This is a genomic window from Novosphingobium sp. 9 (assembly GCF_025340265.1).
Lineage (GTDB): Bacteria > Pseudomonadota > Alphaproteobacteria > Sphingomonadales > Sphingomonadaceae > Novosphingobium.
This window is the reverse complement of sequence record NZ_CP022708.1, coordinates 952,343-1,007,500: the sequence shown is the minus strand read 5'-3', so window position 1 is coordinate 1,007,500 and position 55,158 is coordinate 952,343. Positions and strand designations below refer to the sequence as shown.

Genomic DNA, 55,158 nt, shown 5'->3' with positions numbered 1-55,158 from the left:
TTCTGCCAGGCATAGAAGCCGCTGGGCTGGATGCGCAGGCACCGACACATCGACCGAACCCGGAACTGGTCACGATGCTCGGCAACAAATGCGTATCTCACGCAGCCCGCGGACCATCGGCGGAACGATCCGCATCTCGTATTAAGTGATGACGCTCAGGGCGGGGGGGGGGCGATCGGCGCCCCGCCCTGAGACTACATCAGGTCCTTGAGGTTGGTCTCGATATCGGCGAGCGCATCGGCATCCACCTTGGTGCCCGCCTCGATCAGCTTGCGGCCCTGCACGTAATCCTTGACGCGGTTGACGGCATCGATGGCGAGCACGCGGCCGTCTTTCAGGTATACGACCGAGAATGCGCGCGTCGCCGGATCGCCGCGCAGCACGGCGGTATCGTGCCCCGCGCCGATCCCGGCGGTTTGCAGTTTCAGGTCGTACTGGTTCGACCAGAACCATGGGAAGGCCTTGTAGGCTTTCGGCTCCTCTGCATCATCGGCCTGCGCGGCGCAGATCGCCTTGGCCACGCTGGTCGCCATGTCGTTGGCGTTCTGCACCGATTCCACGCGCATCACGCGCCCGCCCGCAAAGTCGCAGGCGAAGGCGGCGCAGTCGCCGATGGCATAGACGTCGGGCAGCGAGGTGCGGCAGAATTCGTCCACATCGACGCCGTTCGCCCCGCTCGCGCCCGCCAGGATCAGCGGGCCGACGGCAGGCACGATGCCGATGCCCACGATCACCGCGTCGGCGGGCAGCACCTCGCCATCGGCCAGGCGAACGCCGGTTACGCGCTTGCCGTCGCCTTCGAGGGCCTCGACCGCCGCGCCGATGCGCAGGTCGACGCCGTGGGCGCGGTGCTCGTCCTGATAGAACGCCGAGAGCGCCTCTCCGGCGACGCGCGCCAGCACCCGGTCGAGCGCTTCGAGCAGCGTCACCTCAAGCCCCAGCTTGGCCATCACCGCCGCCGCCTCCAGCCCGATATAGCCGCCACCGATGACGACGATCTTCTTCGCGCCTGCATCGACCTCGGCCATCAGCGTGTCGCAGTCCTCGCGGGTGCGCACGGCGTGAATGCCTGCGAGTTCCGCGCCCGCGCACGAAAGGCGACGCGGATCGCCGCCGGTCGCCCAGACGAGCGTGCCGTAGGTCATCGCCGAACCATCGGAGAGCGTCACCGAATGCCCCGCCGCATCGACCTTCACCACTTCGGTGCCGAGGCGGAAGGTCACGTCCTTCTCCGCCCAGAACGTGGGCGGACGGATATAGAGCCGGTCGAAGGTCTTCTCGCGCGCGAAGTATTCCTTGGAGAGCGGCGGGCGCTCGTAAGGATACTCCGGTTCGCGACCGATCACGGTCACGCTGCCCGAAAAGCCGTTCTGCCGAAGCGCAATGGCGCACTGCGCCCCGCCATGCCCCGCGCCCACGATGATTACGTCACTATGCGTCATGGATCAGCTCTCGAGGAAAGGGACAAGCGCTGTAGTGAGCGCCTCTGGCGCTTCCAGCGGCGGCAGATGTGCAGCATCGACCGCGACATGCGCAGCACCGGGAATATGCGCCAGCAGATGCTCGCCGTGCCCTTCGAGCGGCGTCGAGGTGTCCTGCCTCCCTGTTACCACCAGTGTCGGGCAAGTGATCGCGCCGATGCGGTCAGCCAGATCCATATCGCGGATCGCCGCGCCGCAGCCTGCATAGCCTTCCGGGTCCATCGTCAGCAACTGGCGCAGCACGCCGTCGCACAGGCCGGGATTGTCCTTGCGGACACCCTCGCTGAAGAACCGCCCGAGCGACGGTTCGGCAATCGCGGCCATACCGCCGCCTTCTCCCTTGCTGCGAACCGTCTCCACACGCGCGCCCCACATCGCCGCGTCCATCGTTGCCGAGGTGCAGACGAGCGCCAGCTTTTCTAGCCGTTGCGGCACGGCCAGCGCAAGCTCCATGCCGACCATGCCGCCCAGCGAGACACCCGCCAGCGAGAACCGCGCGATCCCGGCGGCGTCGGCCACGGCCAGCACATCGCCCGCAAGGTCCGCCAGAGAGAGATCGCCGGGCGTGATGCTCGACGGCCCATGCCCGCGTGCATCGATGCGCAGCACCGAGAACCGCTCGCGAAGGGCGGGCATCATCGGCTCCCACAGGTCCATGTCGGTGCCGATGGAGTTGAGCAGCACCAAGGCTGGCGCGCGCTCAGGTCCTTCCTGCTTCCAGTAGATCTGTGCGCCGGGTACGCTCGTGAAAGGCATCGCTCAATCCTCCGGCGCGATCGTGACGCGCAGACCGTCGAGCGCCGGGGTCATGACGATCTGGCAGGACAGGCGCGAGTTCGCCGCCCGGTGATCCGAGGAATCGAGCAGATCGTCCTCATCCTCGCCGGGCGTGCCTAGCGCGTCCGCCCAGCTCTCGTCTACGAAGACATGACAGGTGGCGCACGAACAGCAACCGCCGCACAGCGCGAGCAGTTCGTCGAAACCGCTGTCGCGAATGGCTTCCATGACCGAGACGCCTTCGCGCACCTCGATGGTTTTCTCGTCGGCCGAACGGTCGACGACGATCAACTGGGGCACTTGGGGTAATCCTCTCTCGTCTTGTTATCCCAGATCGCCGCCCGCAACGGGCAAGACCGATCCGGTGATATAGCTGGCCTCGTCCGAGGCAAGGAACAGGATCGGGGCGATCTGTTCGTCCAGCGTACCGTAGCGCTTGAGGAACGCCGAGGACGTGACCTGCTCCACCGCCTCGGCCATCCACGCCTGTTCCTGTGCGTTGTCGCCTTCGGCATTCCGCGCGACCCGGCGCGGCGGTGCGCTTGTGCCGCCCGGCGCCGTTGCGACGACACGGATGCCGCTTTGCGCGTATTCCATCGCGAGGCTCTGGGTCAGGCCGTTGATCCCGCCCTTGGCCGCCGAATAGGGCACCCGGCGGATACCGCGCGTGGCGTTGGACGAGAGGTTGACGATGGTGCCGCCACCCTTGCCGTCTTTGGCCTGCTCCAGCATCGCGGGCAGCACCGCATGGCAGCAGTAGAGCGTGGGCATCAGCGAGCGGCGGATTTCCGCATCGATCTGCGCGGGCTCGAACTCGGCATAGGGCCGCATGCGGATCGCGCCGCCGACGTTGTTGATCAGGATGTCGATGCGCCCGAATACGGCCAGCGCGGTCGCCATCGCCTGCGTCGCGCCTTCGTAGGTTTCGAGGTCGCAGCAGATGGAGACGGCCTTTCCGCCCGCTGCCACGATTGCCTGCTCGACTTCGGTCACGAATTCGGCCCGGTCGACCAGCACCACGCTCGCCCCTTCGGCGGCGGCGCGCACGGCGACGCCCGCCCCGATACCCTGTGCCGCGCCGGTCACGACCATGACCTTGCCGGCGAACCTGTCTGGGAAGATCACCTTGCCGCTCCTCAGACGTGGTACACGTCGATAACCTGATGAATGTAATCGTCCTTAAGGATGATCGTCTTCTTCAGGATCGTGGGCGCATCGCCGGAGGTGTCGAGCGTCAGGAACGTGGTGCCGAAGAACTGCTGGGTCTTCTGGTAGCGATGGCTGAGCGTGTGCCAGTTATAGCGCAAGTCCAGCGCGCCTTCGCGGACCTCCAGCACTTCGACATTGGCGATGAAGTGCGAGGTGCGCGCCTCGGGCGTGCTGGCCGAGGACCGCTCGGTGTTGAGACGATAGACGCGATCTTCCAGCCCCTTGCGGTTGGCGTAGTAGATCAGCGAGATCTCGCTCTGCGGATCGGTGGACAGCGCATCGTCATCGGTCCAGGCGGGCATCCAGTATTCGGCATCGGGCGAATAGCATTCCAGCCATTCGTCGAACTTGCGATCGTCCAGCAGCCGCGCCTCGCGATAGAGGAAGGCGCAGATATCGCGGTACGACAGGGCGCTGTCATCGGCGGGGCCATCGGCGAGGCCGGTGGTGATGGAGCGGGTCATGTCGAGCGTGCTCATTCCGCCGCCTCCAGCATCTGTTCGGCCTCGCCGTCCTTCGTCATCCCGCGAGCATGATCTCGGCCCAGAACTCGTGCTGGCGCACGAACAGGCCTTCGTCTTCGCTGCGCTCGCTGGAGAGCAGCGGGTTCATGCCCATCGCGCTCGCGTTCGCATCCGGCCCGGCGATCCAGCGGGTGGCACCGCGGCTGAGATCGTTCCACAGGCTGCCCGCGCCTTCGTAGGCGGATTGGCAGGAGCGGAACTCCTCCAGATCGTCGGGTGTGCCCATGCCGGTCACGTTGAAGAAATCCTCGTACTGGCGGATGCGATGGGCGCGATCCTCGGCGCTCTCGCCCTTGGGGGCGTAGCAGTAGATCGTGATCTCGGTGGTGTGGACGTCAACCGGGCGCACCACGCGGATCTGGGTGGAGAACTGGTCCATCAGGAACACATTGGGATAAAGCGCCAGATTGCGCGTCTGTTCGAGGATGAACTTCGCCTTGTCCTCGCCAAGCCGTGCATCAAGCTCGGGCTTGTGGTTCCAGATCGGGCGCACTTCGGGATTGAGCACTTGCGTCCACAGCAGGATGTGCCCGTGTTCGAAGCCATAGACCCCGCTGGCGGGCGCCTTCGACCAGCCATTGGCATCCACCGCCTTGGTCCCGCCTTCGGCACGGCGCCCCATCGTCGACTGGTAGTTCTCGTGAACGGAGCTGACGTGATAGCCGTCGCAGCCGTTTTCCATCTGCATCTTCCAGTTGCCGTCAAAGGTATAGGTGGAATTGCCGGTCAGCACTTCCAGCCCCTCGGGCGCCTGATCGACCATCTGGTCGATGATCACCTTCGCCTCGCCCAGATGCTCCGGCAAGGGCAGGACATCGTGGTTCAGCGAGGCGAAGACGAAGCCGCGATAGCTTTCCACCCGCGCGCGGGTGAGATCGTGCGAGCCCTCATGGTTGAAGCTGTCGGGATAGGCGCCGGTGCTGGCGTCCTTGGCGCGCATCAGCGCACCGTCGGTCTTGAAGCTCCAGCCGTGGAACGGACAGACGAACAGCGGCTGGTTGCCCCGCTTGCGACGGCACAGCTTGGCCCCGCGATGCGCGCAGGCGTTGACCAGGCAGTTGATGCCGCCGTCCTTGGCGCGAGTGAGGATCACCGGCGTGCGGCCGATCCAGCTCGTGAAATAGTCGTTCTTCTTCGCGAACTGGCTTTCGTGGCCGACATAGACCCAGTTGCTCTCGAAGATGTACTTCATCTCCAGTTCGAACAGCTCGGGGTCGGTGAACACGTCGCGGCGGCAGCGGAACAGCCCGGTTCCGGGATCGTCGACCACGGCGGTGGCGACCCGGTGCTTGAGGGTATCGAGGGTCATGGTCTCTCTCCCGATGTGAAGCGCGCGGCTCAGGCGCTTTCGGTCTGCTTGGAAGGGGCGGCATCGACCTGCGCGCGGGCGCGGGTGGAGAATTCCCCGTCCTGCTTCAGGGCCGCGCGCTGCAACTGGAAGTCGAAGGCGATATAGGCGCTGCCGCCCTGATGGCTGGGCACCGGCAGCAGGCCTTCACGCGTGCCGAACGCGAAGTCGTCCGCCGCGAAGGGATCGTCGCCGAAGTTGATCTGCGTGGTCAGTGTGCGATAGCCCGGTGCCTCGACGAAGAAGTGGACGTGCGCGGGACGATTGCCATGGCGGCCGAGCGCCTGCATCAGCCGATCGGTGGTGCCGCCCGGCGGCACCGAGTATCCGCTCGGCATCATCGAGTGGAAGGCATAGCGCCCGTCCTTGCCCAGCTTGATCCGGCGACGGTTGTTGAACGGGGTCTGCTCGCTCGTGGGATCGAAGTGCGAATACCAGCCCTTCGAATTGGCGTGCCAGACATGGACGATGGCATCTTCCACCGCCTCGCCCTGCGGCCCGGTGATGAGACCCGTCATGTGCAGCACTTCGGCGCCCTCGTCGGGATCGACGCTGAGGTTCGCGTTGCCCTCGACCAGCGGCGCGCCTTCGACATAGAGCGGCCCCTCGATGGTGCGCGGGGTGCCGCCCGACAGGCCCTGCTCCTTGTCCTTGGCGTCCATGAACAGGTCGAGGAAGTGCTCGATCCCGGTTCCGGCAGCCAGCAGCCCGTATTCCGGGGCACCTTCGGCCAGGAACGTCACGGCCTGCCAGAATTCGCTTTCCGATACGTCATGGTGCACCACGACTTCCATGACCGCCTCGGTAAGCTCGCGCACGATGGCCTTGAGGCGCGGGTCGCCGCCGCTCTGGCCAACGCCTGCCGCCTTGTCGAGCAGGGTCTGGATCTCGGGGGTCTTTACGAAACTGACGTCCATTGTTTTCTCTCCCAGTTCTGTCCGCTTCAAGGGGTTTCAGCGGTGCTTGGTCATCATCATCCGGCGATCATCGATCACCGGTCGTCGTCATGGATGGAGGAAGGATGCCGACACAGCGGCGTCACTTTCATGGTCATGAAAGGGTAGAGCGGTAGGCTCATGAGCGTATCGTGCAGCGCGGTGTTGCTCTCGACATCGAAGATCGAGACGTTCGAATAAAAGCCCACCTTGCGCCAGATATGGCGCCAGGTTCCGGCGGCCTGAAGCTGCTGGAAATAGGCCTTTTCCTCCGACTTGATCCTTGCCGCTTCCCCGGCATCGAAATCGAGCGGGATGTTGACGTCCATTTCGACCATGAACAGCATGGGTTTCAGGCTCCTGCGTTGACGGCATGGAGCCGCGGGGTGGTGCGATCGCGCCGGAAGAAATCCAGCTTGTCGTCGTCGAGCGAAATGCCGAGGCCGGGGCCGGTCGGGATCGCCAACGAGAAGTCGCTGTAGACGGGCGGCGCGGTCAGGATTTCCTCGGTCTGCAACAGCGGCCCGAACAGTTCGGTGCCCCAGGCAAGCTCGGCCACGGTCGCAAAGACATGGGCCGAGGCGATGGTGCCGACGCTGCCTTCCAGCATGGTGCCGCCATAGAGGCCGATGCCCGCCGCCATGCCGATCGCCGCGACGTCTGCCGTAGCGAACAGTCCGCCCGACTGCGCGATCTTGAGTGCAAAAACGCTGGCCGCGCCTGCCTTGGCCACCCGCAGCGCACTGCGTGGCCCCTGCAAGGCCTCATCCGCCATCAGCGGCACCGCCTGTCCACTGGTAAGTCGTGCCATCGCGGTGAGGTCGTCTCCTGCAACCGGCTGTTCCACCAGTTCGCAGCCAACATCATGCAGCATCGCCATGCCGAGGCGCGCCTGCGAGGCGGACCAGTTCTGGTTCACGTCCACACGGATGCTGGCCCGATCGCCCAGCGCCTTGCAGATCGCACCGACGTGGGCCACGTCATCGCGCACCGCACGCTTGCCGATCTTCAGCTTGAAGATGCGGTGACGGCGACGATCGAGCATCTCCTCCCCCTCGGCGATATCGCGCGCGGTATCGCCGCTCGCCAGTGTCCAGGCGACTGGAAGGGTATCGCGGCGACGCCCGCCGCCGATCAGTTCGGAAACCGGCACGCCCAGCCGCTTGCCCGCCATGTCCAGCAGCGCCGTTTCCACCGTGCACTTGGCAAAGTGATTGCCCTTAACAGACTGCGCAACGCGCGCCATCGTCGCGCCGATCTGCGCCAGATCGCAGACGCGCAGGACGGGTACGATATAGGTGTCGATGGCGGACTTGATGCTTTCGGGGCTCTCTTCGCCGTAGCTGAGGCCGCCGATTGTGGTGCCCTCGCCGATGCCCTCGACGCCGTCGCTGTCGGTCAGCCGCACGATCACCATCGCTTGCGAGTGCATCGTTGCCATCGCCAGAACATGCGGACGGATCGTCGGCACATCGACAATGAAGGTATCGGCCTTGCTTAGCGCCGCCATTGTCAGAGCTCTCCCATATGCTTAGGTTTCGTGAGGAAGAGGTAATCCCGTGACGAGGGTCGTTCAAAGATCAATGCGGTCACAGATTGATACCTGAAAGGTATAACGATGATCGACCTGCGCCTTCTGCGCTATTTTGTGGCAGTGGCCGACGACGGCAATTTCAACCGGGCAGCCGAACGCCTGCATATCGCCCAGCCTCCGCTCAGCCGCGCGATCCAGCAGTTGGAGGGCCATGTCGGCGCGCAACTGCTGGATCGCTCGAACCGCCCCTTGCAGCTTACGGATGTCGGCAGGCTGCTCTATGCGCAGGCGGTGCAGGTGCTGGCGCGCATGGAGGATGTGGAGGCCATGGTGAAGGCCGCCACCGGCAGCCAGCGACGCAGGCTGGTGATCGGCTTCGTCGCCTCGACGATCTACGCCCGCCTGCCGGAACTGATCCGCGAGTTTCGCAAGGCGGCGGAAAACGTGGAACTGGTGATGGTTGAAAGCACGACGCTGGAACAGATCGCCGCCTTGAAGGACGGTCGCATCGATGTCGGCTTCGGGCGTATCCGCTTCGAGGACCCGGCCGTGCGCCGCATCATCCTGCGCAACGAGAAGCTGGTTGCCGCCTTCCCGATCGGCCATCCGCTTGCGGCAAGTTCCGATCCGATCTCGCTGCGCGATCTGGGTCAGGAACCGCAGATCATCTACCCGCGCACGCCGCGCCCCAGCTATGCCGATCAGGTGATCTCGCTGTTCCGCGACCACGCCATCGAGCCGCGCATCGTGCATGAAGCGCGCGAACTTCAGACGGCGATCGGGCTTGTCGCGGCCGAGGAAGGCATGGCGATCGTGCCGGAATCGGTGCGCCGCGCGCGCAGCCACGATGTCGCCTTTCGCGACCTGCTCGAACCGGCGACCTCTCCCATCATCCTGAGCCATCGCCCCGGAGACCGCTCTCCCGAGCTCAGGCTCATCGCTTCGGTCATCGCCCGCCAGTATGCCGAATGGGGCTATGACGTGCCGACCGCCCTTACCGAAGAGCCTTAGGCGCCTTACGTTTGCCGATAGGGGGGCGCTTCGACGCCTCCCGCAGTGTCCAGCAGGCCGCTCGGCGCGGGATGCCCCCATTCGGGATAGAGGTCCCTGATCGTCTGGATCAGCAAGCGAACCGGAAACGACACATCTTCCGACCGGCGCATCAGCACCACCGGGCTGAAAACGGCAGGCGCCAATGGCAGGCAGACAGCATCGGAATGGACCAGTCGGCGGGCAGAAGCTGGAATGAGACTGGCGCCCGCCCCCGATGCCGCCATCACCAGAGCGGTCTGCATGTCGCCGACTTCCATTGTGCGGGAAGGCGTGATTCCCGACTCGCGAAACAGCGAGAGCATGAAGGCGCCGAAGCCTTGCGGCGCATCCTGCGGATAGAGGATCAAAGGGAAGCGCTGCATCATCTCCAGACTGATGGTGCCGCTCGTCCAGCGCCCTGCGCCCTGCGAAGGCAGCACGGCGAGCACGGGTTCGTTGCGCAGCACGTCGCTGCGAACGCCGACCCCATCGATCCGGCGGCGACCGAGGCCGACGTCGATCCGGCCTTCCTGCAAGGCCTTGACCTGCGCAGCCCCGCCCATCTCGGTCAGCACGATCTCGATGTCCGGCGCGCGGGTGCGATACCGTCGGATGAACTGCGGCAGACGCTCATGAAACAGCGAGGCGATCAGCCCGATCGTCAGGCGCGGGCGCCCTGCCTCGATATGCTCCTTCATGGTCGCCGACAGCTGCTCCAGCCGATGGAGGACCTGCAGGGACTGCTCGTAGAACAGCGCACCTGCGGCGGTGAGTTGCAAGGGCCGGATACTGCGATCGATCAGTTGCGCGCCCAGCTCGTCCTCGATCTCCTGAATGCGCTTGCTGAGCGGCGGCTGCGCCATGTTCAGGCGCTGCGCGGCACGGGTAAAGCTGCGCTCGGAAGCGACCGCAACGAAATAGCGTAACCTGCGGACGTCCATCGACGAGCGCCTCCCGCGCCAAATTCACTTCATATCCTGACGGTATATAACGACACCAAGTTGGTCTTTCCATTCCCCTGCGCACAGTTCCATCTGATGCGCATCGTGTCGTTCAGGCCACGTCCAACGGCACACGAAAGAAAATGGAGAACAGACATGGGTGCGGAAACCGCTGCCGAGGCAGCTCCCCTGATCGCAGACAAGTATCTTGGCGGTATGATCCTGCGCAAGGAATGGCAGCCTTTCAGCGACACGATCGATGCGGTGGAACCTGCCACCGGCACGGTTTTGGGCAAAGTGGCGCTGGCGAACGCCGAAACTGTTTCCGCCGCGGCTGCCGATGCCCGCGCGGCGCAGGTCGAGTGGGCGGCTCTGGAGCCCGACTACCGGGCCGCCGTGTTCCTGCGCGCCCTGACCATCGGCCAGACCCATGCCGACGAGATCATCGAATGGATCGTGCGCGAAAGCGGCTCGGCCAAAGCCAAGGCCGCGTTCGAACTCAAGGTCTCGCTGCGCGCCATCCAGCTGGCTGCCGCCATGCCGCACCAGCCACAGGGCCAGGTGCTGCCCAGCACGCCCGATCGCCTGAGCCTCGCCAAGCGCAAGCCGCTGGGCGTTGTCGGCGTGATCTCGCCGTTCAATTTCCCTCTCTATCTGGCGATGCGCGCCGTCGCGCCTGCACTCGCCGTCGGTAACGCCGTATTGCTCAAGCCCGATCCGCGCACCGCGATCTGCGGCGGCATCGTGATTGCGCGCCTGTTCGAGCTGGCTGGGCTTCCCGCCGGTGTCCTGCAACTGCTCCCGGCGGCGCCGAGGCAGGCGAGACCCTGTGCAACGATGGCAACGTGGCGATGATCCAGTTCACCGGCTCTACCGGCGCGGGCCGCATGGTCGGTCAGAGCGCCAGCCGTAATCTCAAGAAGGTGAGCCTGGAACTGGGCGGCAAGAACGCGATCATCGTGCTGGACGATGCCGATATCGATCTGGCCGTGCGCAATGTCGCCTGGGGCGCCTATCTCCATCAGGGCCAGATCTGCATGGCGGCCGGGCGCGTACTGGTACACGAAGCCATCGCACCTGCCTTCATCGCCGCGCTGGCCAAGAAGGCGGCCTCGCTCCCGGTCGGCAATCCCACCGATGCCGGCAACATGATCGGCCCGCTGATCAACCAGCGCCAGTTCGATCATGTCGTGAAAGTCGTGGCCGACAGCGTGGCCGCAGGCGCGACGCTGCACACCGGGGCAAGGGCGAAGGGTTGTTCTTCGAGCCGACCGTCCTGAGCGGCGTAACCGCAGGAATGCCCGCTTTCGATGAGGAAATCTTCGGGCCGGTTGCTGTCGTCACCACCTTCGCGACCGATGAAGAGGCGATCGTGCTGGCCAACGACACGACCTATGGCCTTTCCGCAGCCGTGCTTTCCGGCAACGTCTCGCGCGCGATGGCGCTGGGCGACCGTCTGCACACAGGCCTTCTGCACATCAACGACCAGACCGTGAATGACGACGTGGTCAATCCCTTCGGCGGCGTTGGCGCGTCGGGCAACGGTTCGGCGATCGGCGGCCCTGCGAACTGGGACCTGTTCACGGAATGGCAGTGGATGACCGTGCGCGCGCAGCCGCTCCCCTATCCGGTCTGATCCTGAAGGCAGGGGTGCACCGCGCCTCTGCCGTCCACTCCCTTTTCCTATCGCATACATAACAAAAGGGCACAGCCGCCGCGCTGCAGCCTGAAATCCGGAGAAGCCGAATGCCTGATCATTCCTACGACGTTCTCATCATCGGCAGCGGCGCTGCCGGCTGTGTGGTCGCCGACTATCTGGCCCGCCACACCCGCGCGAGCATCGCCGTGGTCGAAGCCGGGGCGAACGATCGCGACCCGATGATCCATATTCCCGCAGGCTATTCCGCCATCCTCGCCGCAGACCGTCATGTCTGGGCTTACGACACCGTGCCGGTGCATGGCGCCAAGCGTCGCTACCGCATGGGCAAGGTCGTGGGCGGCGGCACCTCGATCAATGCCATGTGCTACGTGCGCGGCCAGAAGCAGGACTTCGACGCCTGGCAGGCCGCCGTCGGCGATACCGGCGACTGGTCGTGGGAGACGATGCAGCGCACCTTCATCGAGCAGGAGCACAACGATACGTTCCACGATGCCCATCACGGCATCGACGGCCCGCTCTCGGTCGAACTGCCGCGCGGGATCAATGAACTCAACCAGCGCTGCATGAAGGCCTTTCAGGAATACGGCCTTGGCTACAATGCCGACTACAACGGCGCACGGCAGGATGGCGTGTCTCCGGTCCAGTCGAACACGCACAACGGCAAGCGTTGCAGCGCGGCGGTCGCCTATCTGCACCCGCATGTGAAGAGCGGCCGGGTCACGCTGCTCACCTCGCGCACGGTGACATCGGTGCTGATGGACGGCAAGCGCGCGGTCGGCGCACGCATTCGCCACAAGCAGGGCGAGGAGGACATTACCGCAGGTCTCGTCATCCTCTCGGCAGGCGCGGTGCAGAGCCCCAAGATCCTGATGCATTCGGGCATCGGGCCGCGCGACCAGCTGGAAAAGTTTGGTATCCCGGTGCGGGTCGAACTGTCCGGCGTGGGCGAGAACCTGCACGATCACCCGATCATCCCGATCACCGCCTACGTGAAGGGCAAGATGGGCTACCAGAGCGCCGCGCACGGGATCGGCAAGCTGGTCGCAGGCGCGCGTTATCTGACCACCCGCGACGGGCCTGCCGCCGGTAACGGGATCGAGACGGTATCCTACTGGGACCCGCTCAAGCTCGACAGCGAAGAGCCGACCGTTCAGTGCTACCACGAACCGATCATCGCCACCGATGGCCTCAACGCCACCGGCTCGCGCTCGGGCGTGACGTTCGCCACAGTCGTTCTTCAACCGCGCAGCCGTGGTTCGGTGCGCCTTGCCGATGCCGATCCGACCTCGATGCCGCTGATCGACCCGAACTTCATCGGCGACGAATACGACCTCAAGGTCGGTATCGCGGCGGTGAAGGCCGTGCGCGAAGTCATGGCCCAGCGCTCGCTTTCCGAAGTGATCGAGGAGGAAGTTCTCCCCGGCCCCGCCAAGCAGACCGATGAGCAGATCGGCCAGTTCGTCAAGGATATCGCCACGACGATGTGGCACCCGGTCGGCACCTGCCGCATGGGCATCGATGAAGGGGCGGTGGTCGATGCGAAGCTGAAGGTGCACGGCGTGGAAGGGCTGCATGTGATCGACGCTTCGATCATGCCGCAGATCACCAGCGGCAACACCAATGCTCCGACCCAAGCGCTGGCGCGCCATGCGGCCAAGATGCTGGTCGCCAGCTACTTCGCCTGAACAGACAGGTCTTGCGCCGATCCTTCACGCGCAAGACCGTGGCGGCCTGCGATCCTCTCTCCCAACACACCTCGCAGGCCGCCACACATAAAAAAGCCCTCTCGACGTTCATGTGCGTCGAGAGGGCTTTTTGTTTGTCAGAAGATGACGAGTGCCGTCAGACCCGTTCGACCGCGAGGGCAAGGCCCATGCCGACGCCGATGCACAACGTGGCAAGGCCGCGTTTGCCACCGGTCTTCTCCAGCTGATGGACCAGCGTCAGCGCAAGACGCGCGCCCGACATACCCAGCGGATGACCAAGCGCGATGGCGCCGCCATTGGCGTTCACATGCGGCGCATCGTCAGGCAGGCCAAGCCCGCGCATGACGGCAAGGCCTTGACTGGCGAAGGCTTCGTTCAGTTCGATGGCGTCGAAATCACCGATGGTCAGCCCGAGCTTTCCCATCAGCTTGAGCGTTGCCGGCAGCGGACCGATACCCATGACGCGCGGCTCGACCCCGACCGAGGCCATGCCAAGGATGCGCGCACGCGGGGTCAGTCCATGGGCCTTGGCCGCCGCTTCGCTGGCGACGATCATCGCGGCGGCGCCGTCGTTGATACCCGAGGCATTGCCTGCCGTGACGGTGCCTTCGGGGCCGAACAATGGCTTGAGCTTCTGCAATGCCTCGATCGTGGTGCCCGCACGGGGGTGTTCGTCACGCTCGAACACCAGAGTCTCGCCGCGCTTTTTGCCGGGGACCGTGACGGGCACGATCTCCTCGGCGAAGAAGCCGTTGCCTTGCGCAGCCTCGGCACGCTGCTGGCTGCGCAGGGCGAAGGCGTCCTGATCGGCGCGGCTGATGCCGTAGTCCTCGGCAACGTTCTCGCCGGTGCGCGGCATCGTCTCGGTGCCGTACAGCGCATCGAGCGCCGGGTTGACGAAGCGCCAGCCCATCGTCGTGTCCTCCAGCGTCTGGGCACGGCCAAAGGCGCTGTCGGCCTTGCCCATCACGAAAGGCGCACGGGTCATACTTTCGACGCCGCCCGCCAGCGCCAGCGTCATTTCGCCGCCCCGGATCGCGCGGGCAGCGGCGCCCACGGCTTCGAGGCCAGAGGCGCACAGGCGATTGAGCGTGACGCCGGGCACGGTGTGCGGCAGGCCCGCCAGCAGCAGGCTCATGCGGGCGACGTTGCGGTTGTCCTCGCCCGACTGGTTGGCACAGCCGTAGAACACCTCTTCGATTGCGGCGGGATCGAGGCCGGGGTTGCGGGCAAGCAGCGCGCGCATCGGCACGGCGCCCAGATCGTCGGCGCGGATGGCGGAAAGTCCACCGGCGTAGCGGCCGATAGGCGTGCGGATAGCATCGCAGATAAAGGCTTCGGTCATGGCTGGCTATCCTTTCAGGCGGGCTGGATTTCGGCGTCGAATGTAAGGGCAAGCCCCGTAATCCGGCGCAGTTCGTCGATGGTCAGGCCCTCGACCATCTCGATCACATGCGCGCCGGAGGGCCCCAGATTGAATACGGCAAGGTCGGTATAGACGCGCGAGACGCAGCCAAGCCCGGTGAGCGGATAGGTGCAGGCCTCCACCAGCTTGCTTTCGCCCTGCCGCGTCAGCAGGTCCATCATCACGAAGGTCTGCTTGGCGCCGATGGCAAGGTCCATCGCCCCGCCCACGGCGGGGATCGCATCCGGCTCGCCGGTATGCCAGTTAGCCAGATCGCCGTGGACCGAGACCTGAAAGGCCCCCAGCACACAGATGTCGAGGTGGCCGCCGCGCATCATCGCAAAGCTGTCGGCATGGTGGAAATAGCATCCGCCCGCCAACAGCGTGACCGGCTGCTTGCCGGCGTTGATCAGTTCCCAGTCCTCTTCGCCGGGCGCCGGGGCCGGTCCCATGCCGAGCAGGCCGTTCTCGCTCTGGAGGAAGATTTCGCGGGTTTCGGGAAGGTAGTTGGCAACCTTGGTGGGCAGGCCGATGCCAAGGTTGACGTAGGCGCCCTCGGGAATGTCCTTGGCGACGCGGGCGGCGATCTGGTCTCGGGTCAAGCGGTTCATGGCGTTCTCTCCTCTCAGGCAGCCGCAGCGGCGGCAACGGCGGCGAGCGGGGCGATCTGCACCACGCGCTGGACGAAGATGCCCGGCGTCACGACCACTTCGGGGTCGAGTTCGCCCAGCGGCACGATCTCGGACACCTGCGCGATGGTGGTCTTGGCGGCCATCGCCATGATCGGCCCGAAATTGCGGGCGGTCTTGCGGAACACGAGGTTGCCCCAGCGATCGCCCTTGTGCGCTTTGATCAGCGCAAAGTCGGCCGTGATCGGGTACTCCAGCACATAGTGCCTGCCGTCGATCTCGCGCACTTCCTTGCCTTGCGCGAGCAGCGTGCCGTAGCCGGTGGGCGTGAAGATCGCGCCGAGCCCTGCACCTGCCGCCTGAATCCGCGCGGCCAGATTGCCTTGCGGCACCAGTTCCAGCTCGATCTGCCCTGCACGATAGGCGGTATCGAAGTGGTGCGAGTCCGACTGGCGCGGGAACGAGCAGACGATCTTGCGCACGCGCCCCGCCTTGATCAGCGCGGCCACGCCTTTCTCGCCGTTGCCCGCATTGTTGTTGATGATGGTGAGGTCGCCCACCCCGCGCGCAATCAGCGCCTCGATCAGATCGTCGGGCATTCCCGCCGTGCCGAACCCGCCGATCATGACGGAAGCCCCGTCGAAAATATCCGCGACAGCCGCCTCTGCGCTGTCGATTGCCTTGTCGATCATCCGGCTCTCCAAAAATTGCTGCCTGTCAGCTTGCCTTCCCGCCTCTGCTTCCAGAGCATTTGCGTCAACCGGTAAACGTGATACTGTACGGTAATCGGTTGATTAGGAAGTGAGCATGCAGGATTTCGGTCAACTGGACGCGCAGGGCGATCCCGAATTCATGACCTCGCTGGCGCGCGGCCTCGCGGTGCTGCGCTGCTTTGCCGACCAGTCGCGCCCGATGACGATTGCACAGGCGAGCCGGTTGACCGGGCTCAGCCGCCCGGCGGTGAAGCGCTGCCTGCATACGCTGGTGCGGCTGGGCTATGCCGTGCAGGACGGCACGCTTTACGGGCTGCGCCCCAAGGTACTGGCGCTGGGCTTTGCCTATCTCTCCTCCAGCACGCTGGCCATGCGGGCGCAGCCGCTGCTCGATGAGGTTCGCGACGAACTTCACGAATCCTGCTCGCTGGGCGTGATCGAGGAGGACGAGGTCTACTACGTCGCCCGCGCTGAGGTTTCCCGTATCATGTCGATTGCCTTGCGGGTCGGCAGCCGTTTGCCGCTCTACTGCACCTCTATGGGGCGCGTGCTGTTGGCCGGTCTCGATAGACCCGCGCAGCAGGCCTACCTTCGCCGTACCGATCTGGCGCCGCTCACGGGCAGCACCGTCACCGAGCCCTCGGTACTGCTGCAAATTCTGCGCGACGTGGCCGAGGAGGGGTATGCCATCATCGATCAGGAGCTGGAGCAGGGGCTGCGCTCCATCGCCGTGCCGGTGATCGTCGACGGACGGGTGATCGCGGCGGTCAATATCGGCACACAGGCGGATCGGGTATCTCTTCCCGACCTGCGAACGCGATACCTCCCCGCCCTGCGCCGCGTGGCGCGCGACCTGGCGGCGATGCGACCTACAGGATGAGTAGCCCCTAGGCCGGATCGACATTCACCGCGGCCGTATCGTAGCGTGTAGCGAAGCGGCGGAAAAGCAGAGTATCGCTCGATCCGGTTGCTGTGCTTGCAGGTGGCGGTGTCGTTTTGCCGGGGCACACGAAGATCAAAAGCATGGTCAGGTGCCTCGGCTTGGACGTTGAGGACGCTTTCACGTGGGCGGAGGGCACAGAAATCTGAGAATATTTGGTTCTTTGCCGGTGCGAGGAGCCAAGATTCCTGCGGCTGCTATTCACTGCCATGCAGCCTTTCTCCGGCCTCAATGGAAATCCCGCGATTTCGGGACGATGCGGACATCGCGAGGGTGCTTGCGCAGTTCGCGAGGGGCTTGCGGGCGATGGACTTCGTCGCCGGATGCAGAAGGCGCTGCCGTGACCTGCGCGTGATCGTCTAGGGTGCACCGCCCAGTTCGGCCCAGCCATTGGCCTGCAGAATGCCCGCAGACTTGCACCAGCGCCGCTCCCGCAGCCAGAGCACCGTCTGTTTCGGGCGGTCCGCTCGCGCGCACATGCCCATGGCGGTGGCCATCGCAAAGCCCGCAGTCGAGCTGGCATCGTCCGGCTCGGCTGCGTAGATCTCGTGAACCTGTCCATAGCCGAGCCCGCCCCCCAAAACCTCGTCCAGCGAAGCGATGTTGCTTGCCCAAGGGCCCCCTTGTCCGGGGGCGCAAACGCAGGAAGAGCATCGATGATTCGCATATGTTCTTATTATGTTCTAATATCGGCGCCATCAAGAGTATAGGGAGCTTGCTCCAGTCAGGCCTGATGGCGGGGAAGCTCATAGCCCTTGATGGCAAGCCATGGGCATGCGGATCGAAAAGCTGGGCATTAATCGAGGAAAATAAAGATTTCTAGATACTTGTGTGCGAAATCCTCTCATACAGGACCCTGCGGGTCAGATAGGTTGAGCTCTGAGGTGGCAGGTGCCGCAGTCATCGGGGACAAGCTGGCCCGCTGACCACCGCATGATATGCGAGGCCAAGCCGACAGGCGGATCATGAGGGATCATGCGCGAGTTCCTGGATTGGCGGAATCGGCTTGGGTGGTGCGCGTGGCTGGCTCCAGCGTGCGAAGGTCCGATGAGGATCATGCGCCCGCCGCAGTAAGGGCATGATGCACAGGTATCGGATGAACTCGTCGACAGCGAGCGTTATGACACGCTACCCTCCGGGGTAGCGCGGCGATAGTCCTTGTCGCGCGAGGTGGCGCTGGTAGGCTCGATGATCGGCCAGAGCGGCTATGGATCCGAAAATGCTAGCTTGCCTGCGTATGGAGAGTGTTCAGCGCAGGAGCGCGCAGCGACCGCCTGGCATTTGGGGCAATGCCGGTTGCGGCAGGAATTGTAAGAGACCCGCCAGTGTACGAAGCCTTGGCAGGTTTTGATCGCGAACATGACCTTGGGTTGGCGAGGCTCAAGTCCCCGGCATTGCTCGCCTGAGAGGTCGGCCCGGCTGAGCAAGACTTGGATCACGCGGATATCGACTTCGGCCGCTACCTGGACCGTGTGGTGCAACTGCCGGGCCGAGATTGGATCGCGCTTCCTGTCCTGTCTTGGCGCCACCACATCCACAGCAGTTCAAGCAATTGGGGAAGAGTATGGCGTTACGATCCTTGTAGCCACCTTCGGTAGGTCTGGGACAGGCTTGCCCTGTTCGACGCGGATCAAGCATGCGCGTGCTGTCGATAGCGTCGATCTTGAGGTGGGGAACCTCGGAAACACCTTTACGCGCCCGCTCCAGTCGATTGTGTAACTTGTAACTGAAGTGGGGCGCCAGATCATATCTTTAGCTACTGCTCATCGATGACTGTCTAACCTCATCCATGATATCGCTAGGAAGGCTCGAATTGTCACCGTTTCTTGTTGGCGCTAAAAACACATTTATGTTTATGATTTGAACCAATGCTAGAAATTGTATTGCCAGGACACTCTGACTTCACGCGGTTCCACCGGATGGATATGATAGTCGTCCACGCCATCTGTCGCTTCGCCCTGTAGGCGCGAGGTGTAATAATAGGTGATATCGGAGTCCCGCGCGTTGAACAGGTTCAGGACATCCAGACCGATCCTGCCGCGTCCGAATGTGCGATAGAGGCCAAGGTTCACCAGCGTGGTGGGATCGGACCGTCTGGAGTTATCCTCGATCAGCGGGGCGGAGCCGAAGTGGCGTAATCGCAGCGTTGCGGAAATGGCTTCGGGAAGCTCGAAGGAGGCCCCGGCACTCAGCACTTGGCTGACCGAGTTGGGGATGTAACGCGCGCTGGCATCGACTCCGGTAAACCGGGCGTGGGTGAGCGCGCCGGAGGCGTCCAAAGTCAGCCAGGGCGCCGGTCTCCAGAACAGGCTTGCCTCGGTGCCATACCTTCGGGATGCGGCGTTGGGCTCGGTCGTGCCGCCATCGCCGGTATAGACAAGCTCCGACCCCAGCGTGAGATAGAACCCGACGAGGGAGGCTGTAAAGTGGCCTGTCTCGACACGGGCCCCCAGTTCCGCGCCACGCGCGCGGACAAGCGCGGGCACCTTTTCGGCAGGGTCGCCGGTCGAGGGATCGACCGTGATCGTCGATCCGCGCACATCGTTGCTGTGATAGCTTTCGCCATAATCGGCATAGAGTTCGAGCGAACGGGCAACGCGCCACGCCAGCCGCGCCTTAGGGGCCAGCATCGCCGACCAGCCATGCCCCGAGTTGACGGCGAGATCGGAGCGTACATCGTACCCCAGAAGATCGCCTCGAAGTCCCGTGGTCAGGCGCAGGCGATCCGTCAGCGCGATCTGGGCCTCGGCAAAGGCTGCGCCGCTGTACTCATCGACGCTGTCCTGACGGACTGTGCCGGTGCGCACACCATCGACGCTATGATAGAGGCCGACCTTGCCGATCATGTCGTAGCGGGTTTCGGCCCCCAGCGTTACGGTCACGGGCAGGCCGGCAAGCGCGGTATCGATATGGTGGCGAACAGAGCCACCGAATACGCCGCGCCGGTCCGCCTGCTGGAATTCGTCTCCGTTGACTGGGTCTTCGAGATAATATGTGAAATTCGAGGTAAGACCGAAATCGTAATACGTCGCGTAGGCGGTCCAGTCCGTATCTGAAGCCGACGCATTGAACGTCAGGCCAACGCGGGTTGTGTGTCCGCCAAGATAGGGATCGATGTTGCCGTAGCGACTGATCTCGCCGCTGGAGATTGCCCGCTCTGGCACCTGGTCGGTCGCGTTCCAGTCAGCATGGTAGGCACTGAGCGAAAGGCTCCAGTCGGTGCCGGACACTTTCGCAAAGGCATTGAGCTTGTGCAGGTCCTCGTTGAGCGTCCAGGGGCCGTTGTTGCGCGTGCCGTCGATCGCGAGCAGGATGTCCTTGTCGCCGGCCTTGAAGCTGCCGGCGACAAGCGCGCGATAGTAACCGTAGCTGCCGACAGTCATCTGCGCCACGGGCGCAAGTGTGCTTCTGGTCTTGAAGGCAACTGTTCCAGCGGCGGAGAAATCGCCGACCTCGGAAAAATAGGGGCCTTTGCGATAATCGATCCGCTCGACCAGTTCGGGGATCAGGAAGTTAAGGTCCATGTATCCCTGACCATGGCCATGGCTGCGCATGTTGACCGGGACACCATCGACAAACCCCGCGAAGTCCGTTCCATGATCGAGATTGAAGCCGCGCAGGAAATACTGGTTGGCTTTTCCGGTTCCGGAATGCTGGGTCGCGATCACCCCCGGCACGTTCTCGACGAGTTCGCCGACGCGGGCGAGCGGGCGGTTCTCGAAATCTTCGTAACCGACGACGCCTTGCGATCCGGACGTGGCCACCCCGATTTGCGGCAGAGCCCTGCCGTAGACGACGATGGCGGTCCCGTTCGATGGGGTGTCGCTGTCGATCTTGTTCTCCTGGGCGTGCGCGCATGTGGGAAGCATTAGAAACACCGGCAGAACCACGGCACGCGAACACGTCAATTTCATTAGATCCACCCCATTGCAGCTCAAGGATCACCCCTCAGCGGCTCCCCGTTGGCGCAGCATTTATTGCAAGCCCCCTCAAGCATTGGTGCCAGCGCCCAATGCGAAGGAAGCGCAATTTGCGCACCATGGAGGTGTATTGCACATCAGCTTTGTTGGAGAGCGAACGAAATGTTTTACAGGGCGCTGTTGGGCGTTCTGGAGAATATGCCGTCCTGGTGGCAGGGGCACATGTCTCTCAGCGTGGCCGATTGCGACGATGTTTCATGTCTATTTGATTGCCGAATGGTGACGGCGTGGCGCTCTGCGTGACATATTGGCTACAAATCATGAAATGATACAACATATCATTGACCCGTTTATGCCCTCCTGACAGAGCGCGCGCCGACAGGGGAGGGCGCCGGCCCACCCAGGATACGATGCGGGGCGCGATGATGTACGAATGCAAACGCAACTGGCTGCTGGCCGGATCTCTGCCGCTGGCGTTGGTTCTGCTGCCGCTGCCTGCGATGGCAGAAGAGGACGCTGCTATCGAAGAAGGGGAGCGGCGGGACGCGATCACTGTCACCGGGGTGCGGCAGGCCTATCGCGGGAACTTCGCGGTATCCGAGATCCCGCAGGCGATTGCCGAGATATCTGCCGAAACGCTCGAACAGAACGGTATTCAGCGCCTGACCGATGCGCTCGATCTCAATGCCTCGGTGGTCCGCCAGAATACGCTGGGCGGGCTTTGGGATTCCTTTGCGATCCGGGGTTTTGCCGGTGACGAGAATATGCCCAGTGGCTATCTGGTCAACGGCTTCAATGGCGGACGCGGGTTCGGAGGGCAGCGCGATACGGCGGGGATCGAGCGGGTGGACGTGCTCAAAGGCCCTGCCGCTGCGCTGATCGGTCGCGGTGAGCCGGGCGGCACCATCAACCTTGTGACCAAACAGGCGCAGCTGGGGCGCAGCTTCGGTTCCGCTGCCGTGCAGTACGGCAGCTGGAACCGGGTGCGTGGCGAGGCCGATGTCAATCTTGCGTTGAGCCGCGGGCTGACCGTGCGCCTGATCGGATATGCCGAGGATGGGGATACTTTCCGCGATCAGGTCCATCAGTCGCGCTGGGGATTCCTGCCTTCCGTCGGTCTGGCGCTCGGCCCCGATACGCGCCTGACCTACGATCTGGAGAAGACCCGCGTCGCGGTGCCCTTCGATCGCGGTATCGTCGTGCTGGATGGAAACTTCGACACCGTGCCGCGCTCCCGCTTCCTCGGCGAGCCGGGAGACGGCGATACCGTGGCGCGCGCCACAGGGCACCAGTTGCGTCTGGATCATGCCTTCAACGCGCGCTGGAGCCTGCTGGTTGGCGGCAGCTTGCGCGATACGCTGCTTACCGGGTTCTCGTCCGATGCCGAGACCGTCGCCTCGCGCCAGTCGCTTTACGTCGACGGCCGCTCGCTGTCGCGCCAGCGCCGTTCGCGTCGCTACGATGCCAGCCACAAGGTGCTCCGCGCCGAACTGGCCGGCGCGTTCGACACCGGGGCCTTGCGGCACCGGATGCTGATCGGCGCCGACTATGATGCCTTTACCTACGATCAGGTGTTCACCCGCTATCGCCCCCCCACGCTGGCCTCGAACCCAAGCGCGCAGCAGGGCAATGTGATCGACATCCTCGATCCGGTCTATGGTCGTTTCTCGCTGCCGCAAACCAGTGTCATGACCGACCGGGTGGATCGCCAGCATGCGGTCGGCGCCTATGTGCAGGACCAGATCGAGATCGGCGAGCGGCTGCAGGTGCGCTTCGGTGGCCGGTACGACCGCCTGACGCTGGAAACCGACAATCGCCTGAGCGGCGTGGACAGCCGCCGCGTGCGCAGCCGCTTCAGCCCGCAGGCGGGCGTGGTCTACAAGCTGGACCGCGCGATTTCGCTGTATGCAGCCTATGGGCAGGGCTTTCGTGCCAATGTCGGCACCGATGTGAATGGCGCGATCTTCGCCCCCGAAACCAGTGAATCGATCGAGGGCGGTGCAAAGCTGACGATGCTGGGCGGGGCGCTCACCGGCACGCTGTCGGTCTTCCAGTTGACGAAGTCCAACGTGCTGGCCACCGATCCCAATGCGCCGGGATATTCGCTGGCCATCGGCAAGGCGCGCAGCAGGGGGCAGAGTTCGATCTCAACGGTCGGCTTCCGGGCGCATCGACCTTCTGATAAGCTACGCCTATGTCGATGCGCAGGCGCGTTCGAGCATGCTCGATCCCAACTTTTCCTTCCAGATCCGGCCCGGCGATCCGCTCGTCAATATTCCCCGGCACAACCTCAATATTCAGGCCGTCAAGACGATCGCGATCGGTTCGCGCGAGGTGCAGGTGGGCGCGGGGATGCAATATCTGGGCAGGCGTTCGGGCGAGACGGGCAGCGACTTCATGCTGCCCGCGCACACCCTGTTCCGCCTGTTCGGCAAAGTGGACCTGATGGAGCATCTCGAACTCTTCGGGTCCGTCACCAACCTGTTCGACACGCACTGGTATGCCAACAGCTACTCGCCGCTCTGGGTGCAGCCGGGTGCTCCGCGCACCGGCACCATCGGTTTGCGTGCCCGGTTCTGAGGTTCCGATGCGAGACCGTATCATGCTGAAATCGCTTTCCGCCCTTGTCTTCCCCTTGCTGTTCGCGACGAGCGCTTCGGCGGCCACCTTGCCGCCCGATGTCCTGCCGCCTCCATTGCCGTGGGCCGGCGCCAGCGAGGCCCTGATCGTTCCTTCGTCCGATCCGTGGATCACCCCTGCCGAAGCATCGGCATTCCGCACCACGCCGGGGTACGATGAGATGCGGGGCTGGCTGGAGCGACTGGCCGGCGCGTCTTCGCTCATCACTCTCGAAACCTTCGGCAAAAGCGGCGAAGGGCGCGATCTGCTGATGGTCCGCGCCAGCAAGGGTGCGAGTGGTAACAAGCCGGTCTTGCTGGTGCAGGCGGGCATCCATTCCGGCGAGATCGACGGCAAGGACGCCGGGCTGATGCTACTGCGTGATATCGCGCTTCGCGGCAAGGACAGTCTGCTCGACAAGGTCGATCTCGTCTTCGTGCCGGTTCTCAACGTCGATGGGCATGCGCGCGCGAGTGCCTGGAATTTCCTGCATGTCCGTGGTCCCGAGGCCAAGGGCACCGAGGGAAATGCCCGCGATATCAATCTGAACCGGGACTATGCCAAGCTCGATACGCCTGAGGTTCGCGGGATGGTGGCGCTGCTGCAGCGGCTCGATCCGGTGCTCTATATCGATTGCCACGTCAGCGGCGGTTTCGATATGCAGTACGATGTGACCTATACGTATGCGGGTTGGGACCGGTATGCGCGCCATCGCGCGACGGCGCTCTGGCTTGAGGAGCGTTTTGGGCCGGGCGTGAAGGCCGCGCTCAAGAAAGCGGGTCATCAGCCGATCCTGTATCCCAGCCCGATCGATACCCGCGCGCCGCAAAAGGGTATCCGCTACAGTCCCGAAGGGCCGCGGTATTCGACCGGATACGGGGATTTCATCGGGGTGCCGACCGTACTGGTCGAAAACCACATGCTCAAACCCTATCGCCAGCGCGTGCTCGGGACCTATGTGCTGCTGGAGGCGGCCCTGAAGCTGGCGGCGCAGGATGCCGGGCGGATCGCCGTGGCCAAGGCGACCGATCGTGCCAGTCGCCCGGCGGAACTGCTCACACGGTGGGCTCCGGCAAAAGAGCCGATCGGCTGGGTGGAAGCGTTCAAGGGCGTGGCGTTCGAGACCTATCTCTCGCCCGCCACAGGACGCATGGAACAGCGCTGGACCGGGCGGCCGGTCACGATGCGCATCCCGATCATCGGACAGAACCCGGTCGAGACTGTCCGCCTGCCCAGAGCCTGGCTGATCCCGGCGGCCCATGTCGAGGTGATCGGGAAGCTGCGGGCGCACGGCATCGTGCTGGAGACCTTGGAGGCACCGCGCAGGCAGATCGTGGACACGGTGCGGCTTCGCGATGTGAAGCTGGCAAAGGCGCATGACGGTCGCATTCCCGTGGAGGCGCGCTTCGAGCACGGCACGGGCCTTGCCGCGATCCCGGCAGGAACGATCCGGGTGTCATCGGATCAGCCGCTCGGCCTTCTGGCGGCAGCGCTGCTGGAGCCGGAAAGCCAGGACAGTTTCCTGGCCTGGGGGCTGTTCCCCGAAGTCCTCGCGTCCCCTGCGGGCACCGAGGATTTCGTGATGGCGCCGGTTCTGGAGCGCCTGCTGGCGACACAGGACCATGTGCGCACCGTCTTCGAACGCAAGCTGGCCGCCGAGCCTGCCTTTGCCGCCGACCCTGATGCGCGAATGTCATGGCTCGTCGAGCGGCTTTTGCCGCCGGACCCGTTCAGCGGGATCTACCCGGTTCAGCGGGAAATCTGACGGCAGAACATTTCTGGGCGCGTGCTCCCGATGGCAGACGGCATTTGATCTTCCGTCATTCGTTACCTGAAGAATTCGGCCGCTTTGCGCTCTCGCGTCGCGCGATAGCGGTCTCCAGCGAGACCGCATAGGCCGAGTTCCACAGGCTTTCCTGCATCTGCCCGACGCTTGCGGCCATTGCGGCATTGCGGAACACCAGTTCGACATTGCGCGAATTGTCGAGGTATCCGCCCTCCCAGTTGCTGGTGCCGATCCAGGCGACCTTGCCGTCGATCGTCATCGTCTTGGTATGGACGACCCGCGCGTAGGGGATCGGGCCGGAGGAGGCTTCGGGGATCGTTGCGACGCGGATTTCGACATTGGGCACGGCGGCCAGACTGCGCAGCCATGGCGTCTTGAGCGGGGTCAGGTCCCAGTCGGCGACCAGCAGTTTCACGGTCACGCCGCGCGCGGCGGCCTCGCGGATCGCATTGTCGATCACGCCGTAATAGCGGTGCTGCTGATCGAGCGGGGCATATTCCATCACGGTGATGCGCACATCGTGTTCGGCCTGCGCAAGGAGCTTGACCAGTTCCGCCTGCGAATCTCCGACGCCGGCGGGATTGAAGGCGTTGGGGCTGGCAACGAGGGTCGCCGGGCCACTGTCATCCGCCATGACCTCGGCGGTATTGGTGGGGGCGACATGGCTGCCCGCCGCCAGCGTGGCCTGCGCCGCCCAGTCGTGCGCGAAGATCGCCGCCAGTTGGCCCACGGCATGCGGATCTTCGATCTTGACGCCGGTTTCGTCGATATGTTCGAGCGAGCGCCAGTCGAAGTTCTGGCTGCCGACATAAGCGCTCTTGCCGTCGATCACGAAGAACTTGGCATGGATGATGCCGCTGCCGCCCAACTGCGCGAACGTGAGTATCCGCAGTTCGAGGCCGGGGATCGCGCGGAGCCGTTCCATTGTCGGCGCGTCGGAAATCTTCACGCCCTGCGCTTCCATCAGGAAGCGGATCTTCACACCGCGTTTGGCAGCCGCTTCCATGCAGCCGATGACCTTGTCGAGCTGGCTGCCGGGCTTGTTCGCGACATAGAACTGTTCGAAGTCGGCACTCTTGCGCGCAGTGTTGAGCATAGCGCACCAGACCGCACCGGCCTGAGGCAGGTCGGGCGTCGTCAATGTCGTTTCGAGCGGTGCATTGTGGACGATCTGATATCCCGCGGCGGGGCTTGTTGCCGGAACTGCCGTCTGGGCAGCGAACAGGGCCATCAACGCGATCATTTCGTTCATCTCCGAGGGCTTGCGTGCGACTGGACGTATCTCGCGCGGAGATATCCGCTCAATTGCAGGGAATCAACGTAATGTTGTAACATCCCGTATAAGGGGCCGGGCTGCCTAGCACAGGGTGGCGAGCACGTCGCCGCGGATCGTGAAGCACAGGCATCTGCCCATCTTTGCCACCACCAGATTCTCGTTGGATCGGTCGATCAGGTCGTGGTCGAGGTTGACGGCCCCGAACTCGTTGATGATCACCAGCGCACGGCTCATGTCGGCGGAGTGGACGACGTGATTGAAAAGCGTCGTCTTGCCGCTGCCCAGAAACTGGTCGAGTACCATAACCAGGATCAGCGACTGCGGGCCGGTGAGGAACTGGCTCATGAAGGCTGCCCGTCGAAAAGCGGGGCCAGCACTAGAAGCAGGCGCTTCTCGTCGATGCCGGCGCTGTCGCCTCGATACAGTCGGTCACCGATCCGCACAGCGTGGAGATCGAGCGCGCGGTCATGGCATCGGTGTGGAACTTGCGGCCGGCGTCGGTCTCGACTACTTCAAGGCGCAGTTTCAGGCGAGCGCAGCCCACGATCCGCGCAAAGTTTCGGGCTAGCGCGACGGTCTTGCCGTCTGGACGGGACGTATCCTCGCCCAGCGGACAGCCCGCCTCGATCAGTCCTTCGGCCACTTCGGGCTTAAGACCGGCAACGGCCACCGGAAAATCGAGATCGTCGATCGTGTCGAAAGACAGGCCATAAAGCCAGTCGAGATGCACCGGACGGGGGCGTGCAGGCTGCGCCATTCCTCGAGTGTGAAAGTATCGGCCGGCAGCAGGCAGGCATAGCGATCCAGATCGACTGCAAGCCCGATAATATGGGCGTCACCAGAGCGACATTCTTCTTCCATTCCGGGCAAGGTGATCGTGACGTCTTTAGGAAGCCACAGGCCGTTGATCAGAGACCACCGGAATAGCCGCCAACGGCACCGGCTCCCACGATCAGAATGCGCAACGCTCTTCTCCTTCAAACACGGAGCCGGGGTCAGGCCGGCTGCAGCTTGGTCGTCCGGGCCTGCTTCAGGGTCAGGAGAAGCACTCCGGCGGCGATGACGCCCATGGTGCCCGCGGCCAGGAACGCGGGCATATAGGAGCCGCTGTGCTCGCGGATCACCCCGGCACCGAAGGCTGCGGAAGCGGCGCCGAGCTGATGGCCGGTCTGTATCCAGCCAAAGACGATCGGCGCCTCGGCCTCGCCGAAAGCCTCGTTCGCCAGCTTCACCGTCGGTGGTACGGTGGCGATCCAATCGAGCCCGTAGAAAACTGCAAAAACACCCAGGCTGAGGGTGTCGAAGCTCAGGAAGGGCAGAGCCATCAGCGATAGTCCGCGCAGGCCGTAATAGACGATCAGCAGCACACGCGGATTGTAGCGGTCGGTCAGCCAACCCGACGCGGTGGTGCCGAACAGGTCGAAGAAGCCCATCGTCGAGAGCAGGCCTGCCGCTGCCACGGGGGCGATGCCATGGTCTCCGCAAAAGGCGATCATATGGGTGCCGACAAGGCCGTTGGTCGTCAGGCCGCAGACGAAGAAGGTCCCGAACAGTAGCCAGAAGACGGGACGTTTTGCGGCACGGAGCAGCACGCTGATCGCAAGTCCAGCCGTGCGCGCCTGCTTCGTCGGTGCCGCAGGAGCACTGTCGGCGCTCTCCCCGAACCGGCGAGTGCCGATGTCGCCGGGATGCTCGGGCACCACCAGCCAGACGATGGGTACAAGGATCAGGCAGGCCAGGCTCACGGCCATGACAACCGGCCGCCATGCCCCTGGCTGGACAGCCACGCCAGAAAGGGCAGGAAGATCAGCGATCCCGTTGCCGTGCTGGCGCTGAGCAGACCCATGATAAGCCCCTGCCGGGTGGCAAACCAGCGATTGACGACGGCCGCGCCGAGCACGGATGCAACCGCGCCGCTGCCAATGCCGGAGACCACGCCCCAGCTCAGCACATATTGCCATGGCAGTTGCATCCACAGGCTGGCGAAGGTCGATACGGCCATGAGCATCAGGCCGGCTAGAATCGTGCGGCGGATGCCGAATGACATCATCAGTGCCGCCGCGAACGGGCCGACGAGGCCATAGAGGAATATGCCGACCGCAGCCGCGAACGAGATCGTCGCCCGGTCCCATCCGAAGTCGAGTTGCAACGGCATCATCAGGACGCCGGGTGTGGCGCGCAGCCCCGCCGACACCAGCAGCGCCAGGAAGGTGACAGCGACGATCAGGGCGATGTGAACGCGTGGCGAGACAAGGCTGGTCCGGTGCAATATGCGGCTCACTGCATAGCCTCCTGCGAAATCGTCACCAGCTCATGGAGAGCGGCCTCCGTTGTGGCCCAGCGATCGAGGCCGAACCTTTCGATCAGCCGCCGCTGGGCGGCCTGCCATGCATCGGTGGAGTTTGCGACCGCGTCATGGCCCTTGTGGGTTAGGCGCACGGTCTTGGCACGGCCATGACCGTCCTCGAGCGCAACCCAGCCATCCCGCTCGAGGGGCCTGAGTGCGCGGTAGAGCGTGGTGCGGTCCATCACGAGAATATGGGACAGGTCCATCAGCGGCAGCGGTTCGTGCCAGGCGATATTGCGAAGCACAGCATACTGGGCCAGCGAGAGCCCGGTATCCTCCATGACCTCGTCATAGAAACGGGTAACCGCGCGCGATGCCTTGCGAAGGGCGTTGCAGGCGCAGTTTAACTGATCGATGGCGGGCGAATCATGATGCATATGCATCATGTGCTATTCTGGACGCCTCGTCGTCAAGCGTGATTGCGCTGCAATTATCCCTGCATGGCCGCTTTCGCGACGAGTTGTGGGCTACGAAGCGGCAACCTCTGACTGAAATCGCGGTATCTCCCGAACGCACAGCCGAATTAAGTCTGCGCAGGCCGATCCCTGAAAGAGAGTTCTTTTTTCTGAATACTTGCGAACGGTGGCGAGCAGATCTGAACCTCGGCAATCAACGGTTCGAATCCCGTACTCTGTCGCCTTTGGTTTAATACGCTCAGCGAAAGCAGGGCTTTATGCAAACGCCTTTGTCGATCCCACGCTCAGTCCCACAGCGTGTTTTTAGCGGAATCCGTAATCCATTGAAAATGTTCAATAAAATATCTTGCGCCAGAATCGATAAGATTCTGATTTCAAAGGATTTTTTGAAAAATGGCGGAGCGGGAGGAAACTTTCAATTACCGTAACCATATGAATAAGAACGAGAAAAATATTTCTGCATTCTCCAGTCCCACGCTCAGTCCCACACAATTTCCGGACGTTCGCGGTCGGATTTGGGGCTTGCCCGAATGTCGGCTTACGGGTCTGACAATGTGATTTCGAACGCAGAGTGGGAGCGACTGTATCGTCAGTTGGCGCTAATAGAGCTGCCGTTCCCAGCCCAGAGAGCGCCCGCCTAAACTTGCCATGCAATCATGTTCTCGTCGAGCATCGCGATTGACAAGAAGTAGGGCAAAGTCGCTCAAGAAGATGATAGTGAAGGCCGGATTCCAGTCGATGGGGCATTTACAAATTTCGACGATTAATACTGTATGAAGTACAATGAAATTATATTTACTTTTATGAGTGCAAAAATCATCATTTCAAATGAAGGTATATTTTTGCGTTAAAAGATATTGCGGAGGTGGCAAAAGTATAATTTTTTCTTAATATAAATTCAGCGAGGAATTTTACATCCTCGCTGAATTTCTTGTTTAGAACTTATATTCCAGGTAGACGCCCAGCGTTCGGTAGGCTGCCGGGGTCGTGTAGTGCAGAAGGCCCAGTGTTCCGTACACCTGGTATCCGGTCGAGAAGTACTTGTTGAAGAGGTTGCGGGCATAGATGCCCATCTCGACTGAGCCGTCGATCTTGCCGATGCTGGCGCGTGCGTTGACCAGGCCGTAGGACGGAACATACGAATAGCTGGCGTTCGGGGTCGTCGTTCCATCGGCATTCTGCCGTGCAGGTGCAGTCCAGTCACCCAGCAGGGCACCGGTTACGGTCTGCGTGCTGCTGCGATAGGCATAGTCGACATGCGCCTTCACCTTCAAGCTGGATGAGATGTCGCGATCGTAATCGGCATTGATCGTGAACATCCAGTGCGGCGCGTTGGTAAGCTGCGTGCCGGTATAGTTCGCCGTCGGGCTGGCGACGTAATTGGTGAAAACCGCATTGGTATAAGTCACGGCGCCGCCCAGCAGCAGGTCTCGTGTCGGCTTTACCGCCAGCGAGGTTTCGAACCCGCGTGAACGCAGGCCGGGCGCGTTACCGATCGCCGATGCATTGGTGTAAGTGCCATCGCCGCTGATCACCGGTGTCAGGATCGTCGCCTGGAAATCCTTGTACTTCGATGAATAGACATCGAAGTTGAAGCGCACCCTGTGATTCAGGAATTCCGACTTGACGCCGGCTTCCCAGCTTTTGACGGTTTCCGCGCCATATGGGTCGTATTTATTGCCGACGAAGGCAATGCCGCCCGGCTTGTAGCCCGTGGAATAGGTAGCATAGGCCATGATATCGGGCGTGATCGCCCACTGCGGAGCGATGCGATAGGTGAAGTGACCCGCGCGCATTCCGCCATGACGGAAATCCGCAGGGGGTGCCGTGCCGCTGGCAATGAAGCTGGGTTCATAGCCGGTCAGCGCCAGAGGATCGGTATCGAAATAGCTCATCGTCTGGCCGTTCCAGTCGTAATTGTACCGGGCGCCGAGCGTGAGCTTGAGCTGCGGGCTGAAGTTCAGGTTGGTCTGGCCGAACAGTGCTGCCGTTTCGTTATAGGACTGCATCCGCCGAGTGTTGCCGATCATCGCACCGGTCGTGGGGTCGTTGGCAACCGAGTTGGCATAAAGCGTGGGTATGCCTACGCCGTCCTCGTCATAGACCGGTCCAGCACCCAGGGGCCCCCATTGCACCTGATCCTGCCGGGCAGTGAGCCTGTTGTAGAAGGCGCCGATCAGATATTCGAAGAAGTGCCCGGTCGGCGATGCGATGTGCACTTCCTCGCTGAACTTCTTGGAATATAGATAGCCGATGTTGAACGGCAGGTAGGCGTTCACGTTGTCAGGCAGCAGATCTGCGGGCGTATCGTTGATATAGGTGGCCTCGCGATAGGCCGTGATCGACGTTAGCGTAACACTGCCCAGATCATAGCTTACATGGAGCGATCCGCCCTTGTTGACCGAAATGATGCGACCGAAATGGTTGTCCGCCGAATTGACGTTATCGGTTCCGCTTTTTACGCCCAGTTCCGCCATCTCGGCCAGGATCGCGTCCGATGCAGAAAAGGACGTGCCTGCCGGGCCGCCCACATAAGTGCGCACCGACGTGTCGTAATGATGGGTGTACTCGCCAGCCAGCACGATCTGCAGGTTGTCCGTCGTTTGATACAGCAACTTGCCGCGCACACCGTATTCGTGGACGAGCCCCAGACTCTTGTCGAGCTGCGTGTACTTGCCAAAGCCGTCCTGGCCGATTTCGAAACCCGATACACGTAGCGCGGCATTCTGGCCGATCGGCACATTGACCGTACCGTTGAGGTTGTGGTCGTTGCGCTCGCCATAGCTGCCGTAGAAATTGCCGGAGTATGTGCCAAGTTCCGGCATGTTCGTCGTGATCGAGATCACGCCCGAGGTGGAGTTCTTGCCAAACAGCGTCCCCTGCGGCCCCATCAGCACGTCCACGCGCGCCACATCGGTCAGGCCGATCAGGCCGTTGTCGCGCTGGTTGTCCATCACGACGTCATCGACCACCACGTTGACCGACTTTTCGTTCGACATGTCGAAAGAGGTGCTTCCCACGCCGCGGATCTGGAAGGCAGCGCCCTGGGTCGGATCGTAGGTGACGCCGGGAACCACGTATTGCAGATCGGTCAATTCGTAGAGGCCGGTCTTCTCCAACTGATCGCCCGTAATCGAGGTGATCGAAATGGGCACCGACTGCGCGTTTTCTTCCCGGCGCTGCGCGGTAACGACAATGTCGGTGATACCCGCGCTATCCGTTCCGGAATTTTGCGCTGCGGGCTGCGGAGAGGTGGCCTGAGCAGACGCTTGTTCAGTTAACGTGCCTGCAAGGAACGTGAGTGCAACCCCGCTCAATAGGCGTGCCGAAGTCTTCATAATCGCAAAAATCCCCTGAATCAGCGAGTGTTGCAGCTGATGTTGGGGCGTCACTAGGTTGCGATAGTGACAGCTAAATTACACTTGTTCAGTTATGGTTTATGGCAATAAATTCGCTTTTCGCTCGTCCGGCCGTCGGGTTCTGCCTTTAGGATAAGGGGATACCTCGCATCAGGGATGCGGCCTGATCCCTGCTTCCAGCGTACGAAATGCGCTGCGGTAAGACGCGCGTTCAGGGATCTGGCGCGCCATGGCCACCATGCGCATTCCGTAGACGGCCAGTGCGATGACTTGCCCGGCCGCTCGATCGAAGCCTGCCCCGGATTGGAAGCCAAGGCCGGGAAGATCGCTTGCGCGGATACGATCGCCGCGCCGTCTGCGCATTTCGAGAGCATGCGACAGCAGGCTGGGTTCGCGCAGGCTGGCCAATGCAAGCATCGAGGTCGCCTTGGTCACATTGCGCGTCTCTGCATCTTCCTTCGGCGCCGTATAGGCCTCGCCGACACGTTCCAGCATGCCATGGAAGCGCAGGATCACGGCATTGAGACCTGCCATGACGAGTGCCGGTTGCGTGCCGAAATGATAGACGACCGTCGAGGCTGGCACCTGTGCTGCCAGGGCAACCGATCGGTGCGTGACCGCTTCCATGCCCTCGTGGACGAGAATTTGCGCCGTGCCTTCCGCGATCTTGCGGCGCTTGGGATCATCGCCAGGTGATGCGGGCAACACGGCAGGTTCAAGCGCTGCAATCAATCGCTCGATGGTGCCGCAATCACCGCCATCCGGCATGAAGATTCCGGCTGCAAGGCGTTGGAGGCAAAGGATGCGCAGCAGGCTGTAGCCGGCATCCTGCTCGTTTCCGAGCGCGAAAGTCACCTCATCAACCATGTACCCCAGCGCAAGTTCGGCGTGATCCGCCACGCCGAAGATCAGCGTCGACCAGAACGCCCCCGCAGCCTCGATCCAGCGCTCCAGAGCGGGCGAAGAGACTGGGCGCAGCGCGTGTTCGTGAATCAGTTCGATCAGGAACATCGGCTGCGCTCGCGATGGGCCGATCCAGTCCCGAAAGGCAAGATCACTCAAGGCCGCACGGGCAGCACTGTCCGAAGGCGCAGTCCTTGCGTACAAGGCCAGCCAGCGATCGAAGAAGTGCGTCTCTCGCTGTAACGCCCCCTCTATCAGGTGCTCGATTACCTGTTCTTTCGTTCCCAGCCGTGTGGAAATGGCCGTTACACTCACGCCCACCTGCGCGGCCAGCGGGCGCAGGGTCAGTCCCGGCAGCCCACGGCGATAGATGATATCCAGCCCCGCCTCGACGATCGCATGACTATCAGGCCTGACATCGCTGGCAATTGGCGAGGCAGGGGCGTCATGTGCTGGATGGTCTGATCGGGTCACGCTGGCAGCGTTACCTCAGCGCAGGTATGTCGTCACGACTGTTCGACGATCAGGATCATCCTCCGCTGGCCAGCCTGCTCGAAACACATTCCGCCGGTTTGCGGACCGGGTTGCAGCGAACCATGGCCTTGCCCGGCAGGCTCACCGTATATGCCCCGGAAAAGCGCGGATCGGCCCATATATAGTCGGTGGAGACGTATTGCGCGCCGCTGGCGAATGCAGCTTCGCGGCGTCTGGTATCATTGATCCGGGCTTCGAACGTGTCGGCGTCGGCGCGCGTGCGCACGATGAAGCCAGCCTTGACGTCCCGTGCAATCCTAGCGCCTTCCGCAATCGGATCGTTGATCGTGAGGTAGGCCGCTGCCGGAGAATTTTCGTCCGTATTGACGAAGAAGACCCGTCCTTCGAGCGATTTGCGCTTGCCGCGATAAATAGCGACCTTCTTCTCATGCTCGTCGAGCGCGAAGAAGATTTTGCCGCGCGCGGCGGCCAGCGTTGGCCAATTACCGGCCAGCACGGCATCACGAAGCGTCGGATAGCGGCCCTGCACATCGTCGGGCTCGATCAGCATCTCGCGCGGGATCACCGAGCGGATTTCCGCATCGAGCGCGTCGAACGCCTGTTCGGTGAACATCATCGCCGCTTTGCCGTGGGCCGGGTCAGCCGTTTCCTTGGCATTGAACATCAGCATGATCGGGACATGATGCGGATGCGCGCGCGACCAGTCGCGGATTTCCCCAAGGCATGTGACAAGCCGCTCGCAACTGCTCGCCGCGTCGCTGAAGGCCATGTGCAGTACCTTGAAGCCCGGCTTCAGCAGTTCAGGATCGGATTTGTCTTTCGCATAGTAGCCGCCATCGGGATCATAGTTCACATCGATTTCGAGCTGCCGCACGCCGTGATCAAGCTGCTCGCGCAATGAGCGATGGCTATAATCGAGCCTCAGTGCCAGTTGCGGGTCCGCGGCCGCAACCTCCGTGCGCACGGCCTCGCTCATCGGCTGCTTGTAGCTGTTATGCGTGCCGACAGTCTGGGTGTCGTTCATGTGCAAAGGGGCGGGCGCAGTCGCCAGCGCGGGGAGCGCCGTCCCGCCCAGGACAACAAAGGGCAGGCTCAAGGCGAGAAGTCCGCAGCGTCGGGTAAAGGAAACCATTGTCGGAAAACCCCAAAAAGGCATTCCGTGGCAGGCCTTTATGACATTTCTGCTGACGGTTGAACAGAAGGGCTGGCTATGGGAAGAGTTTCTCAACGAGGAGTTGTTAGCCAGCCTCGCCGATGCCCGCACAAACATGTCGAACATTCTAGCCGAACGAAACCATCCCGCTCGGCGCGCTTGAGCAGAGGCTGTCGGTATCTATTTAACCTCTGGCCTCTCGCTGTGATCGAGAGATGATCGGGGAAGGTTATGGTTCGTCGACGACGTGCTCGAGCATGAACGTGGAAGTTAGGATCCGACATCGACACCGATACCGCGCTTGCCAATGTACATCCATACCCACCCGGGTCACTTCTCAGTGGCAATCAACACCGGTGATCCACTGCTGGAAATCGTGCCGTCCGACGGCTCGTTGATGATCGAGGCCACCGTCAAGCCCGAGGACATCGCGTTCGTGCGGATCGGCCAGCGGGCGCTCGTGAAGATCACAGCCTACGACTATGCCGTCTACGGTGGTCTTGAAGGAGAGGTTGTCGGCATATCTCCCGATGCAACCGTCAACGAGAGGACCGGGGAATCCCGGTATACCGTGCGGGTGCGTGCAGATGGACGCGGCCTTCGCTCGCCACAGGGGACGCCGCTGGCTATTGGTCCGGGCATGGTCGCTGACGTCAATCTGATCGGAGATAGACGATCGGTCATGCGTTATCTGCTGACGCCGTTCACGCGCCTTGGCGATGAGGCTTTTCGCGAACGTTGAGACGCCTGGCTTCGGCTTCGTGCTTGAGGGAAGGGAGCAAGATAAACACGATAGTTGGAAGTGAGCTACCTCTAATAACTTGCTTGGGGCGGGGTTGTTATTTAAACAATTATATATATTCAAATATTGATGTATGACATCAAAGTGTAATAAATAATTCTCTGAACTTTCATAAAAAAGTTCTGTCCCCGATCGGGTCGCGATCGTCTCTCCCCTCGCGATAGGACGGCCAGCGTGATCTGCGCCGTCCGGTTCGCAAACAGGATCGGGGACTTTTTCACAATGTTGACCAAGCGCAGCCTCTGGCTGATTTCGACCGCGCTCGCGATGGGGCGCAGCCCGCCTTCGCTCAAGACAATTCAGGTGAGGCATCGTCAGGCGCGGCCACTAACGCCACGCAGGCAGACAGCATCGCCACGACCGGCAACGATGGATCGGCTATCGTCGTCACCGGCTTTCGCAGCAGCCTGAAGCTGGCGCGCGACGTCAAGCGCAATGCCACGATCATTCAGGACTCGATCGTCGCCAGCGATATCGCCGCGTTTCCTTCGCTCAATCTGGCCGAAGCGCTCCAGCGCCTGCCGGGTATCGCGATCAACCGTGAAGCGGGCGAGGGGCGCCGCATCAGCTTGCGCGGGCTTGGTCCTGACTTCACTCGCGTGCAGTTGAATGGCATGGAAGTGCTGGGCAACGTCGACAGTCCGCAGGACAGTCGAGGGCAGGCCTCGCGCGATCGTGCCTTCGATTTCAACATCTTTGCCGCTGAGCTGTTCAACCGCGTGGATGTGAAGAAGTCGTACTCGGCGGACCAGTCCGAAGGTGGTCTTGCCGGCACGGTCGGGCTCTACACGGCGCGGCCGTTCGATTATGCGGGCACCAAGATTGCGCTGTCGGGCCAGCTTGGCACCAACAGCCTGACCAAGGATGCGCAGCCGCGCGTGACGGCGCTGTTCTCGAAGAACTGGGGCAATTTCGGGTTTCTGATCTCGGCAGCCTATAGCCATCGCAAGACCCGCGAAACGGGCGTGGACACGTACCGCTGGCGCACCAACAATGCCACGGGATCGGACATTTCCAGCCTGACGCAGGAAGAGCAGGACAAGATCAATTCCGGCACGCTGCTGTTCGCGCGCGGCAACCGTGAATCGGTGTGGGACAGCACGCAGGACCGCTTCGGCCTGACGTCCTCGGTACAGTGGAACCCGTCCGACAGCGTACACCTGACCCTTGATGGCCTGTACGGCACCTTCAAGAACGACCGTTTCGAGACGCACCTTGCCTCGCGCGGCGGTGGCGGCTCGACGTGGCTGGGCGGCGGCCAGACCTTTGCGGGGTGACCTATCCGAACTCCACCATCAACGCGATCCAGTGGAACGACAACAACGAGGTAACCTATCTCGACGTGTCAGGCGCGCAGACAGCCACCGAAACGCGTATCCAGCACACCAAGAATACCTTCAAGCAACTGGTGCTGAGCGGCGATGCCGACATCCTGCCGGGCCTGACCGCGACCTTCCTCGGCGGCATCGAGCGCTCCAGCTACGACATGCCGATGGACGACCACTTCTATCTGGAAGGATACGGCGACGTCGTTTCCGATTACACCGGCGGCACGTATTCGCTCGTCAATACCTACAAGTGGGATACCGGCAACCCGGCGAACTGGCATGCCCACGAGATCGATCTGAACGAGACCTATCAGGATACCGCGTTCGATAATATCCAGGGCTCGCTGAAGTACGACCTCTCGCCCGATGACCACCTGAGCGCTGGTGCGGAATGGCGCCGTTTCGAAAACTCGGGCTACAAACGCACGTACAACGATGCGCTGCTCAGCCAGTTCAAGGCGGGCACCGTAAGTTCCGACATTAGCGACTATGCGCAGACCTATACCGGCTATTCCGGTCAGGACTGGGTGATCGTCGATTACGACAAGGCGCTGAAGGATCTGGGCGTCGATCGCGAAAGCTACCTCGCCGGCACTGAAAACAGCATCTATGCAGTGGAAGAGCGTACGGCGGCAGGCTGGGTCCAGTATGACTGGAACCACCAACTGGGCGGCATCGGCTTCCGTGGCAATGTCGGCGGGCGCTACTACCACACCAGCATCGGCTCCACCGGTGTCGGCACGGTATCCGGTGCCGATACGGCGATCTCGGTTTCGTCCAGCTATTCGGGCTTCCTGCCTGCGGCGAACTTCATTTTTGAACTGACGCCGAACCTGCAGGTCCGCGCGGCGGCCGCCCGGAACATCAACCGTCCCTCGCTTTCGGCGTTGGCGGTGAATGGCACGGTTTCGGTAGGCGATAATAACGAGATTTCGGTCTCGGTTGGCAACCCGGACCTGAAACCCTACAAGTCTACCGATCTCGATCTTGCGGTCGAATACTACTTTGGCAAGGTGGGCTCGATCACCGGTGGTCTGTTCTACAAGACGCTGGATGGTTTCATCGCCACCAAGACCGTCAACAATGTGGCGTGGAGTGAGACCGGCCTGTCCACCTCGCTGCTCTCGGGCGTAACGGCGGACACTACCGTCACCAGCTTCTCGCGCCCGATCAATCTGGGCAAGACCGACCTGTGGGGCTTGGAATTTGCTGCGCAGAGCGATTTCACGTTCCTGCCGGCGCCGTTCGACCACTTCGGTGGTATCGTCAATTTCACCTATGTGGATTCGAAGTATGATTACTCGACCGTTTATACAGGCGGTGCGAACACCACGCTGGAGGGCTTGAGCCACATCAACGCCAACGCGACGCTGTATTATCAGGACGCGAAGTTCGATGCGCGCGTTTCGGCCAATTACCGTTCGAGCTACATCTACAGTGCCTCGCCGGTCACATCGACCCTCAACGGCAAGACTGTCTACGATCAGGATCTCTCGGGCTATGCTGGCACGGTCTATGTCGACATGTCGGCGCACTACAAGATCCTGCCGCATGTCACGCTTACGCTCGATGGCGTGAACCTGACCAATCAGGCAGAAAAGCAGTACTCGGACAGCAGCAAGCGCCTTTATGTCATCACGCGTAGTGGTCGCACCATCATGGGCGGTGTGCGCTTCGAGTTCTGATAACACACGCCTTGTCGCTTAATGCATCGGGGAAGGGGGGCGTCTTGCGCTCCCCTTTTCACGTATCCGACAACGCTGCCATCCGGAAGACCTATGACAGTCACGCAATCGTCACGAGGCATTGATAGCGCGCGCCTCGAAGGGGCGTTCAGGTGTCAGGGATCCGTCTTGTCCGATCGTTTGCCGGCGCCCGTTTCGGGCTCGGGATCGGTTGCGTCTGGGTCGGACTCGGTGTTGCCAATCCGGCCATGGCGCAGGCCGTCAGACCCGTTGAAATTCGGGCCGAGCCCGGACCTTTGGTGGATGTGCTTCGTGCTATCTCGCGCCAAAGTGGTGTCCAGATCGTGACCTCGGTGAGCCCGGCTCTCAAGACGCGCGCCAGGTTACGTGGCTGTAAAGATGCTGGATCGGCACTGGCTCGGGCGACGCGCGGTCTACCGGTTCGGGTGGTACGTCTCGATAGCGGTTTTGTCGTGACGCAGGCCAATGCATCAGGTCGGCAATCGCCGGGAATGCCGCCACCGCCCCGCGAAGCGACGCCGACCGAAGCCCTGGGCGATGGTATCGTCGTCACGGGCTACCGCCAGAGTCTGCGCGAGGCGCTCGTGCGAAAGCGCGCGGCGGCGGATATTCGCGAGGTGACGCGGGCCGAGGATATTGCCGAGTTTCCTGATCGCAACGCTGCCGAAGCTCTGCAGCGCCTGCCGGGCGTTGCCATCAGCCGCGACAATGGTGAGGGGCGACAGGTTTCGCTGCGGGCCTTGGCCCGCTGTTCACGCGCACGACCCTGAACGGTATCGAGACATTGGCGACCACCGCCTCCGGCTTTGACAGCCGGGGGTCGGCCAGTCGGCAGCGTCGGTTCGATTATTCGATCTTCGATGCGGGGCTGTTCTCGCAGGTCGAGGTCGCCAAGACCTGGGATGCCAATCGCGATGCGGGAGGCGTCGGGGGCACCGTGGCGTTGCAGACGCTGCGCCCGTTTGATCGTTCAGGCAATGTCGCGCTGGTCTCGGTGCAGGAGCGCGCAGGTGCGAATTCGCCGGGCGTGCTGCCGCAGGTGACGGCAGAGATCTCTCGCCGAAACGCGCAATGGGGCGTGCTGATCGCAGGATCGTGGAGTCGTAATCGGGTTACCGAATACGGCTATCGTAACTGGGATTGGATGCCGGTGACTTTCGGGGAAGCGAACGTCGGCGCGGGTGTTTCGGACGACCTGCGCGCGCGCCTGACCGGCGCCTCTGGCGATCCGCTCTACATGGCTCGCGCCCAGACCTATTCCACCTGGACCAACCGTTTCGAGCGACTGAACCTCGTGGGCTCGGTCCAGCACGAGGCGGACAACGGCTTCGCCTTTACGCTCGATGGCGTTCACGCCCGGCTTTCCAACGCGCGTAACGAATATTCGCTGGCAGCCGCGGGCACGAATGGCCTGACCGGCGACGTCACCGGAACGCAGGTCATCAATGCGCTGACGGTTTCGGGCAACACCATCACCAGCGCCGACATGTCCGGTGTCGATATGCGTACCGAGCACAAGGTAACGCGCGATCACACCGATTACAGCGAGGCGGTGGCGGCCATGACTTTGCCGTTGGGCTCGCGCATGCGGCTGGAAATGCGGGCAGGCTATTCGGTTTCGGATTTCGAGGAACCGGTGGCGGACAAGGTGTTCCTGCAATCCAGGGGGCAGGATTTCGTTTATTCCGCAACCGGAGAAACGCCACGCAACAGCTATGGCTTCGACACTTCGGACGTGGCGAACTGGAGCCTCATGCGCGCTGACACACGCGAGGATTCCATCGTCAATCGAAACCTGACCGCACGCTTCGAACTGGTGCGCGACCTGGGTAACGATCTGACGCTCCATGCCGGGGGGATCTACCGCCGCTTTGCCAACGATGGCTGGGAACGTCGGGTCCAGACCGATTATGAAAACACCGCCGATGCAGCGCTGGGTGTCGGCGAGGTGTTTTCAGGCCGCACTTATGCCCCCTACGTCGTGGGAAACGTCGATGCGACCTTCGCCGCCACCGGCCAGGCCCGCGACCTTACCGCCAACGACGACCTGCCGGGCACCGATTATCGCATTCGCGAGAACACCTACGCGGGTTTCGCGCTTCTGGCCTGGTCGGGCTTCCTGGGAGAGCGACCTCTCACGGCAAGGCTTGGCCTGCAATTCCAGCGTACCGCGATTGCCTCGACCGGGACGGCCAGCGATTCGCTCAGCCTGTTCGACGTTTCGAACCACACGCGGCATTCGGCGTGGCTCCCCTCGCTGGACGCCCGGCTGGAACTGCGACGGGATCTGATCGTGCGGCTGGCGGCAAGTCGCAACGTCAACATGCCCGACGTCGCGGATTTGCGCGCAGCGGCAACGATCGATTCCACGCCGTTCGGAGGAACAGTGACTACCGGTAATCCCGCGCTGCGCCCGTTCACATCGGATGCGTTGGACCTTGCGGTGGAGCGCTATCTGGGCCGCGAGGGATACGTGTCCCTCGGGGTATTCTTCAAGCGACTGGATTCGTTCATCACGTCGGAAACGCAGGTGATGCGCTATGCCGATACGGGGTATCCGCTAGCGTTTCTCTATCCGGGGCTGACCGGCAGCGCGACGTATAACGTGGTTCGCCCGATAAATGGCTCGGGTGCAACGATTATCGGCATCGAAGCGGCATTCCAGCATGATCTGCGCTTCCTGCCCGGACCGTTAGAGCGGCTCGGCGTGCAGGCGAACCTGACATATGCGAACGGCTCCACCGATGTCATCTATGGTAGCCAGGCCGTGGAGTTGCCTCTGATTGACCTGTCTCGCTGGGCGGGCAATACGACGCTCTATTACACGGGGCGGGGCTGGGATGCACGGCTGGCGGCGGCCTATCGCGGCACTTATCGCGTTGACGTGGGCGACAACGGCAACATCGGAGAATGGATAAAAGCTGCCGTAACTCTGGATTTCGCGGCCCATGCCGGTCTCGGTTCGGGCATGCAGGCCACGTTTGAACTGCGCAACATCACCGATGCGCCGGTGATCCAGTACACGGACCGCACAGCGAAACGCTTGTTGGTTGATACACGCAGCGGCCGGACCATTGCCGTTGGGCTTCGGTATCGGTACTGATGGCGATGGGCTTTTCTCTTCTGTCGCGCAAGTATGCTGTCCCCGAAGCCGAGCGCGTGCGCTCTACACCCGAGGTCAGACAGGCTGCGGTGCAGATTGTGCAATCGCTCGATCGCCTGCGCGGCTATGTCCGACGGCGCCTTCGTGATGCACAGGAGGCGGAGGATGTGGTGCAGGAAACGCTCGCGAGGGTGATCGCGCAGGAGGAACGGCAAGTGATCGAACAGCCGCTGGCCTATGCTTTCCGCGTGGCGGATTCGGTCATTATTGCCCAGGCGCGCCAGCGGTTGCGGAGCCGGCATCAGGAGGCGGATGACAACCGGGAGTCCATGGCGCTGGACCTTGCCTGCTCGCTGCCTCTGGCCGACGAAGTGCTAGACTATCGCGAACGTCTGGCGCGCTTTGAAGCCGCCCTTGCCGGACTGACGGAGCAGCGCCGCGCGGTATTTCGATTGCGCCATCTCGAAGGACGGTCACGTCAGGAAATCGCCGAGGCGATGGGGCTCAGTCTGGAGGCCGTGAAGAAAAATCTGGTCCGGGCGATGGCAGACATGATGCGGGCGCTGGGTGACGATTTGGATGAATACACGAAGGAGCGAAGCATAGGCGGGAGAGACGGTGGCATGGGAGAGGGCGCCTTCCATGAATGAACACATGAGCAAGGATCAGATCATCGATGAGGCCGCAGATTGGGCCGATCGTCTGCCGGAACTGAGCGAGGGCGAGCATCTCGAACTCGCCGCGTGGCTTGAACATGATCCGCGCTGTCGTTCCGCACTTGAACGGATGCTGCGCCTGCTCGGCGATCCAGCTTTGCTGGATGCACTCGACATGCCTCGACCTGTGGTGGCACTCCTTCCATCGCGGTCGGGCTCATCGCGGCGGATCGACGCGCCGCCGATGCGTTCGGGTCTATCGCGCCGGCAGGCACTCGCAGCCGGGCTGGGCGCCGTGCTGGCGGTCCCGGTCGGCTGGGCTACCTTGCGAAGCGGCAAGGTGCCTGGCGGCGTTGCGCCGGTTGGGCCGCCGTTGCGTTTCGCATCCGCGACGGGCCAGCACCGCGAAGTGTCGCTGCCGGATGGTTCGACAGTGCTGCTTGACGCAGCGTCCTCGGTCTCGATCGATTTTTCTGGCCGTACGCGCCGGATTGCGCTCGACGGCGGTGCCGCGCGTTTTGACGTACGCCACGATCCGGCGCGGCCTTTCGAAGTGCATGTACCCGACGCGCGTATGACGGCGCTGGGTACGCGCTTCAGTGTCGAGCGGCTGATCGGTGCCGCAGAACTCAAGGTGTTTGAAGGCGCCGTGCGCTTTGAAGCGCAACGGCAGCAGGCGCTCGCCGTGACGACAGGCCACTGGGCCTTGTTGGACGGCGCACGTTTGACCCAAGGTGGAGGCGTTGGGGCTCGGGCGGATTGGCAGGATGAATGGCTCGATGCGCAGGACATGCCGCTGTCCTTCGCGCTGCAGAGACTGGGGCGATACACGCGGGCACCGATCCGTCTTGACGATCCTGCCTTGGCGCAGGCGCGTTTTAGCGGCCGCTTCCGGCTCGACAACCCGCAGGCTTCGCTGGCGCTGATCGGCGCACTTTTCGGGCTGGAGGCCGTGCCGCGCGACGGTGCTATCCATCTTCGGTCAGCTTAGAGCAGTTTCCGAGTCATCAGTTGAGTCCAACTGCCTAGGTGTTTGATTGTAGACTCAGGACTCTCTAATTATAGCCAAAAGAGCAGGGTAGCGGCCAGAGCGAGAGTGGGGAAGGACAGTTGGGCGATGGGTCTGAACCGCACCGGGTTTGTCGGAGGCTGATAATCCTGAGTAGCACGGCAACCTGACCGTCCGCAGCTGAGGACCGGAAATTTCCTCCCGAACGGCTGCAAATGGTCGAGCGCTGCTATCAGCGAACAGCTTCTATTCTGAGACACTTGTCCAGAATCTGCCTTTGTCCTGCCGGACGGCTACAGTCGAAATCGGCGGATTTTTCAATTGCGCTGCTGGATTGGATCGGCACGGGCCCGCCTCTGAAAAGAGAGTTCCATTTTCCGAACAACTGCGAACATGGACGAGCAGGGCTAAACCTCGGCAACCAACGGTTCGAATCCCGTATTCTGTGGTTCTCGGTTTAATAAGCTCAGCGAAAGCAGGGCTTTATGCAAACGCCTTTGGCGATCCCACGCCCAGTCCCGCAGTACGTTTTTGGCGGAATCGGTAAGCCATTGAAAATATGCAATAAAATATCTTGCGCAAAAATCGTTAAATGACTGATTTTAAAGGATTTTACTTAAAAATGGCGGAGCGGGAGCCCGTCGAATAAGGTCTAATAAATGGCAGATTTCCGGGCGTTTCAGGGGGTGTCTAAAATATGATACCCCGAATTATACCCCAACCCCCGATTTAGCTTCCAAACAGGGAATCTAACTCCGGCGCAGCGAAGCCGAATCATCCGCCGAAAAGCTGTTCAGCCTCTATCCCGTAACTCCGGTTCCTCACCATCCATATTCACCCGCATGACGAGTCCCAAGGGTGACCCGTGTAACTGGATGCCCTTTACCCGCTCTACGATTGCCCGGACGTCGAAGCCACGATCGATCTTGCTGCCGATCCACACCGCGCGATCTCGCCTGAGGTAGCCAACTTTCACACCCCGGCAGCTCAGCACGGCGACCGCCATGGGATCGTGCTCGTTCTCCGGCTCACGCGCGAGCGTTAGCATCTCGCCCGGCTGGCAGCGTGCCAGTTCGTCCTGGCGGCTGGTGCCGTCCTCGTTGTCGTGCTGCTCGCCGACTGCCGGCAGACTGAAATCGCTCCATCCCATCTCATGACCCATATGAGAACAAATATAGAACATGCTATGATCGGATCAGCCGATTCGCATAGAGGGAATTTCGCATGACCAACCAGATCATGAATGCTGAGAGTCACCGTGTTGATGTGTCAGGGGCGCCCGAGGAGCCGATTGCTTTCGGACGCTGGGTTCTCGCCCAAGTTCGTCGGGACGGGTTCCTCGGCAATCTGGCGAAGGCTGCTGCAGCCGATCGGGCGTTTCCAAAGGACGGCGATCCAGAAGCAGTACGCAAGCATTTGAGCCGGGCAGGGGCCGATCCCGAGATGCACGAGGCGCTTGATGATGCTGAGTTGGACTGGGCGAGCTTCTGACGGTGGCAGAGCGGTTCAGAATCTCGACGTTCCGCCGACCACGCTCGCCTTGGCGCTCGAGTGTCGATGAGGCGATGCAGGACGCTATCGCGCTGGGGTTAGCGTCTTGGGATGCCAGCTGCCGCGAGTGGTTTCTCGCTGTGCCGGTTGATATGGATGTGGAACGCGAAGGAAGATGCGAACGTCCCCAACAGATTGCACTTTAAGGTATTCCGCATCGCTTCAATTCGGTTCAGACCGGTGTGCGCTCATATACCTTTGGAAGGAGCATGTATGATTCGCAAGCTGATGACTGCCGCAGCTCTGGCTGGAATGATCGCTGCTACGCCGACGCTCGCTGCGTCTTGTAAGGATGCCAAGGGCAAATTCATCAAATGCCCGCCCGTAACCGCCAAGACCGCAGCCATATCAGGCGGTGTGACCAAAGACGCGAAGGGCCGTTGCCACATCGCCTCCGGTCCGAAGAAGGGGCAGTTTACGAAGTGCAAGTGATCGGCTGGTATCTGTGAGGATGCCGCCGAGTTGTCGTGCAGCTTGGCGGTGGGCAAGATCGAGGAGTGTCACGCCTCTCGATCTGCTTGTCGGCATGATCGCCTTCTATATCGTCGCATTCAGAACATGGATATAGAGGCGGGCTGTCGGCGGGGCGATTGATGCTCTGCCCGATATCCGAAATTGCGACAGTAACGACAGGGCAGGCCTCTCCACGATGCACACTTGCCCGGTCCTCGCGCTCCCGGCTACGGCGCATCCATGCCCCTGATGATCCTCGCCGCCGCCGCCGTATCGCTCTGCCGGGCAATTAAAGCGCATTTGGAAGCGGGGTGCAGACCAGAACCGTCCGCACCCCGGCATACTTAAATGGAGCCGCTTACTGACGCAGCTTGTGGAGCGCTGGATGGCGCCTTGAGTGCTGGGCGATAAGCGACAGGTTCGGGGGCCGGCACGCCTGCTAAGCAATTGGCATATTCCTGAAGGCGACAATCCTTCAGTGTGCTGTAGCCGAGCGTTTCGTAATTGCCCCCAGCACATGCTTCGATTGCATAGGCCGAGCATTCATTCGTAGTCTGAGAGAGAGCTGGCGTCATTGAGAAAGCGCACGAGATTGCAGCGGTCGCACACGCAAGGCCAATCGTTCTTTTGCTCAAGTTCATTTTGCATCTCCTCGATATGTCATCGCAGTTGCACCTCTCACTAATGAAAATGAGGGGCGATGGATTAGAATGAAGCTAATATGTCTTGTTGGATGCTCTACAGGCATTGATGCCCGATTATCATTCTCCTGTTGCTGTCCCGATTCGATCAAGACTTATCAAGATTATGCGAATGATTAGATCGATCAAGCATTTAATGCCAACCTGCACTGATCATTGCCCATGGTTAATTTTGCGGCTCCCGATGTACATAATTTGCCAATGTTGTGGAGGTGATCACTGCTCAGCCCAAGGCTGATCTGTTCGATCCACGTCAAGCGGGCCTTCCCACGCCCGGCACAGCGCGAATGCCTCGTCGGGCTTGCCCTCCTCCATTGCTGCCAGTCGTCCTTTGCTACTGAGCAGATCCAAAAAGCCCGAGGCAGGAGACGGCCTCGGGCTCAGTTGAAAAGGCCTCAAAGGCCTTCGGGTCGCAGGGCCATCATCTCGCCTGAAGCGTTAACACGCTACCGCGTTTCAGGAATTTAACTGCTGCGGGCAGATCTTTGGAACGATGATGAGAGAGCGGCATTATCTCGTCGCCGACGATGCTGACCCCCCGTTCGTTTCGTTGGTAGTTGATCGGGCCGGCCAACCTGCCCTGGTAACCGGCCCGATCACGAAGTTTGACCGCTTGCAAGCTTCGTTTATATCGGCATCCGACTGCGGGGATCGCGCTTTTGGAGCTGCCCCGAACGCCCCGCAGTCACCCATTGAGCTCTCTGCAACCAGACCTTGAGTGGCACCATGCTGTCAAAAGACGAACGTTACATTTTGCATTCGATGGATGAGATAATTTTGAAGGCGCAGAACCGCGGCTATCGTGTCGTGCGTTTCATGGTTCAATATGCAGCCTGGACTAGACTGCTGGCGATTGTCGACGAGAACTTCGCCCCTGATGCGTCGGCTGTTGGGCCTGAAAATTACAGGGGCATACCTCTCGAATTTCATAACGGTAACGTGCGCAAGCTCTACTTCAGAGAAGCGTAAGCCTGACGGCCCGCCACCGCAGCGGCGGGCCCTTCGTTTATGATCCACACTCCACCTTCATCCCCTGCGCCTTGAAGTATCCGCACAGCCGCACCCCGGCGGCGCGCACGCGATCTCCCCAAGCCTCTACAGCCGACGAATAGCGATCCGCTGCTGCCGGGTCTGTCAGGATATCGGGCGATGGCTTCGGCTTGGCCTCGGTCGCTGCGACCAGATCGGGCGCTGGGGGATAGCCGACGACCTGAGTTTTGGCCGCACACGCGGTGAGCGACAGAATCGTTAGGCACATCACATATCGCATGGTAGCTTTCTCCTTGTACCAGATGGCAGTCTTTTGATTCTGGTGCCTGTTCTCGTGTAAAGGGCTGGCGGCGTTTGCGTCCTTCGCCGCCAGCCCGTTCACTGGCACTTCTCCTGATAGACCTGCATCTTCGCCAACTCGGCAGCGCTGTACGCCCGCCTGAGCCGCTGGCACCCCAGCGCAACGGTGGTCGGCGCAATCGTCGCGCGCTCTTCCGGCGGCTTGGCGGCTTCGGACGCCTCGGCCTTAGCGATCGCCAGCTCATCGTCCTGCGTCTGGATCGCGTTGTTGATCGCGTCCTGTGCCCGGTCCTCGGCGGCGCGGTTGGTAGCCGGGATGGTAGCCGCCGCCCGCTTGTCGTCGGAGGCCTTGATCACGCTGGCGTCGTGCATGTGAACGCCGACCAGAGCGACGGCCACGATGGCAATGCTGCCGACGATGCCCACGGCGAGCCACTTGAGCCACGAGGGGAGCGCTTTGACCCATGCGAGGGCCGCGAGCGCGAACGCGGGCATCACAGCGGCCACAGCGGAAAGGTGGGCCATACCAGCGCGCTGAGCACGCGGTTGTGACGACTGCCCCCGGCTGCGGCGAGCATCACCGCTGCGCCGCCCAGGTATAGGCCGATGGCGAACGCGGGCATCAGATGACGTGCCCCACCACAGCGCCCAGCACGAACAGCGCGACCGCAGCGATCTTGACGTAGCGCCCGGCGGGCGCGGTCTTGATCTGGGCGACAGCGGTCTGCTCGGCGAGGATAGCCTTGGCTTCGGCGGCTTTGATGGCGGCGAGGTCGGAGGTGATGGTCATGGGTGATCGTCCTTCAGATGATCCGCGCGGTCTTGCGCGGCGGTGGCAACGGATTGGGCGGCATCCTCGGCGCCGATGTTCAGCCCGAGCCCGGCAGGCCCATGCGCTTCAAGGCGGGCGCCGAGGATGCCGACGACGATGAACGAGATCAGCCCGACCGCGATCGCGCCCACGGCAATCAGGGCGATCAGCCGCAGGGCCTCAAGCTGCGTGGTCTGGAGCGCAAAGCACCCGCCAGCGGCGTCGGTGATCGGGACGGCATTGAGCTTGTCGATTGCGTACTTCACCGCGCCCAGCGACTGCGAGCACCACGACTGCGAGGAAAGAATCCACGTCAGCCAGATGGACAGCGCGATCATCACCAGGCCGAACACAGCGGCGAAGATCAGCGCCCATTTTGAGAGGGAGCGGGCCGGGGTCATGGCGCCGCGTACACCTTGGCTTCGGCAGCGCGACGGTTGACGAGCCCCTGCATCACCCGGCCACCAGCCTTGTTCCACAGCGCGAAGGCAGCGGCTGCACCGGCATAGTCACTGGCCTTATGCTTGCGCAGGACGGTGGACTGGCCGAAGCCCGTTAGCCCGATATTGTAGGCCAGCGACACCATCGCATCGAACTGGTTCTGTGTCGTTGGGGCGGTGCCGATCAGGCGGTCCACGCCCGCCACGAACTCGGCCACATGGGCATCGAACCGGGCCTGTGCCTGCGCCCGAGTCCAGATCGTGCCCTTGACGATATCCGGGCCTGTCGAGCCCCAGCCAATGGTCCACGGTGCGCTGCCGGTGCCGGGGTCGGGGTAGGCTTGCACGCGGCCATCGCCGATATCCTTGGCATAGCCCTCGCGGGTCTGGATGAATGCCTTACCGGGATCGCTGATTGTCCTGGTCATTCCTTTATCCCCCTTGCTCGCAGGGCTTCACGCACCTCGGCGTCCACCTCCCGGCGGTGCGCTTCGGCGCGGAGCAGTTCGTTGTTGTCGCGAAGGCTCTCGGTATGCCCCTCGATCGCGTCGATGAGCCTGCGGATGAGCGGACCATCGCTAAGCGTCGCACTCGCGAGCACCGGCTCGTATTCCGGCTTTTCCTTGGCATGCCCGGTCTTGTACCCGAGGAACCCGGCGACTGCGGCCCCGACGCCTGCGCCGACCAGCGGAACCCACGAAGCTGCATCGGCCAACGCATCATTTGCTCCCACCGATCAGTCCCCCCTTGTGGTAGTCATCCGCCGAACGCGCGTCCTGCATCGCCGCCACGACGTTGCGGACCGAGAAGATGAACAGCCACGGGTAGATCAGCCATGCGGTCGTCGGGATCGGTGACGACGAGAAGCCGATGCACACCTGAAACCAGAACATCGTGCCTATCCCCGAACACAGCGCGCGAAGGTGCGGGCTGCGGCGCCACGTCCCGTTGACGTAGAGCATGGTCAGGTGAAGCACCCCGGCGCAGAACGCGATCCAGCCCCAGGTGTGCTGAGAGGCCAGACGCGCCATGCCGATCATTGTCGGGTTGCCGAAGAAGGGCAGCGGCGAGAGCAGGCCGACACCGATCGTGGTCTTGATCGACGCGAGCATCCACTCGGTCGCCCGCACCTTGAAGTGCGAGGGAGGCGGATGCGGATCACTCGGAGGTGTCCGTCTCTTCCGCGACCACGTCCTCGATCGTGACATCGACAACCATGCCGGTGTCGAGGATCACACGGACCGGCGAGGCGGTCTCGGTAAGATCGGCCGAGACCGCCAGCGCCCCGCCGGTGACCGCGAACACGTCGGCGGATTGGTAGATGATGACGCCACCGGCCTCGTCCATGACGGACATGCCGACAGCGGCGTCGCGGCGGATGGTGAGCGCCTGGTAATTGGCGATGGTCTGACTTGCTTCCACGGGTAGGCGCTCCTTACTGGACGTCGATCAGGACGATCTTGCCGGTGTCGGTGACGAAGGATTTGACGAAGTTGAGGCCGGTCAGCGCGACAGCGACGTTCAGCGTGCCGCCGATCAGCGAGAACTGGCCCAGTTCACCGCCGCCCCACTGGCGGTCCCAGCGTGCGCCATCGATGCCGGTGGCGATGACGGTGCCCACCGCTGCCGAGGCGGCGACGGTGAACACGTAGTCGGGCTCACGCTGGAAGGTCTCGGAGAGCCAGTCGAGCATGGCATCGAACTCAGGCGACATGACCTTGAGCGCGGCGATGGCATCACGGGTGGCCGTCAGGTTGAGCCCGGTCTGTGCCTGAAACGAATCCGACCAGCTGACCGAAAGGAAGGGCTGGGACCGGTTCGCAAAGCCGCGATCGAGCTGCGCCGCTGAAAGGGCATCTTCCATGCCGGGGTTGTTCGGCGCCGGGGTGCTGGCGATCCAGCTGGTGCCGTAGTTGGTGACGGTGGGCGTGAAGATGTGCCCGCTGGGATTGGTCAGCGCCGCCGGGTTGGTATCCACCGCCTTGGCGGCCGGTGCGGCGATCCAGTTGCCCTCGGTGACGATCTGGCCTGCCGGAATGTTGGTGGCATCGAGCCAGGGGTACGAGCCCTCGCCGCTGGTGTTGTAGCCCGAGGTGACCTTGAAGGGCACGATCAGGTTGCGGGCGAGCTTCTGCGTGTAGCCTGCCTGCCATGCCTCGGGCCGGGCATAGACGGCATTGTACATGTCCATGCCTGCGATGTTGTCGCTGGCCTCGAAATTCTGGACGTAGGATGACACCCCGCCCTGCAGAAACAGGAACTGGCCATAGTCCCACAGCACGCAGTTGCTGATCGTGAAGTTATTCAGCGTGGTGTATTGCAGCGACAGCTGGAACATGTCGGGGTGGGTCGATGCGCCGCTGACCGCCGGGGACGCACTCGTGAGGTAGGAGAAGGTGCTGGTGCCCGTCTTCTTGATCACGTCGATGGTGGCATAGATGTGCGGGTTGTCCGCACTCGCGACGCCCGGCGTCGAGGCATAGACCGGCAGGGGAATGGTGGTCGCCAGGTGCACCCATGCCGCACCGGTCCATTCCCATGGCCCGAAATCGGCGCCCGCCGTGGTCACGAAGCCGCGCGCATGGGCAACAGGGTTGAGGGCCGCTTGCAGATCCGCAGCCGTCGCATAGTTGGTGCCCATGCAGTTCGGCCAGGTGTCGGCAAGGCGAACGGCGCCCAAGCCGCGCATCACGCGGTAGACGCCCCGGTTGAACACGCTCGCCCCGGTATAGGAATCGATGTGATCGCCCGCGTCGGTCGCGTAGACGTAGAACAGCATGTCGAGCGGGAGCACACCGGCATCGACATCGCTTTGCGCGGCGGCCAGCGTCTCGTACTTGGGGCCCGCATCGCCTGCGACCATCTTCGCACCGCTCGCGGTCAGCGGCGGGCTCATGTTCGCCATGTAGCCCGGATAGCTGCCGCCCTCGGTGCTGGGCGGGTAGAGTGTGCTGGTGCGGTTCTGGTTGCCCCACAGGAAGCGCGAGACCGCGTCGGTGGCAATCGCCTGCCCGGCATCGGGGCGATAGCTGTGCAGATGCAGCTGGCGGTCGGTGGGTAGCTGGGTGACGGTCAGCCCGGCGGCATCCAGCGTCTGGATGCCATTGCCGATATCGACGCACAGCTGATCGCGAGCGTGGTAGACATCGTAGAGCGCGACGGTCGACCCCTGACGGATCGCGTGCTTGATCGAGCCCGAGAGCACGCCGCGCCCGAAGCCGAACATGTCCGACCAAACTCGCTCGCCGCGTACCCCGTCGATGTCGTAGGTGACGGCAGTCGCGTTGGCGCCCGCCAGCTGATCCATCGCGCGACCAAGCCGGTTGAAGCACACGTCGCGAATCTTGAAGTTAACGCCGCCAAGGCGCCCGCAGCCGATCCAGCGCGCATCATCGCTCTTGTACGTCTCGTTGAAGTACGTTCGGTCGCGCCCGCGCGTGTAGTGCTGGGTGATGCCCGAGAAGCAGCTGTCCTCGATGTCGCACAGGCCCAGCGATGCCAGTTGGAATGAAACGACAAAGGACTGCCCGATCTGCTCGCCGCTGGTCGCGCCGCGCGGGAAGCAGTGTGCTTGGCGGTGAGTGATCGTGCCGGTGTTGCGCGTGGTGTTCGTGCTGACCGAGCGATACTGCCCCAGCGCTTGGGCGCGGAAAAGGCGCCTCGAATCTCGAACGCGGTATGCGTGCCGGTGCCGACGGCGATGTCGGCGTCGTAGTAGCAATCGCCGAGGCACGCGAAGAACGGCTCGGCAAGGTTCGTCGGTGTCAGGTCGAGCGCCTGCGTCCGGTTCGGCAACAGGTACGTATTGCTGTCCGGCTCGCTCGAAAGCTCCAGCTCGATCAAGCTTTCGGCATGGAGGTAGGGCTCGCTGTTCGGGCCGCTGCGCCACTCCGCCACCGGGCGGATCGAACCGTCGGTGATCCGGGTGCGGCCCTTCTTCATGCGCCAGGCCTTCATGTTGATGGCCCGATCGGTCGCGCTGGTCTGGTAGTAGCTGTCGCCGAACGTTTTGGTGCCGCAGACCGGCGCCATGTTCGGCAGTGGCGGCCCGTTCTTGATCAGGCGCACGTCTTCGACCAGCAGGGTGCGGGTCGCGCTCATGCCGGAGGCATAGGCAGCGGCCTGGAAGCCGGGGCGAACGGTGCCGGCAGCGGTCGCCTTGCCTTCCGACCACACGAGGTAGAACGTCACCCCGCCATAGGTGCCGAACACGCTATAGCCCCAGCGTCGCGCAGAGGAAGTTGCCGAGGCAATGGTGCCGTCTGCATTGAGCGAAAGATTGACCTGCAACGTCGGGATCGTGCCCGATACGGCGGAGGGAAGGAAATAGAGCGTCTGTGCGGTCGTGAAGGACTGGACCGCGACGATGGCCTCGACGCGGATCAGATCACCGGCAACGAAGGCCTGGGTGATGTTGGGAAACGAACAGGGGTTCGAATAGGCATAGGTGCCGAAGTTGATCGCCATCCCGAGACCGGCTGTGCCGTAGATCGAGGGATAGGTGTGCGCGCCTGCATAGCTGACAGTCGTGGCCGTCGTCTTGCTGAGGTAAAGCGGATCGGCGGTGCCCGGATTGCTGCCGGTGTTGAACGGCGCGCCGACATAGCTGGCGGCCGGGCTGAAATCGACGCCCACGATGTTGCCCGAGGTATCGTAGTGGACGATCTCCTGATCATCGAGCGTCGAGAACTCCCAGTACCCCTGCGCATTGCGGAACGCACGGCCCGCCGTGCTGCGATAGCGCGGGGCCTCGACGATGCCGGTGTCGCCATAGTCGATCACCAGCGCGCGGCGGACGGAGGCGGCGGTTGCCTGCGTGAGGGCAGAGTATTCGGCGGCCAAATTCGCCTTCGCCGCCGCGTTTGCGAGAGCCGTTTCCGCCCGCACCGCCTGCAGTTGCGCGGCCAGCGTGTTTTCGCCGACGTAAACCTGCACGGGACGCGCGCCGACATTTACCGTGATTTGGCTCACAGAGTGATGCTCCCCAGAAGATTGATAGTGCCCCCGCACAGCAGATCTTCCACGCCACCGCTGGGCTTGAAGAGGAAGTCGACGGCGAACTGCACCACGCCTGCCAGTTCAACATCTTGCGGAAAGGCAGCGGTCACAGCGGCCGACAGTGAGCAGGTGAAGGTACTGTAGCCATCGGCAACCACCGGGCCAGTTACCGTGAAGGTGGCCAACGGATCGCCTGCTGCGTCCGGGTACAGCCGGATTTGCCCACGCAAGGTCGAGCCGGTCCAGTCACCCGCAAGGATGAAGGGCATTGAAAATGCGCGGCCGCGGGACATGTCCGTAATCGAGACAGGCCCCTTCTGGGCCGCGGCGAGCCACCGCAGCCAGTCGTCAAATTGCGTTGCCATGAAAGCCCCGTGTGCGTGGATCAGGTAATGGTGCCGCTGGCGGCGGAAGAGATGGACAGCAGTGTCCCCGCAGAATTGTAAATCCGTACCCACCACCAGTATGTGCCCGGCGAGAGCGTGGCGTCCTGCCAGTCCATGTCCGCGAACAGCGCGCCGGTCAGCTCGTCTGAAACCGCTGCGCTGGCGTTGGGATCGCTGCTGTTGCTGCGATAGATCACGGCCGTCGACCACCCGGAGATATCCGGCATCCGCCAGGCTACACTCGGAGGATTGGCAGCCGTGTCGACGGTGACGTTCGAAGCGGTGGGCACCACATCCGGCACGTCAAACGACAGATTGGAGATCACAAGCCGCAGTTCGGAATAGTAGCTGATGGCCACTTCATAGGTCTTGGACGTATCCAGCCCGGTGATTGCCGTGGTTGTCGTCGTGGTGGGCAGATAGCCTTGCTGTGTCCAGAAGGCGGCTCCCACTTCGCGGTACTCGATCAGCAGGAATTTCGCGGCGTCGTCGTTGACTGCCCCGGTCAACGTGATCACGCCGTCCCCGCCCGAGCTTACGGACGCCACCGCCGTCCAGTCACTGGGGTCGGGAGCTTCGTAATCGGCAGGTGCGTTGCGGTCGGTGATCGGCGCTGGCGTCCCCACCAGCCCGAGCGCCCAGCTGTGTTTGCTGTCAGTCTCCTCGCGCAGCGTCAGCACGACGCTACCCTGATCCGGATCCAGCTGACGCTTCAGGACCAGAGCCTTTTTCGCGCGCATGTAGCCGAACTCCGGCGTGTCCTCGAATGTCACGCAGTCGCCCGCGCGATAACCCAACCACCGCAGCTTCAGCGGC

General features: G+C 62.5%; 49 protein-coding genes and 6 pseudogenes (2 of these 55 only partly in view). 16 read left to right on the top strand and 39 right to left on the bottom strand.

Going from position 1 to position 55,158, the window contains the following annotated elements; all coding sequences use genetic code 11:
• From CI805_RS19120 to CI805_RS19075, 10 genes and pseudogenes are all read right to left on the bottom strand, one after another.
• Positions 1 to 107: pseudogene (locus CI805_RS19120) on the bottom strand (IS3 family transposase) (its annotated part extends 61 nt beyond the left edge of the window); the annotation flags it as partial.
• Positions 108 to 194: 87 nt separating this feature from the next.
• Positions 195 to 1,442, bottom strand: coding sequence for an NAD(P)/FAD-dependent oxidoreductase (locus CI805_RS19115; RefSeq protein WP_260928272.1), 1,248 nt, complete (start codon positions 1,440 to 1,442; stop codon positions 195 to 197).
• Positions 1,443 to 1,445: 3 nt separating this feature from the next.
• Complete coding sequence (pcaD, locus tag CI805_RS19110) at positions 1,446 to 2,237, bottom strand: 3-oxoadipate enol-lactonase (RefSeq protein ID WP_260928270.1); 792 nt, start codon at positions 2,235 to 2,237, stop codon at positions 1,446 to 1,448.
• A gap of 3 nt (positions 2,238 to 2,240) precedes the next feature.
• Entirely contained in the window at positions 2,241 to 2,558 is a 318-nt protein-coding gene (locus tag CI805_RS19105; protein WP_260928268.1) for a 2Fe-2S iron-sulfur cluster-binding protein, read from the bottom strand.
• A gap of 24 nt (positions 2,559 to 2,582) precedes the next feature.
• On the bottom strand, positions 2,583 to 3,383 hold the full coding sequence (gene benD, locus CI805_RS19100; RefSeq protein WP_260928267.1) for a benzoate diol dehydrogenase BenD: 801 nt from the start codon (positions 3,381 to 3,383) through the stop codon (positions 2,583 to 2,585).
• A gap of 11 nt (positions 3,384 to 3,394) precedes the next feature.
• A complete protein-coding gene (gene benB / locus CI805_RS19095; protein WP_260929724.1) occupies positions 3,395 to 3,931 on the bottom strand; it encodes a benzoate 1,2-dioxygenase small subunit in 537 nt (178 codons plus the stop codon).
• 11 nt (positions 3,932 to 3,942) lie between these two features.
• Positions 3,943 to 5,300, bottom strand: a pseudogene (locus CI805_RS19090) (Rieske 2Fe-2S domain-containing protein).
• A 29-nt stretch (positions 5,301 to 5,329) separates the two neighbouring features.
• The gene (locus CI805_RS19085; RefSeq protein WP_260928265.1) at positions 5,330 to 6,256 is read right to left on the bottom strand and encodes a dioxygenase; all 927 of its coding nucleotides are present in this window, start codon (positions 6,254 to 6,256) and stop codon (positions 5,330 to 5,332) included.
• A 74-nt stretch (positions 6,257 to 6,330) separates the two neighbouring features.
• A complete protein-coding gene (gene catC, locus CI805_RS19080; RefSeq protein WP_260928264.1) occupies positions 6,331 to 6,621 on the bottom strand; it encodes a muconolactone Delta-isomerase in 291 nt (96 codons plus the stop codon).
• Between the two features lie 5 nt (positions 6,622 to 6,626).
• The gene (locus CI805_RS19075) at positions 6,627 to 7,784 is read right to left on the bottom strand and encodes a muconate/chloromuconate family cycloisomerase (protein WP_260928263.1); all 1,158 of its coding nucleotides are present in this window, start codon (positions 7,782 to 7,784) and stop codon (positions 6,627 to 6,629) included.
• A gap of 111 nt (positions 7,785 to 7,895) precedes the next feature.
• On the opposite strand from CI805_RS19075, the gene CI805_RS19070 reads away from it, so the two are divergent.
• The gene (locus CI805_RS19070) at positions 7,896 to 8,819 is read left to right on the top strand and encodes a LysR family transcriptional regulator (protein WP_260929723.1); all 924 of its coding nucleotides are present in this window, start codon (positions 7,896 to 7,898) and stop codon (positions 8,817 to 8,819) included.
• Between the two features lie 5 nt (positions 8,820 to 8,824).
• Here CI805_RS19070 and CI805_RS19065 read toward each other — a convergent pair whose 3' ends face one another.
• On the bottom strand, positions 8,825 to 9,781 hold the full coding sequence (locus CI805_RS19065) for a LysR family transcriptional regulator (protein ID WP_260928262.1): 957 nt from the start codon (positions 9,779 to 9,781) through the stop codon (positions 8,825 to 8,827).
• A 96-nt stretch (positions 9,782 to 9,877) separates the two neighbouring features.
• Between CI805_RS19065 and CI805_RS21240 the strand changes: the two are divergent.
• A pseudogene (locus CI805_RS21240) lies at positions 9,878 to 11,417 on the top strand (benzaldehyde dehydrogenase).
• 110 nt (positions 11,418 to 11,527) lie between these two features.
• Complete coding sequence (locus CI805_RS19050; RefSeq protein WP_260928260.1) at positions 11,528 to 13,126, top strand: GMC family oxidoreductase; 1,599 nt, start codon at positions 11,528 to 11,530, stop codon at positions 13,124 to 13,126.
• 157 nt (positions 13,127 to 13,283) lie between these two features.
• On the opposite strand, the gene pcaF is transcribed toward CI805_RS19050, so the two are convergent.
• The 3 genes from pcaF to CI805_RS19035 are packed head-to-tail and all read right to left on the bottom strand — an operon-like array spanning position 13,284 to position 15,873.
• The gene (gene pcaF, locus CI805_RS19045) at positions 13,284 to 14,492 is read right to left on the bottom strand and encodes a 3-oxoadipyl-CoA thiolase (protein WP_260928259.1); all 1,209 of its coding nucleotides are present in this window, start codon (positions 14,490 to 14,492) and stop codon (positions 13,284 to 13,286) included.
• A 14-nt stretch (positions 14,493 to 14,506) separates the two neighbouring features.
• On the bottom strand, positions 14,507 to 15,163 hold the full coding sequence (locus CI805_RS19040; protein WP_260928258.1) for a 3-oxoacid CoA-transferase subunit B: 657 nt from the start codon (positions 15,161 to 15,163) through the stop codon (positions 14,507 to 14,509).
• A 14-nt stretch (positions 15,164 to 15,177) separates the two neighbouring features.
• A complete protein-coding gene (locus CI805_RS19035; protein WP_260928257.1) occupies positions 15,178 to 15,873 on the bottom strand; it encodes a 3-oxoacid CoA-transferase subunit A in 696 nt (231 codons plus the stop codon).
• 115 nt (positions 15,874 to 15,988) lie between these two features.
• On the opposite strand from CI805_RS19035, the gene CI805_RS19030 reads away from it, so the two are divergent.
• Positions 15,989 to 16,774, top strand: coding sequence for an IclR family transcriptional regulator C-terminal domain-containing protein (locus CI805_RS19030; protein WP_260928256.1), 786 nt, complete (start codon positions 15,989 to 15,991; stop codon positions 16,772 to 16,774).
• Positions 16,775 to 17,193: 419 nt separating this feature from the next.
• On the opposite strand, the gene CI805_RS19020 is transcribed toward CI805_RS19030, so the two are convergent.
• The 3 genes and pseudogenes from CI805_RS19020 to CI805_RS19010 form a co-directional block, all read right to left on the bottom strand.
• Positions 17,194 to 17,415, bottom strand: a complete 222-nt coding sequence (locus CI805_RS19020) for a hypothetical protein (RefSeq protein ID WP_260928255.1) — start codon at positions 17,413 to 17,415, stop codon at positions 17,194 to 17,196.
• 675 nt (positions 17,416 to 18,090) lie between these two features.
• Positions 18,091 to 18,257: pseudogene (locus tag CI805_RS21235) on the bottom strand (transposase zinc-binding domain-containing protein); the annotation flags it as partial.
• Between the two features lie 448 nt (positions 18,258 to 18,705).
• Complete coding sequence (locus CI805_RS19010; RefSeq protein ID WP_260928254.1) at positions 18,706 to 20,703, bottom strand: TonB-dependent receptor; 1,998 nt, start codon at positions 20,701 to 20,703, stop codon at positions 18,706 to 18,708.
• A gap of 473 nt (positions 20,704 to 21,176) precedes the next feature.
• On the opposite strand from CI805_RS19010, the pseudogene CI805_RS19005 reads away from it, so the two are divergent.
• Both CI805_RS19005 and CI805_RS19000 read left to right on the top strand, forming a co-directional pair.
• A pseudogene (locus CI805_RS19005) lies at positions 21,177 to 23,334 on the top strand (TonB-dependent siderophore receptor).
• A gap of 22 nt (positions 23,335 to 23,356) precedes the next feature.
• The gene (locus tag CI805_RS19000) at positions 23,357 to 25,138 is read left to right on the top strand and encodes a M14 family metallopeptidase (protein WP_260929721.1); all 1,782 of its coding nucleotides are present in this window, start codon (positions 23,357 to 23,359) and stop codon (positions 25,136 to 25,138) included.
• A gap of 55 nt (positions 25,139 to 25,193) precedes the next feature.
• Here the strand turns inward: CI805_RS19000 and CI805_RS18995 are convergent, their stop codons facing one another.
• The 8 genes and pseudogenes from CI805_RS18995 to CI805_RS18960 all read right to left on the bottom strand — a co-directional run bounded on the left by CI805_RS18995 (position 25,194) and on the right by CI805_RS18960 (position 35,234).
• Positions 25,194 to 26,411: a phospholipase D-like domain-containing protein gene (locus tag CI805_RS18995; RefSeq protein ID WP_260928253.1), complete on the bottom strand. Its 1,218-nt coding sequence runs from the start codon at positions 26,409 to 26,411 to the stop codon at positions 25,194 to 25,196.
• Positions 26,412 to 26,516: 105 nt separating this feature from the next.
• The gene (locus tag CI805_RS18990) at positions 26,517 to 26,780 is read right to left on the bottom strand and encodes a GTP-binding protein (protein ID WP_313958561.1); all 264 of its coding nucleotides are present in this window, start codon (positions 26,778 to 26,780) and stop codon (positions 26,517 to 26,519) included.
• Positions 26,781 to 26,811: 31 nt separating this feature from the next.
• Positions 26,812 to 27,192 carry a DUF1826 domain-containing protein gene (locus tag CI805_RS18985; RefSeq protein ID WP_260928252.1) on the bottom strand — a complete coding sequence of 127 codons (381 nt, stop codon included), beginning with the start codon at positions 27,190 to 27,192 and terminating at the stop codon, positions 26,812 to 26,814.
• A gap of 238 nt (positions 27,193 to 27,430) precedes the next feature.
• Positions 27,431 to 28,590, bottom strand: a pseudogene (locus tag CI805_RS18980) (MFS transporter).
• Positions 28,591 to 28,712: 122 nt separating this feature from the next.
• The gene (locus CI805_RS18975; protein ID WP_260928251.1) at positions 28,713 to 29,159 is read right to left on the bottom strand and encodes a MarR family winged helix-turn-helix transcriptional regulator; all 447 of its coding nucleotides are present in this window, start codon (positions 29,157 to 29,159) and stop codon (positions 28,713 to 28,715) included.
• A gap of 974 nt (positions 29,160 to 30,133) precedes the next feature.
• Positions 30,134 to 32,353, bottom strand: a complete 2,220-nt coding sequence (locus tag CI805_RS18970; RefSeq protein WP_260928250.1) for a TonB-dependent receptor — start codon at positions 32,351 to 32,353, stop codon at positions 30,134 to 30,136.
• A 354-nt stretch (positions 32,354 to 32,707) separates the two neighbouring features.
• Positions 32,708 to 33,934 (bottom strand): hypothetical protein, encoded by a 1,227-nt coding sequence (locus CI805_RS18965; RefSeq protein ID WP_260928249.1) that lies wholly within the window; start codon positions 33,932 to 33,934, stop codon positions 32,708 to 32,710.
• A gap of 55 nt (positions 33,935 to 33,989) precedes the next feature.
• Entirely contained in the window at positions 33,990 to 35,234 is a 1,245-nt protein-coding gene (locus CI805_RS18960; protein WP_260928248.1) for a phosphatidylinositol-specific phospholipase C1-like protein, read from the bottom strand.
• Positions 35,235 to 35,448: 214 nt separating this feature from the next.
• On the opposite strand from CI805_RS18960, the gene CI805_RS18955 reads away from it, so the two are divergent.
• The gene (locus CI805_RS18955; protein ID WP_260928247.1) at positions 35,449 to 35,850 is read left to right on the top strand and encodes an HlyD family efflux transporter periplasmic adaptor subunit; all 402 of its coding nucleotides are present in this window, start codon (positions 35,449 to 35,451) and stop codon (positions 35,848 to 35,850) included.
• Positions 35,851 to 36,199: 349 nt separating this feature from the next.
• Here CI805_RS18955 and CI805_RS18950 read toward each other — a convergent pair whose 3' ends face one another.
• Positions 36,200 to 36,358, bottom strand: a complete 159-nt coding sequence (locus tag CI805_RS18950; protein WP_260928246.1) for a hypothetical protein — start codon at positions 36,356 to 36,358, stop codon at positions 36,200 to 36,202.
• Here CI805_RS18950 and CI805_RS18945 point away from each other — a divergent pair.
• The 6 genes from CI805_RS18945 to CI805_RS18920 all read left to right on the top strand — a co-directional run bounded on the left by CI805_RS18945 (position 36,291) and on the right by CI805_RS18920 (position 43,694).
• A complete protein-coding gene (locus tag CI805_RS18945) occupies positions 36,291 to 37,187 on the top strand; it encodes a TonB-dependent receptor plug domain-containing protein (protein WP_313958607.1) in 897 nt (298 codons plus the stop codon). The two genes, CI805_RS18950 and CI805_RS18945, sit on opposite strands and share 68 nt — an antisense overlap.
• Positions 37,184 to 38,923 (top strand): TonB-dependent receptor, encoded by a 1,740-nt coding sequence (locus CI805_RS18940; protein ID WP_260928245.1) that lies wholly within the window; start codon positions 37,184 to 37,186, stop codon positions 38,921 to 38,923. Before CI805_RS18945 ends, CI805_RS18940 begins: the two co-directional genes overlap by 4 nt.
• 248 nt (positions 38,924 to 39,171) lie before the next feature.
• Positions 39,172 to 39,714, top strand: coding sequence for a TonB-dependent receptor plug domain-containing protein (locus CI805_RS18935; RefSeq protein WP_260928244.1), 543 nt, complete (start codon positions 39,172 to 39,174; stop codon positions 39,712 to 39,714).
• Positions 39,715 to 39,728: 14 nt separating this feature from the next.
• Positions 39,729 to 42,047, top strand: coding sequence for a TonB-dependent receptor (locus tag CI805_RS18930; RefSeq protein WP_260928243.1), 2,319 nt, complete (start codon positions 39,729 to 39,731; stop codon positions 42,045 to 42,047).
• Positions 42,047 to 42,697: an RNA polymerase sigma factor gene (locus CI805_RS18925; RefSeq protein WP_260928242.1), complete on the top strand. Its 651-nt coding sequence runs from the start codon at positions 42,047 to 42,049 to the stop codon at positions 42,695 to 42,697. The genes CI805_RS18930 and CI805_RS18925 overlap by 1 nt, the downstream gene beginning before the upstream one ends.
• Positions 42,690 to 43,694: a FecR family protein gene (locus CI805_RS18920; protein ID WP_260928241.1), complete on the top strand. Its 1,005-nt coding sequence runs from the start codon at positions 42,690 to 42,692 to the stop codon at positions 43,692 to 43,694. The genes CI805_RS18925 and CI805_RS18920 overlap by 8 nt, the downstream gene beginning before the upstream one ends.
• Positions 43,695 to 44,505: 811 nt before the next feature.
• On the opposite strand, the gene CI805_RS18915 is transcribed toward CI805_RS18920, so the two are convergent.
• Positions 44,506 to 44,895 (bottom strand): HIRAN domain-containing protein, encoded by a 390-nt coding sequence (locus CI805_RS18915; protein ID WP_260928240.1) that lies wholly within the window; start codon positions 44,893 to 44,895, stop codon positions 44,506 to 44,508.
• Positions 44,896 to 44,936: 41 nt separating this feature from the next.
• Here CI805_RS18915 and CI805_RS18910 point away from each other — a divergent pair, with 41 nt between their 5' ends.
• The 3 genes from CI805_RS18910 to CI805_RS18900 all read left to right on the top strand — a co-directional run bounded on the left by CI805_RS18910 (position 44,937) and on the right by CI805_RS18900 (position 47,386).
• Positions 44,937 to 45,203: a hypothetical protein gene (locus CI805_RS18910; protein ID WP_260928239.1), complete on the top strand. Its 267-nt coding sequence runs from the start codon at positions 44,937 to 44,939 to the stop codon at positions 45,201 to 45,203.
• A gap of 273 nt (positions 45,204 to 45,476) precedes the next feature.
• On the top strand, positions 45,477 to 45,695 hold the full coding sequence (locus tag CI805_RS18905) for a hypothetical protein (RefSeq protein ID WP_260928238.1): 219 nt from the start codon (positions 45,477 to 45,479) through the stop codon (positions 45,693 to 45,695).
• Positions 45,696 to 47,131: 1,436 nt separating this feature from the next.
• The gene (locus tag CI805_RS18900) at positions 47,132 to 47,386 is read left to right on the top strand and encodes a hypothetical protein (protein WP_260928237.1); all 255 of its coding nucleotides are present in this window, start codon (positions 47,132 to 47,134) and stop codon (positions 47,384 to 47,386) included.
• Positions 47,387 to 47,423: 37 nt separating this feature from the next.
• On the opposite strand, the gene CI805_RS18895 is transcribed toward CI805_RS18900, so the two are convergent.
• The 12 genes from CI805_RS18895 to CI805_RS18840 all read right to left on the bottom strand — a co-directional run.
• Positions 47,424 to 47,789 (bottom strand): hypothetical protein, encoded by a 366-nt coding sequence (locus CI805_RS18895; protein WP_260928236.1) that lies wholly within the window; start codon positions 47,787 to 47,789, stop codon positions 47,424 to 47,426.
• Positions 47,786 to 48,202, bottom strand: coding sequence for a hypothetical protein (locus tag CI805_RS18890; protein ID WP_260928235.1), 417 nt, complete (start codon positions 48,200 to 48,202; stop codon positions 47,786 to 47,788). Before CI805_RS18890 ends, CI805_RS18895 begins: the two co-directional genes overlap by 4 nt.
• A complete protein-coding gene (locus CI805_RS18885) occupies positions 48,202 to 48,330 on the bottom strand; it encodes a hypothetical protein (RefSeq protein WP_260928234.1) in 129 nt (42 codons plus the stop codon). The genes CI805_RS18890 and CI805_RS18885 overlap by 1 nt, the downstream gene beginning before the upstream one ends.
• On the bottom strand, positions 48,330 to 48,497 hold the full coding sequence (locus tag CI805_RS18880; RefSeq protein ID WP_260928233.1) for a hypothetical protein: 168 nt from the start codon (positions 48,495 to 48,497) through the stop codon (positions 48,330 to 48,332). The genes CI805_RS18885 and CI805_RS18880 overlap by 1 nt, the downstream gene beginning before the upstream one ends.
• Positions 48,494 to 48,919: a hypothetical protein gene (locus CI805_RS18875; protein ID WP_260928232.1), complete on the bottom strand. Its 426-nt coding sequence runs from the start codon at positions 48,917 to 48,919 to the stop codon at positions 48,494 to 48,496. The genes CI805_RS18880 and CI805_RS18875 overlap by 4 nt, the downstream gene beginning before the upstream one ends.
• Positions 48,916 to 49,386, bottom strand: coding sequence for a lysozyme (locus tag CI805_RS18870; protein ID WP_260928231.1), 471 nt, complete (start codon positions 49,384 to 49,386; stop codon positions 48,916 to 48,918). The genes CI805_RS18875 and CI805_RS18870 overlap by 4 nt, the downstream gene beginning before the upstream one ends.
• The gene (locus CI805_RS18865) at positions 49,383 to 49,691 is read right to left on the bottom strand and encodes a hypothetical protein (protein WP_260928230.1); all 309 of its coding nucleotides are present in this window, start codon (positions 49,689 to 49,691) and stop codon (positions 49,383 to 49,385) included. Before CI805_RS18865 ends, CI805_RS18870 begins: the two co-directional genes overlap by 4 nt.
• Positions 49,678 to 50,070 carry a hypothetical protein gene (locus CI805_RS18860; protein WP_260928229.1) on the bottom strand — a complete coding sequence of 131 codons (393 nt, stop codon included), beginning with the start codon at positions 50,068 to 50,070 and terminating at the stop codon, positions 49,678 to 49,680. The genes CI805_RS18865 and CI805_RS18860 overlap by 14 nt, the downstream gene beginning before the upstream one ends.
• A 46-nt stretch (positions 50,071 to 50,116) precedes the next feature.
• Positions 50,117 to 50,380, bottom strand: a complete 264-nt coding sequence (locus tag CI805_RS18855) for a hypothetical protein (RefSeq protein WP_260928228.1) — start codon at positions 50,378 to 50,380, stop codon at positions 50,117 to 50,119.
• A gap of 1,650 nt (positions 50,381 to 52,030) precedes the next feature.
• A complete protein-coding gene (locus tag CI805_RS18850; protein ID WP_260928227.1) occupies positions 52,031 to 53,929 on the bottom strand; it encodes a hypothetical protein in 1,899 nt (632 codons plus the stop codon).
• A complete protein-coding gene (locus CI805_RS18845; protein WP_260928226.1) occupies positions 53,926 to 54,321 on the bottom strand; it encodes a hypothetical protein in 396 nt (131 codons plus the stop codon). Before CI805_RS18845 ends, CI805_RS18850 begins: the two co-directional genes overlap by 4 nt.
• A gap of 20 nt (positions 54,322 to 54,341) precedes the next feature.
• On the bottom strand, positions 54,342 to 55,158 hold the end of the coding sequence (locus tag CI805_RS18840; protein ID WP_260928225.1) for a hypothetical protein. 1,349 nt of this gene lie beyond the right edge of the window; the window shows 817 of its 2,166 coding nt (coding positions 1,350–2,166); its start codon lies beyond the right edge, outside the window; it ends in the stop codon at positions 54,342 to 54,344.

Excerpts from the sequence above, each read along its gene's own strand:
- CI805_RS19050 (WP_260928260.1), top strand. The coding sequence starts at position 11,528 with ATGCCTGATCATTCCTACGACGTTCTCATCATCGGCAGCGGCGCTGCC.
- CI805_RS18860 (WP_260928229.1), bottom strand. The coding sequence starts at position 50,070 with ATGCTCGCGTCGATCAAGACCACGATCGGTGTCGGCCTGCTCTCGCCG.
- CI805_RS18875 (WP_260928232.1), bottom strand. The coding sequence starts at position 48,919 with ATGACCCCGGCCCGCTCCCTCTCAAAATGGGCGCTGATCTTCGCCGCT.
- CI805_RS19010 (WP_260928254.1), bottom strand. The coding sequence starts at position 20,703 with ATGCTTCCCACATGCGCGCACGCCCAGGAGAACAAGATCGACAGCGAC.
- CI805_RS18885 (WP_260928234.1), bottom strand. The coding sequence starts at position 48,330 with ATGCCCGCGTTCGCCATCGGCCTATACCTGGGCGGCGCAGCGGTGATG.
- CI805_RS18880 (WP_260928233.1), bottom strand. The coding sequence starts at position 48,497 with ATGACCATCACCTCCGACCTCGCCGCCATCAAAGCCGCCGAAGCCAAG.
- CI805_RS19000 (WP_260929721.1), top strand. The coding sequence starts at position 23,357 with ATGCTGAAATCGCTTTCCGCCCTTGTCTTCCCCTTGCTGTTCGCGACG.
- CI805_RS18845 (WP_260928226.1), bottom strand. The coding sequence starts at position 54,321 with ATGGCAACGCAATTTGACGACTGGCTGCGGTGGCTCGCCGCGGCCCAG.
- benB (WP_260929724.1), bottom strand. The coding sequence starts at position 3,931 with ATGACCCGCTCCATCACCACCGGCCTCGCCGATGGCCCCGCCGATGAC.
- CI805_RS18905 (WP_260928238.1), top strand. The coding sequence starts at position 45,477 with ATGATTCGCAAGCTGATGACTGCCGCAGCTCTGGCTGGAATGATCGCT.
- CI805_RS18975 (WP_260928251.1), bottom strand. The coding sequence starts at position 29,159 with ATGCATCATGATTCGCCCGCCATCGATCAGTTAAACTGCGCCTGCAAC.
- CI805_RS19030 (WP_260928256.1), top strand. The coding sequence starts at position 15,989 with ATGCAGGATTTCGGTCAACTGGACGCGCAGGGCGATCCCGAATTCATG.
- CI805_RS18960 (WP_260928248.1), bottom strand. The coding sequence starts at position 35,234 with ATGTTCGACATGTTTGTGCGGGCATCGGCGAGGCTGGCTAACAACTCC.
- CI805_RS18950 (WP_260928246.1), bottom strand. The coding sequence starts at position 36,358 with ATGATCGTGGCATTGCGCTTGACGTCGCGCGCCAGCTTCAGGCTGCTG.
- CI805_RS19035 (WP_260928257.1), bottom strand. The coding sequence starts at position 15,873 with ATGATCGACAAGGCAATCGACAGCGCAGAGGCGGCTGTCGCGGATATT.
- CI805_RS18870 (WP_260928231.1), bottom strand. The coding sequence starts at position 49,386 with ATGACCAGGACAATCAGCGATCCCGGTAAGGCATTCATCCAGACCCGC.
- CI805_RS19040 (WP_260928258.1), bottom strand. The coding sequence starts at position 15,163 with ATGAACCGCTTGACCCGAGACCAGATCGCCGCCCGCGTCGCCAAGGAC.
- pcaF (WP_260928259.1), bottom strand. The coding sequence starts at position 14,492 with ATGACCGAAGCCTTTATCTGCGATGCTATCCGCACGCCTATCGGCCGC.
- CI805_RS19075 (WP_260928263.1), bottom strand. The coding sequence starts at position 7,784 with ATGGCGGCGCTAAGCAAGGCCGATACCTTCATTGTCGATGTGCCGACG.
- CI805_RS18910 (WP_260928239.1), top strand. The coding sequence starts at position 44,937 with ATGACCAACCAGATCATGAATGCTGAGAGTCACCGTGTTGATGTGTCA.
- pcaD (WP_260928270.1), bottom strand. The coding sequence starts at position 2,237 with ATGCCTTTCACGAGCGTACCCGGCGCACAGATCTACTGGAAGCAGGAA.
- CI805_RS19085 (WP_260928265.1), bottom strand. The coding sequence starts at position 6,256 with ATGGACGTCAGTTTCGTAAAGACCCCCGAGATCCAGACCCTGCTCGAC.
- CI805_RS18915 (WP_260928240.1), bottom strand. The coding sequence starts at position 44,895 with ATGTTCTATATTTGTTCTCATATGGGTCATGAGATGGGATGGAGCGAT.
- CI805_RS18995 (WP_260928253.1), bottom strand. The coding sequence starts at position 26,411 with ATGAACGAAATGATCGCGTTGATGGCCCTGTTCGCTGCCCAGACGGCA.
- catC (WP_260928264.1), bottom strand. The coding sequence starts at position 6,621 with ATGCTGTTCATGGTCGAAATGGACGTCAACATCCCGCTCGATTTCGAT.
- CI805_RS18925 (WP_260928242.1), top strand. The coding sequence starts at position 42,047 with ATGGCGATGGGCTTTTCTCTTCTGTCGCGCAAGTATGCTGTCCCCGAA.
- CI805_RS18935 (WP_260928244.1), top strand. The coding sequence starts at position 39,172 with ATGGCGCAGGCCGTCAGACCCGTTGAAATTCGGGCCGAGCCCGGACCT.
- CI805_RS18890 (WP_260928235.1), bottom strand. The coding sequence starts at position 48,202 with ATGCCCGCGTTCGCGCTCGCGGCCCTCGCATGGGTCAAAGCGCTCCCC.
- CI805_RS18920 (WP_260928241.1), top strand. The coding sequence starts at position 42,690 with ATGAATGAACACATGAGCAAGGATCAGATCATCGATGAGGCCGCAGAT.
- CI805_RS18985 (WP_260928252.1), bottom strand. The coding sequence starts at position 27,192 with ATGGCGCAGCCTGCACGCCCCCGTCCGGTGCATCTCGACTGGCTTTAT.
- CI805_RS19115 (WP_260928272.1), bottom strand. The coding sequence starts at position 1,442 with ATGACGCATAGTGACGTAATCATCGTGGGCGCGGGGCATGGCGGGGCG.
- CI805_RS19065 (WP_260928262.1), bottom strand. The coding sequence starts at position 9,781 with ATGGACGTCCGCAGGTTACGCTATTTCGTTGCGGTCGCTTCCGAGCGC.
- CI805_RS18990 (WP_313958561.1), bottom strand. The coding sequence starts at position 26,780 with ATGAGCCAGTTCCTCACCGGCCCGCAGTCGCTGATCCTGGTTATGGTA.